Origin of the sequence: Actinacidiphila sp. bgisy160 (assembly GCF_965342435.1) — a bacterium.
GTDB lineage: Bacteria > Actinomycetota > Actinomycetes > Streptomycetales > Streptomycetaceae > Actinacidiphila.
This window is the reverse complement of the sequence record NZ_CBDRCM010000018.1, coordinates 55,954-109,281: the sequence shown is the minus strand read 5'-3', so window position 1 is coordinate 109,281 and position 53,328 is coordinate 55,954. Positions and strand designations below refer to the sequence as shown.

Annotated in this window: 61 protein-coding genes, 1 tRNA gene and 1 pseudogene (2 of these 63 cut by a window edge); 39 read left to right on the top strand and 24 right to left on the bottom strand. The window is 71.6% G+C overall.

All coding sequences use genetic code 11. The features are described from left to right. From ACRWNP_RS17215 to ACRWNP_RS17205, 3 genes are all read left to right on the top strand, one after another. Positions 1 to 216 carry the 3' portion of a sulfurtransferase gene (locus ACRWNP_RS17215; protein WP_431962152.1) on the top strand. Its footprint begins 630 nt before the window's first position, so 216 of the gene's 846 nt are visible here — the last part of the coding sequence; its start codon lies off the left edge, out of view; the stop codon is at positions 214 to 216. A 33-nt stretch (positions 217 to 249) separates the two neighbouring features. Then, on the top strand, positions 250 to 540 hold the full coding sequence (locus ACRWNP_RS17210; protein WP_431962150.1) for a DUF1416 domain-containing protein: 291 nt from the start codon (positions 250 to 252) through the stop codon (positions 538 to 540). An 86-nt stretch (positions 541 to 626) separates the two neighbouring features. Further along, a complete protein-coding gene (locus ACRWNP_RS17205; RefSeq protein WP_431962148.1) occupies positions 627 to 896 on the top strand; it encodes a DUF3099 domain-containing protein in 270 nt (89 codons plus the stop codon). A 104-nt stretch (positions 897 to 1,000) separates the two neighbouring features. Here ACRWNP_RS17205 and ACRWNP_RS17200 read toward each other — a convergent pair whose 3' ends face one another. Continuing rightward, positions 1,001 to 1,363, bottom strand: coding sequence for a DsrE family protein (locus ACRWNP_RS17200; RefSeq protein ID WP_431962146.1), 363 nt, complete (start codon positions 1,361 to 1,363; stop codon positions 1,001 to 1,003). Between the two features lie 158 nt (positions 1,364 to 1,521). On the opposite strand from ACRWNP_RS17200, the gene ACRWNP_RS17195 reads away from it, so the two are divergent. The 7 genes from ACRWNP_RS17195 to ACRWNP_RS17165 all read left to right on the top strand — a co-directional run bounded on the left by ACRWNP_RS17195 (position 1,522) and on the right by ACRWNP_RS17165 (position 7,485). Beyond that, a complete protein-coding gene (locus ACRWNP_RS17195) occupies positions 1,522 to 2,241 on the top strand; it encodes a hypothetical protein (protein ID WP_431962144.1) in 720 nt (239 codons plus the stop codon). A gap of 95 nt (positions 2,242 to 2,336) precedes the next feature. Next, complete coding sequence (locus ACRWNP_RS17190; protein WP_431962142.1) at positions 2,337 to 3,131, top strand: hypothetical protein; 795 nt, start codon at positions 2,337 to 2,339, stop codon at positions 3,129 to 3,131. Beyond that, complete coding sequence (locus tag ACRWNP_RS17185) at positions 3,128 to 4,021, top strand: hypothetical protein (RefSeq protein WP_431962140.1); 894 nt, start codon at positions 3,128 to 3,130, stop codon at positions 4,019 to 4,021. The genes ACRWNP_RS17190 and ACRWNP_RS17185 overlap by 4 nt, the downstream gene beginning before the upstream one ends. Then, positions 4,018 to 5,142: a hypothetical protein gene (locus ACRWNP_RS17180; RefSeq protein ID WP_431962138.1), complete on the top strand. Its 1,125-nt coding sequence runs from the start codon at positions 4,018 to 4,020 to the stop codon at positions 5,140 to 5,142. Before ACRWNP_RS17185 ends, ACRWNP_RS17180 begins: the two co-directional genes overlap by 4 nt. A 248-nt stretch (positions 5,143 to 5,390) precedes the next feature. Then, positions 5,391 to 5,954 (top strand): FABP family protein, encoded by a 564-nt coding sequence (locus ACRWNP_RS17175; RefSeq protein WP_431962136.1) that lies wholly within the window; start codon positions 5,391 to 5,393, stop codon positions 5,952 to 5,954. Positions 5,955 to 6,041: 87 nt separating this feature from the next. Then, the gene (locus ACRWNP_RS17170) at positions 6,042 to 6,494 is read left to right on the top strand and encodes a Fur family transcriptional regulator (protein WP_431962134.1); all 453 of its coding nucleotides are present in this window, start codon (positions 6,042 to 6,044) and stop codon (positions 6,492 to 6,494) included. A 10-nt stretch (positions 6,495 to 6,504) separates the two neighbouring features. Further along, complete coding sequence (locus ACRWNP_RS17165; protein ID WP_431962132.1) at positions 6,505 to 7,485, top strand: YgfZ/GcvT domain-containing protein; 981 nt, start codon at positions 6,505 to 6,507, stop codon at positions 7,483 to 7,485. Positions 7,486 to 7,495: 10 nt separating this feature from the next. On the opposite strand, the gene dtd is transcribed toward ACRWNP_RS17165, so the two are convergent. Further along, on the bottom strand, positions 7,496 to 7,921 hold the full coding sequence (gene dtd / locus ACRWNP_RS17160) for a D-aminoacyl-tRNA deacylase (protein ID WP_431962130.1): 426 nt from the start codon (positions 7,919 to 7,921) through the stop codon (positions 7,496 to 7,498). 171 nt (positions 7,922 to 8,092) lie between these two features. Between dtd and ACRWNP_RS17155 the strand changes: the two genes are divergently transcribed. Both ACRWNP_RS17155 and ACRWNP_RS17150 read left to right on the top strand, forming a co-directional pair. Further along, positions 8,093 to 8,665 (top strand): ABC transporter substrate-binding protein, encoded by a 573-nt coding sequence (locus ACRWNP_RS17155; RefSeq protein WP_431962128.1) that lies wholly within the window; start codon positions 8,093 to 8,095, stop codon positions 8,663 to 8,665. A gap of 68 nt (positions 8,666 to 8,733) precedes the next feature. Further along, positions 8,734 to 9,975 carry a GNAT family N-acetyltransferase gene (locus ACRWNP_RS17150; protein ID WP_431962126.1) on the top strand — a complete coding sequence of 414 codons (1,242 nt, stop codon included), beginning with the start codon at positions 8,734 to 8,736 and terminating at the stop codon, positions 9,973 to 9,975. Here the strand turns inward: ACRWNP_RS17150 and ACRWNP_RS17145 are convergent. Then, positions 9,972 to 10,151: a hypothetical protein gene (locus tag ACRWNP_RS17145; RefSeq protein ID WP_431962124.1), complete on the bottom strand. Its 180-nt coding sequence runs from the start codon at positions 10,149 to 10,151 to the stop codon at positions 9,972 to 9,974. The genes ACRWNP_RS17150 and ACRWNP_RS17145 overlap by 4 nt on opposite strands. Positions 10,152 to 10,209: 58 nt before the next feature. After that, on the bottom strand, positions 10,210 to 10,377 hold the full coding sequence (locus ACRWNP_RS17140) for a hypothetical protein (protein WP_179280085.1): 168 nt from the start codon (positions 10,375 to 10,377) through the stop codon (positions 10,210 to 10,212). Positions 10,378 to 10,711: 334 nt separating this feature from the next. Here ACRWNP_RS17140 and ACRWNP_RS17135 point away from each other — a divergent pair, with 334 nt between their 5' ends. The 5 genes from ACRWNP_RS17135 to ACRWNP_RS17115 all read left to right on the top strand — a co-directional run bounded on the left by ACRWNP_RS17135 (position 10,712) and on the right by ACRWNP_RS17115 (position 15,306). Continuing rightward, complete coding sequence (locus ACRWNP_RS17135) at positions 10,712 to 11,569, top strand: GntR family transcriptional regulator (protein ID WP_431962122.1); 858 nt, start codon at positions 10,712 to 10,714, stop codon at positions 11,567 to 11,569. A gap of 10 nt (positions 11,570 to 11,579) precedes the next feature. Next, positions 11,580 to 12,329 carry an HAD family hydrolase gene (locus ACRWNP_RS17130; RefSeq protein ID WP_431962120.1) on the top strand — a complete coding sequence of 250 codons (750 nt, stop codon included), beginning with the start codon at positions 11,580 to 11,582 and terminating at the stop codon, positions 12,327 to 12,329. A 297-nt stretch (positions 12,330 to 12,626) separates the two neighbouring features. Next, positions 12,627 to 13,697, top strand: coding sequence for a phosphotransferase (locus ACRWNP_RS17125; RefSeq protein WP_431962118.1), 1,071 nt, complete (start codon positions 12,627 to 12,629; stop codon positions 13,695 to 13,697). A 4-nt stretch (positions 13,698 to 13,701) separates the two neighbouring features. Continuing rightward, positions 13,702 to 14,400: an HAD family hydrolase gene (locus ACRWNP_RS17120; protein WP_431962116.1), complete on the top strand. Its 699-nt coding sequence runs from the start codon at positions 13,702 to 13,704 to the stop codon at positions 14,398 to 14,400. 48 nt (positions 14,401 to 14,448) lie between these two features. Further along, positions 14,449 to 15,306, top strand: a complete 858-nt coding sequence (locus tag ACRWNP_RS17115; protein WP_431962114.1) for a GntR family transcriptional regulator — start codon at positions 14,449 to 14,451, stop codon at positions 15,304 to 15,306. A gap of 393 nt (positions 15,307 to 15,699) precedes the next feature. On the opposite strand, the pseudogene ACRWNP_RS17110 reads toward ACRWNP_RS17115, so the two are convergent. After that, positions 15,700 to 16,041: pseudogene (locus ACRWNP_RS17110) on the bottom strand (GNAT family N-acetyltransferase). A 103-nt stretch (positions 16,042 to 16,144) separates the two neighbouring features. Between ACRWNP_RS17110 and ACRWNP_RS17105 the strand changes: the two are divergent. The 3 genes from ACRWNP_RS17105 to ACRWNP_RS17095 all read left to right on the top strand — a co-directional run bounded on the left by ACRWNP_RS17105 (position 16,145) and on the right by ACRWNP_RS17095 (position 18,970). Then, positions 16,145 to 17,017 carry a dihydrodipicolinate synthase family protein gene (locus ACRWNP_RS17105; protein WP_431962112.1) on the top strand — a complete coding sequence of 291 codons (873 nt, stop codon included), beginning with the start codon at positions 16,145 to 16,147 and terminating at the stop codon, positions 17,015 to 17,017. Then, entirely contained in the window at positions 17,014 to 18,042 is a 1,029-nt protein-coding gene (locus tag ACRWNP_RS17100) for an aspartate-semialdehyde dehydrogenase (protein WP_431962110.1), read from the top strand. Before ACRWNP_RS17105 ends, ACRWNP_RS17100 begins: the two co-directional genes overlap by 4 nt. 100 nt (positions 18,043 to 18,142) lie before the next feature. Next, a complete protein-coding gene (locus tag ACRWNP_RS17095; protein ID WP_431962108.1) occupies positions 18,143 to 18,970 on the top strand; it encodes a MerR family transcriptional regulator in 828 nt (275 codons plus the stop codon). 4 nt (positions 18,971 to 18,974) lie between these two features. Here ACRWNP_RS17095 and ACRWNP_RS17090 read toward each other — a convergent pair whose 3' ends face one another. The 4 genes from ACRWNP_RS17090 to ACRWNP_RS17075 all read right to left on the bottom strand — a co-directional run bounded on the left by ACRWNP_RS17090 (position 18,975) and on the right by ACRWNP_RS17075 (position 22,022). Further along, positions 18,975 to 19,523, bottom strand: a complete 549-nt coding sequence (locus tag ACRWNP_RS17090) for a DinB family protein (RefSeq protein ID WP_431962106.1) — start codon at positions 19,521 to 19,523, stop codon at positions 18,975 to 18,977. 85 nt (positions 19,524 to 19,608) lie between these two features. After that, on the bottom strand, positions 19,609 to 20,388 hold the full coding sequence (locus ACRWNP_RS17085; RefSeq protein WP_431962104.1) for a 2-phosphosulfolactate phosphatase: 780 nt from the start codon (positions 20,386 to 20,388) through the stop codon (positions 19,609 to 19,611). Positions 20,389 to 20,397: 9 nt separating this feature from the next. Next, positions 20,398 to 21,468: a MerR family transcriptional regulator gene (locus tag ACRWNP_RS17080; RefSeq protein ID WP_431962102.1), complete on the bottom strand. Its 1,071-nt coding sequence runs from the start codon at positions 21,466 to 21,468 to the stop codon at positions 20,398 to 20,400. Positions 21,469 to 21,563: 95 nt separating this feature from the next. Beyond that, complete coding sequence (locus ACRWNP_RS17075) at positions 21,564 to 22,022, bottom strand: hypothetical protein (protein WP_431962100.1); 459 nt, start codon at positions 22,020 to 22,022, stop codon at positions 21,564 to 21,566. Positions 22,023 to 22,237: 215 nt separating this feature from the next. On the opposite strand from ACRWNP_RS17075, the gene ACRWNP_RS17070 reads away from it, so the two are divergent. From ACRWNP_RS17070 to ACRWNP_RS17060, 3 genes are all read left to right on the top strand, one after another. Then, on the top strand, positions 22,238 to 22,741 hold the full coding sequence (locus ACRWNP_RS17070; protein WP_431962098.1) for a helix-turn-helix domain-containing protein: 504 nt from the start codon (positions 22,238 to 22,240) through the stop codon (positions 22,739 to 22,741). Between the two features lie 76 nt (positions 22,742 to 22,817). Beyond that, positions 22,818 to 23,444, top strand: coding sequence for a hypothetical protein (locus tag ACRWNP_RS17065; RefSeq protein ID WP_431962096.1), 627 nt, complete (start codon positions 22,818 to 22,820; stop codon positions 23,442 to 23,444). Between the two features lie 88 nt (positions 23,445 to 23,532). Further along, a complete protein-coding gene (locus ACRWNP_RS17060) occupies positions 23,533 to 23,862 on the top strand; it encodes a DUF2516 family protein (RefSeq protein WP_431962095.1) in 330 nt (109 codons plus the stop codon). A 41-nt stretch (positions 23,863 to 23,903) separates the two neighbouring features. Here ACRWNP_RS17060 and ACRWNP_RS17055 read toward each other — a convergent pair whose 3' ends face one another. After that, positions 23,904 to 25,172, bottom strand: coding sequence for a PP2C family protein-serine/threonine phosphatase (locus ACRWNP_RS17055; protein WP_431962094.1), 1,269 nt, complete (start codon positions 25,170 to 25,172; stop codon positions 23,904 to 23,906). Positions 25,173 to 25,903: 731 nt separating this feature from the next. Beyond that, a complete protein-coding gene (locus ACRWNP_RS17050) occupies positions 25,904 to 26,704 on the bottom strand; it encodes a class I SAM-dependent methyltransferase (RefSeq protein WP_431962093.1) in 801 nt (266 codons plus the stop codon). A gap of 155 nt (positions 26,705 to 26,859) precedes the next feature. Between ACRWNP_RS17050 and mshA the strand changes: the two genes are divergently transcribed. Continuing rightward, complete coding sequence (gene mshA, locus ACRWNP_RS17045; protein ID WP_431962092.1) at positions 26,860 to 28,209, top strand: D-inositol-3-phosphate glycosyltransferase; 1,350 nt, start codon at positions 26,860 to 26,862, stop codon at positions 28,207 to 28,209. Next, positions 28,202 to 28,717, top strand: coding sequence for a YbjN domain-containing protein (locus ACRWNP_RS17040; protein WP_431962091.1), 516 nt, complete (start codon positions 28,202 to 28,204; stop codon positions 28,715 to 28,717). The genes mshA and ACRWNP_RS17040 overlap by 8 nt, the downstream gene beginning before the upstream one ends. Before the next feature lie 108 nt (positions 28,718 to 28,825). Here the strand turns inward: ACRWNP_RS17040 and ACRWNP_RS17035 are convergent, their stop codons facing one another. Then, a complete protein-coding gene (locus ACRWNP_RS17035) occupies positions 28,826 to 30,112 on the bottom strand; it encodes an MDR family MFS transporter (RefSeq protein ID WP_431962090.1) in 1,287 nt (428 codons plus the stop codon). A 115-nt stretch (positions 30,113 to 30,227) separates the two neighbouring features. Here ACRWNP_RS17035 and ACRWNP_RS17030 point away from each other — a divergent pair, with 115 nt between their 5' ends. Then, positions 30,228 to 30,989 (top strand): phosphoglyceromutase, encoded by a 762-nt coding sequence (locus ACRWNP_RS17030; protein ID WP_431962089.1) that lies wholly within the window; start codon positions 30,228 to 30,230, stop codon positions 30,987 to 30,989. Positions 30,990 to 31,092: 103 nt separating this feature from the next. Here ACRWNP_RS17030 and ACRWNP_RS17025 read toward each other — a convergent pair whose 3' ends face one another. Both ACRWNP_RS17025 and ACRWNP_RS17020 read right to left on the bottom strand, forming a co-directional pair. After that, complete coding sequence (locus ACRWNP_RS17025) at positions 31,093 to 31,344, bottom strand: ribosomal protein L7/L12 (protein ID WP_431962088.1); 252 nt, start codon at positions 31,342 to 31,344, stop codon at positions 31,093 to 31,095. Between the two features lie 548 nt (positions 31,345 to 31,892). Next, positions 31,893 to 32,303: a VOC family protein gene (locus ACRWNP_RS17020; RefSeq protein ID WP_431962087.1), complete on the bottom strand. Its 411-nt coding sequence runs from the start codon at positions 32,301 to 32,303 to the stop codon at positions 31,893 to 31,895. Between the two features lie 430 nt (positions 32,304 to 32,733). Between ACRWNP_RS17020 and ACRWNP_RS17015 the strand changes: the two genes are divergently transcribed. After that, positions 32,734 to 33,378, top strand: coding sequence for a class I SAM-dependent methyltransferase (locus ACRWNP_RS17015; protein WP_431962086.1), 645 nt, complete (start codon positions 32,734 to 32,736; stop codon positions 33,376 to 33,378). 77 nt (positions 33,379 to 33,455) lie between these two features. Next, entirely contained in the window at positions 33,456 to 33,935 is a 480-nt protein-coding gene (locus tag ACRWNP_RS17010) for a VOC family protein (protein WP_431962085.1), read from the top strand. An 87-nt stretch (positions 33,936 to 34,022) separates the two neighbouring features. On the opposite strand, the gene ACRWNP_RS17005 is transcribed toward ACRWNP_RS17010, so the two are convergent. Both ACRWNP_RS17005 and phoU read right to left on the bottom strand, forming a co-directional pair. Continuing rightward, the gene (locus ACRWNP_RS17005) at positions 34,023 to 34,193 is read right to left on the bottom strand and encodes a hypothetical protein (RefSeq protein ID WP_431962084.1); all 171 of its coding nucleotides are present in this window, start codon (positions 34,191 to 34,193) and stop codon (positions 34,023 to 34,025) included. Between the two features lie 156 nt (positions 34,194 to 34,349). Continuing rightward, positions 34,350 to 35,030, bottom strand: a complete 681-nt coding sequence (phoU, locus tag ACRWNP_RS17000) for a phosphate signaling complex protein PhoU (RefSeq protein ID WP_431962083.1) — start codon at positions 35,028 to 35,030, stop codon at positions 34,350 to 34,352. 207 nt (positions 35,031 to 35,237) lie between these two features. On the opposite strand from phoU, the gene ACRWNP_RS16995 reads away from it, so the two are divergent. Further along, positions 35,238 to 36,557, top strand: coding sequence for a sensor histidine kinase (locus tag ACRWNP_RS16995; protein WP_431962082.1), 1,320 nt, complete (start codon positions 35,238 to 35,240; stop codon positions 36,555 to 36,557). Continuing rightward, a complete protein-coding gene (locus tag ACRWNP_RS16990; RefSeq protein WP_431962081.1) occupies positions 36,554 to 37,234 on the top strand; it encodes a winged helix-turn-helix domain-containing protein in 681 nt (226 codons plus the stop codon). The genes ACRWNP_RS16995 and ACRWNP_RS16990 overlap by 4 nt, the downstream gene beginning before the upstream one ends. Before the next feature lie 189 nt (positions 37,235 to 37,423). Here ACRWNP_RS16990 and ACRWNP_RS16985 read toward each other — a convergent pair whose 3' ends face one another. Further along, positions 37,424 to 38,011, bottom strand: a complete 588-nt coding sequence (locus ACRWNP_RS16985; RefSeq protein ID WP_431962080.1) for a DUF461 domain-containing protein — start codon at positions 38,009 to 38,011, stop codon at positions 37,424 to 37,426. 597 nt (positions 38,012 to 38,608) lie between these two features. Here ACRWNP_RS16985 and ACRWNP_RS16980 point away from each other — a divergent pair. The 6 genes from ACRWNP_RS16980 (at position 38,609) to ACRWNP_RS16955 (ending at position 44,963) form a co-directional block, all read left to right on the top strand. Next, positions 38,609 to 39,091: a CarD family transcriptional regulator gene (locus tag ACRWNP_RS16980; protein ID WP_018559600.1), complete on the top strand. Its 483-nt coding sequence runs from the start codon at positions 38,609 to 38,611 to the stop codon at positions 39,089 to 39,091. Positions 39,092 to 39,332: 241 nt separating this feature from the next. After that, on the top strand, positions 39,333 to 40,064 hold the full coding sequence (gene ispD, locus ACRWNP_RS16975; protein ID WP_431962184.1) for a 2-C-methyl-D-erythritol 4-phosphate cytidylyltransferase: 732 nt from the start codon (positions 39,333 to 39,335) through the stop codon (positions 40,062 to 40,064). Then, on the top strand, positions 40,054 to 40,578 hold the full coding sequence (gene ispF / locus ACRWNP_RS16970) for a 2-C-methyl-D-erythritol 2,4-cyclodiphosphate synthase (RefSeq protein WP_431962079.1): 525 nt from the start codon (positions 40,054 to 40,056) through the stop codon (positions 40,576 to 40,578). Before ispD ends, ispF begins: the two co-directional genes overlap by 11 nt. Positions 40,579 to 40,756: 178 nt before the next feature. Next, positions 40,757 to 42,151, top strand: a complete 1,395-nt coding sequence (cysS, locus tag ACRWNP_RS16965) for a cysteine--tRNA ligase (protein WP_431962078.1) — start codon at positions 40,757 to 40,759, stop codon at positions 42,149 to 42,151. 78 nt (positions 42,152 to 42,229) lie between these two features. After that, entirely contained in the window at positions 42,230 to 43,186 is a 957-nt protein-coding gene (gene rlmB / locus ACRWNP_RS16960; RefSeq protein ID WP_431962077.1) for a 23S rRNA (guanosine(2251)-2'-O)-methyltransferase RlmB, read from the top strand. A gap of 106 nt (positions 43,187 to 43,292) precedes the next feature. Further along, positions 43,293 to 44,963 (top strand): DoxX family protein, encoded by a 1,671-nt coding sequence (locus ACRWNP_RS16955; protein WP_431962076.1) that lies wholly within the window; start codon positions 43,293 to 43,295, stop codon positions 44,961 to 44,963. Between the two features lie 90 nt (positions 44,964 to 45,053). Here the strand turns inward: ACRWNP_RS16955 and ACRWNP_RS16950 are convergent, their stop codons facing one another. The 3 genes from ACRWNP_RS16950 to ACRWNP_RS16940 form a co-directional block, all read right to left on the bottom strand. After that, a complete protein-coding gene (locus tag ACRWNP_RS16950) occupies positions 45,054 to 45,791 on the bottom strand; it encodes a nucleotidyltransferase family protein (protein WP_431962075.1) in 738 nt (245 codons plus the stop codon). Positions 45,792 to 45,821: 30 nt separating this feature from the next. Then, a complete protein-coding gene (locus tag ACRWNP_RS16945; RefSeq protein ID WP_431962074.1) occupies positions 45,822 to 46,235 on the bottom strand; it encodes a hypothetical protein in 414 nt (137 codons plus the stop codon). A gap of 228 nt (positions 46,236 to 46,463) precedes the next feature. Continuing rightward, entirely contained in the window at positions 46,464 to 47,582 is a 1,119-nt protein-coding gene (locus tag ACRWNP_RS16940; RefSeq protein WP_431962073.1) for an ABC transporter ATP-binding protein, read from the bottom strand. A 222-nt stretch (positions 47,583 to 47,804) separates the two neighbouring features. On the opposite strand from ACRWNP_RS16940, the gene ACRWNP_RS16935 reads away from it, so the two are divergent. Next, positions 47,805 to 47,880, top strand: a tRNA-Thr gene (locus tag ACRWNP_RS16935). Between the two features lie 565 nt (positions 47,881 to 48,445). On the opposite strand, the gene ACRWNP_RS16930 is transcribed toward ACRWNP_RS16935, so the two are convergent. The 4 genes from ACRWNP_RS16930 to ACRWNP_RS16915 all read right to left on the bottom strand — a co-directional run bounded on the left by ACRWNP_RS16930 (position 48,446) and on the right by ACRWNP_RS16915 (position 52,002). Then, entirely contained in the window at positions 48,446 to 48,619 is a 174-nt protein-coding gene (locus tag ACRWNP_RS16930) for a hypothetical protein (protein ID WP_431962072.1), read from the bottom strand. Between the two features lie 156 nt (positions 48,620 to 48,775). Beyond that, entirely contained in the window at positions 48,776 to 50,818 is a 2,043-nt protein-coding gene (locus ACRWNP_RS16925; RefSeq protein ID WP_431962071.1) for a glycosyl hydrolase family 28-related protein, read from the bottom strand. Positions 50,819 to 51,078: 260 nt separating this feature from the next. Beyond that, positions 51,079 to 51,552: a hypothetical protein gene (locus ACRWNP_RS16920; protein WP_431962070.1), complete on the bottom strand. Its 474-nt coding sequence runs from the start codon at positions 51,550 to 51,552 to the stop codon at positions 51,079 to 51,081. A gap of 81 nt (positions 51,553 to 51,633) precedes the next feature. Beyond that, positions 51,634 to 52,002: a winged helix-turn-helix transcriptional regulator gene (locus ACRWNP_RS16915; protein ID WP_431962069.1), complete on the bottom strand. Its 369-nt coding sequence runs from the start codon at positions 52,000 to 52,002 to the stop codon at positions 51,634 to 51,636. A gap of 64 nt (positions 52,003 to 52,066) precedes the next feature. Here ACRWNP_RS16915 and ACRWNP_RS16910 point away from each other — a divergent pair, with 64 nt between their 5' ends. Together ACRWNP_RS16910 and ACRWNP_RS16905 are read left to right on the top strand one after the other, a co-directional pair. After that, complete coding sequence (locus tag ACRWNP_RS16910) at positions 52,067 to 52,954, top strand: LLM class flavin-dependent oxidoreductase (protein WP_431962068.1); 888 nt, start codon at positions 52,067 to 52,069, stop codon at positions 52,952 to 52,954. Then, positions 52,951 to 53,328, top strand: the 5' end (the start) of a protein-coding gene (locus ACRWNP_RS16905; RefSeq protein ID WP_431962067.1) for an FAD-binding oxidoreductase. The gene runs 960 nt beyond the window's last position; only the first 378 of its 1,338 coding nucleotides appear in the window; the start codon lies at positions 52,951 to 52,953; its stop codon lies beyond the right edge, outside the window. The genes ACRWNP_RS16910 and ACRWNP_RS16905 overlap by 4 nt, the downstream gene beginning before the upstream one ends.

Below are 53,328 nucleotides of genomic sequence, written 5' to 3'. Positions count from 1 at the left end.
AAGTCGGACGACGAGCTGAAGGAGCTGTACGAGGGCGAGGGCGTGGACCTGGCCAAGGACACCATCGCCTACTGCCGCATCGGCGAGCGCTCCGCGCACACCTGGTTCGTCCTGCACGAGCTGCTCGGCCAGCCCAACGTCAAGAACTACGACGGTTCCTGGACCGAGTACGGCTCCCTCGTCGGCGTGCCGATCGAGCTCGGCGCCGCGAAGTAAGCCCACGAGACCCCGACCCGGAGGAACAGCACCATGTGTGGAGCGAAGGCCGGCGGCCCGGACCTGGCCGGCATCGACGTGGCGACCGAGACGATCATCCAGGGTTCCGTGACCCGCGACGGCGAGCCGGTGGCCGGCTACGTCCGGCTGCTGGACGGCGGTGGCGAGTTCACGGCCGAGGTCCCGACCTCGGCGACCGGCCAGTTCCGCTTCTTCGCGGCCCCGGGTTCGTGGACGCTGCGCGCCCTCGTGCCGGGCGCGACCGTGGACCGTGCCGTCGTGGCCCAGCAGGGCAACCTCACCGAGGTCGCCATCGCCGTCTGACCCGGCGATCACGTGGACGACGAAGGGCCGCAATCCCACCGGGCCACCGGGTGGGAGTGCGGCCCTTCGGGTCGTACGGTGGAAGGGTGTCCACGAGGCGTCGTCGTCGCTGGTATTACGCCATGATGGGCAGTTGTGTCCTGCTCTTCGTCCTGGCGTGGAGCCTCGTGCGCCTGTGGTCGGTGCCGGTCGCCGTCGGGATGTGCGTGGTGGCCATGGTCATCCCGCCGGTCGCCGCCGTCGTGGCCAACCGCCGCGGACCGGACGAGCACTGGTGGGACGAGACCGGCGACCCCACCTCCGACGAGTGGTGGCGCGAGCTGGACCGCCGCGACGACCATCGCGACCAGCGCTGACGCCCGACGCGTCCGCGCGTCGGCCCGCGCCGCGAGGCCCCGAGGCGCAAGGAGGAGCGCGGTAAGGACCCGCGGCACAAGGACCCGGGACGGTTCACGACGGATCAGTAGACGAGCGCCTGCGTGCCCTCGGCCATGGCCTCGCTGACGAACACCTGGGCCCCGGCGATCCGGACGCCGTCCAGCACGTCCTTCTCCGTGATGTCCCGGCGTGCCGCGCACTGCGTGCACAGCGTGATCCGCCCGCCCGCCATGATGCCCTCGATCAGCTCGGGCAGCGGCGCGGCGTGCGGCAGCTCGAACTCCGCGGCCCGTCCCGGCAGCGCGAACCACGACGACTCGCCGGTCAGCCAGAGCGACACCTCGACGCCGCTGGCGACCGCCACCGCCGCCACCGTGAACGCCTGGGAGCAGCGTTCGGGGGCGTCCGCACCCGCGGTTACCTTGATCACGAGCTTCTTCGCCATGGCTTATACCTTAGGGTGGCTCGTCTCACAGGAAAAATACTGGGAGCGTTTGCCGACGCTCGGCATAATGCGTTCGCCGCGGAGGCGCGATCAGCGCGCCGGCCGCGGAATTCTGCCCGGGGGGGCTTGTGGAAGCGCGCACCATTTCGCGTACCGGCGTGGTGATCGCCACGATCACCGGACTTGTTGTGCTCGCGACATTGACCGCGGGGGCCGTCGTGGCGTTCGGCTCCTCGTCCTCGCCGCCGTCCGTGTCCGCGCTCCCCGGCGGGTCCCCGCCGAGCAGCCCGGGTCCGGAGACGACCGGCCCGGCGACGCCGTCACCGACGGCGTCCCCGAGCCGCAGCGCGACCGCGGCACCCTCGCCCACCCGCACCCTCAAGGGCACCGTGGACGACGGCAGGCACCGCGGCGACCTGCGCTACTTCCTGCTCACCCCGCCGGCGGACGCGGAGGTCTACGGGGACGAGGAGGGCACGCAGCTGTCCCGCTCCGAGGTCGCGGACTCCGCCGAGGTGAAGCAGGCCCTGGCCACCTACGGCTTCAAGGCCGCGGCCCAGCGGACCTACCTCACCGGCGACGGCGAGTACGAGGTCTCCGCCCAGCTCGTGCGTTTCGCGAGCGCGGGCTCCGCCACCGCCTACTACAACGCCTTCTACTACCAGGGCACCCGGATCACGCTTCCCTCGTCGCGCAACCCGGCCAAGGCCTACCGGCTGTCCTCCTCCTCCGCCGAGAGCACCGGCTCGGTGATCGTCCTGTCCCATCAGGGCGACGTGCACATCACGCTCTCCGTCACCGGGGCGAAGACGCCCGGCAAGGACCTGCTCGGCCGGATCCTCGACCAGCAGTACCGGCGCCTGAAGACCGGCCGCTGAGCCTCACAGGCCACACCCTCACACCTCACACCGAACGTACGGACCGGCCCGCGCGCCGGCCGCACCCACCCACGAACACCCCAGTGGAGAACCCCTTGTCCCAGGACACCCCCGTCCCGGAACAGGACGCCCCTGTTCCGGACGGGCCTCCCGTCCGCCCGCCGCGCAAGCGCGGCCGGACCACCCTGCTGATCGCCTGCGCGGCGGTCCTCGGCGTCCTCGCGGGCGCCGGCGCCGGCTACAAGATCCAGTACGACCGCCCCGAGACCCCGCTCCCCCCGCTCGCCCAGTCCGAGCTCGTGCAGCCCAAGGGCGCGGCCCCCGCGGCGAAGCCGCTCACGGCCGCCGAGGACACCCTGGTCACGTACGACGGTGACCTGCGCAAGCTGCTGGTCAAGAAGCCGAAGGGCGCCAAGGACCTCGACGGCCGGACCGGCCAGGACCACTGGATGTCGCTGTACGAGTACGCGGACTCGTTCGAGGAACCGGACCACATGTTCGCCGAGCTGAACGAGAACGACTTCCGGAGGGCCGCCGTCTCCGCGTGGCGGACGGGCGGTTACGCCACGACCACCACCACCGAGATCCACCTGATCCAGTTCCGCGACGAGAGCGCCACCTACACCGACGACATGTTCGACGGGCAGCGCGGCTACATGGCTGGGAAGAAGTACGCGGGCAACTCGGGGTCGGCCATCCCCGGCGCCTTCGGCGGCAGGGCGTGGGTCTACTCCAAGCCCTGGACGAAGGCGGGCTACCTGCCGCTGTACTCGGCGCGCGCCCTGGCCCGGAAGGGCACGGTCATGATGGACATCTGGGTGAACTCGGAACGGCCGATCAAGAAGTCCACCATCATGTCCCTGGCCGAGCGGCAGTGGGAGCGGCTGTGAGCGACGAGAACACCCCTGTCCCCGGGGAGCCGCAGCCCGAGGGCGGCGCGGACGTCCCGACGGCTCGGCCCGAAGCCCAGATGGCACCGTTCGCGGGGCTCGAGCCCGCGGACGGGACGGCCGTGCCGGAGGCCGTCCCCACGCCCGCGCCCCGCCGCGGACGCCGCGGCCTCGCGCTCGGCATCGCCGCCGCGCTGGTCGCCGTCGTCGCGGGCGGCGGCATCGGCTACGCCGTGCTCCAGCACCAGAAGGACGACGGCAAGCAGGCGAGCCCGCAGACCTGGAAGGCTCCCGAGCCGAAGAAGACCGGCGAGTACGGCACCCAGTCCGGCGGAAGCCACTACGGCGCGCTCGGCAAGCTGCTGCTGCCCGTGCCCGATGCCTACATGCCGGGCCCGGACGTGGACGAGTTCGGCAACGACGCGGAGTTCACCGGCAAGAAGGCCGTGGCCGTGTTCGAGGGCGACCTCGCAGGGCTGCCGAAGAAGCAGCGTGACCGCCTGCACAAGGCCGTCGCGGGGCTGCACATCCAGGGCGTCGGCCTGCGGACGTACCGCGACGTGATGGGCGAGGCCGTCTTCGAGACGCAGATCGTCCAGATGAGGAACAAGCGCGCGGCGCGCGCCGGAACCGAGTTCTTCACCGAGTTCACCAAGGCGCTCGGGGTCTTCAGGAACGGGCCGAGGATCGAGGGCCACGACAAGGCGCGCTGCGTCCTGCCGCCCAAGAAGCCCGGGGCGAAGCTCGACACCATGATCTGCGAGGCGACCGAGGGCGACCTGACCATCCGCATGTCCGTCTCGGGATCCTCGCCGCTGGACAAGGACGACGCCGCGGATCTGTTCAAGCAGCAGCTCGACCGCGTACAGGACCCGGGAGAGGCCGCATGACCGAGCAGACCCAGAGCGACGACGTGAAGATCCCGGCGCAGTCCGCCGCCCCGGCGGCGGAGGCCCTTCCGGACGCCGGTCCCGTGACCGCGCCCTCCGGGGAGGACGTGGCGGAGCCCGCGCCCGCGAAGGGCGGGACGGAAGCCCCGGTGGAGCCCGCGCCCGCCGAGTCCGCGCCCGCCGAGTCCGCCGTTGGCGAGTCCGCGCCTGAGGAGGCCGTCTCCGACGGGGAGGCGACGGAAGCCGTGGTGGAGTCCGTGCTCGCCGGGGCCGCTTCCGCGGGGGCCGTCGCGGATGCCGCGCCGGAGGCCGTTCCCGCCGAGTCCGTTCTCGCCGAGGCCGCCTCGCCCCGGCCGCGGAAGCGGCTGCGGGACCGCAGGGGGCTGCGGGCCGCCCTGCGGTGGACGGCCGCAGTCGTGGTCTTCGCGGCCCTCGGCGGCGCCGCGGCGTACGCCGTCACCCAGCCCGAGCGGACCGAGATCCCGGGCCTGGAGACTCCGGACGACGGCCGCTGGGCGTACCCCGCCCTGAAGCTGCCCAAGCTGCCCGCGGGGGCGCCCCGCGCGCTGGACACGGAACGGAACCGGCCCCGCCGTCACTACGCGGACGTCCGCACCCTGCTGCTTCCCGTCCCCGCCGGGGCCAAGGTCGACAAGGGCTTCCCGGGCGCCACCGGGTGGCTGCCGACCGGCGACTTCCTCGAGCTCTACCCCAAGGGAGACCGCAAGGAGCTGGGCGCGACCCTGGAGCAGAACACCCTTCGGCACATCGCCGCCCGCGCCTGGACCATGGCCGACGGCACCCGCGCGGAGGTCTACCTGCTGCAGTTCGCGACCCTGGGCCACTCGAGCGACGTCAAGGACAAGTTCGTCGTCGACGGCACCCCCGCGAAGGCCGAGTCGGCCGACTACGACACGGAGTGGGAGTCGACCTGGCTCGACGATCCCGAGCTGCACGTCTCCCTCTTCGACGAGGACAAACCGCGTGGCGCCGAGCACGTCCGATTCGGCTACGTCCAGGCCGGCGACGTCCTGGCGCTGGTCGTGCTCTCCAAGGCCGGCACCCAGCCGGCCGTCCCGTTCCACCAGACCGTGCTGCTCCAGGCGCAGCTGCTCGGCTGACCCGGGCCGTTCCCGGGTGGCCGGGCGCGGGCGCGGCGCGTGGGGAGACCTCACGCGGCCGCGCCCGTACCCGCCCACTAGACTCGTACCTGGCCCACCGGGCCGCCGACCGTCCGCGCCTGCCCGAGGAGCACGCTCGTGAGCGCCCTTGAGTTCTTCTTCGACACCCTGCTCGTCCTGGTCTGCCTTGGCGTCATCGCGTTCTCCGCTCTGGCCGTGAAGAAGCTCTACCAGGGACAGCGCTGAACATGATCGAGATCCCCTCCGACCTGCATCCCGACCTCGTCCCCCTCGCCTTCCTCCTGGGCACCTGGGAGGGCGCGGGCGTCTTCGACTTCCCCGGTGCCGAGAAGTGCAACTTCGGGCAGGAAGTGATCTTCAGCCACGACGGGCGGTCGTTCCTGGAGTACACCTCCAAGACCTGGGTGCTGGACGCCGAGGGCAAGCCGGTCCGGCCGCTGGAGAGCGAGTCCGGCTTCTGGCGGATCGGCAAGGACCGCAAGGTCGAGATCACCATGACCCGCGACGACGGCGTGATCGAGATCTGGTACGGCGAGCTCGCCGAGGGCAAGCCGCAGATCGACCTGGTCACCGACGCCGTGGCCCGGCTCGGCGACGCGCCCCCGTACAGCGGCGGCAAGCGGCTGTACGGCTACGTCAAGAGCGACCTGATGTGGGTCGGCGAGAAGACCACCCCCGAGGTCCCGCTCCGCCCGTACATGTCGGCGCACCTGAAGAAGGTCGTCAACCCCAGCGAGTGGGCGAAGGACCTCAAGGACCTCCCGGACGACGGCATCGCCTTCTTCCGCTGAGCCGCCCCGCGGGCTCCGTCGGCCCCGCACGGCTCCCGAGGGGATCACGACTGCGTGGTCCCCCTTTCCCCTGCCTAGACTGTTCTCGTGGTCACCACGGACTGGAAGAGCGACCTGAGGCAGCGCGGCTACCGATTGACGCCGCAGCGGCAGCTTGTCCTGGAGGCTGTTGACACGCTGGAGCACGCGACCCCGGACGACATCCTGTCCGAGGTGCGCAGGACCGCCTCCGGCGTCAACATCTCCACGGTCTACCGCACCCTGGAGCTCCTGGAGGAGCTGGGCCTGGTCAGCCACGCCCACCTCGGGCACGGCGCCCCCACCTACCACCTCGCCGACCGGCACCACCACATGCACCTGGTGTGCCGGGACTGCGAGTCGGTCATCGAGGCCGACGTGTCCGTCGCCGAACCGCTGACCGCGCGGCTGCGCGAGACGTACGGCTTCGAGACCGACATGAAGCACTTCGCGATCTTCGGCCGGTGCGCGGACTGCGCGGGGAAGTCCCGAACGCCTGAGGGTTCAAGTAACCGGACGTAGGCTGGTGGGCATGCAGCGACAAACAACGACCAGTCCTCTCCTGTCGCTCCCCGGTGCCGTTCCCGCGGAAGGCCCCGACGAGGGAGTCGCCGCGCACTACGGAGACCTCTTCCGCGAGCAACGCGCCCTGGCGTCCGGCGACGGTTTCGTCGACCTCTCCCACCGGGGCGTCGTTGCCGTCACCGGGCAGGACCGGCTCGCCTGGCTCCACCTGCTGCTCACCCAGCACGTCAGCGACCTCCCGCCCGGCCGGGCCACCGAGGCGCTGATCCTCTCCGCCCACGGCCACATCGAGCACGCCCTCTACCTCGTCGACGACGGCACGACCACCTGGATGCACGTGGAACCCGGCACCCAGGGCGAGCTCATCGCGTACCTGGAGAGCATGAAGTTCTTCTACCAGGTCGACGTCTCGGACCGGACCGGCGAGTACGCCGTCGTCCACCTGCCGGCGGGCAGCATCGCCGCCGTCCCCGAGGACTGGCCGGTGCGCGAGGTCCCGTACGGCCGCGACGTGTTCGTGCCGCGCGGCGAACTCGAGGACGTCGCCCGGCGGATCGGCACCCCCGTCGGTGTGCTGGCGCTGGAGGCGCTGCGGATCGAGGCGCACCGCCCGCGGCTCGGCCTGGAGACCGACCACCGCACCATCCCGCACGAGCTGGGCTGGCTGGACACCGCCGTCCATCTCGACAAGGGCTGCTACCGCGGCCAGGAGACCGTCGCCCGGGTGCACAACCTCGGCCGGCCGCCGCGCCGCCTGGTCTTCCTCCACCTCGACGGCAGCGAGGTCAGACTGCCCGGCCACGGCGCCGCCGTACGCCTCGCCGCGGACGGGCCGGACGGCCGCCCGGTCGGCACCGTCACCTCCTCCGCCCGGCACTGGGAGCTGGGCCCGATCGCCCTCGCCGTGATCAAGCGCAACACCCCGGTGGACGCGCCGCTGCTCGCGGACGGGACGGCGGCGAGCCAGGAGACGGTCGTCGAGCCCTGAGGGGCGCGCCTCACATTTCCAGGACGACCGTGAACGGGCCGTCGTTCGTGAGCGAGACCTTCATCTCCGCTCCGAAGCGGCCCGTCTCCACGTGCGCGCCCAGCGCCCGCAGTTGTGCCACCACCTCGTCCACCAGCGGCTCGGCGACCGGGCCGGGCGCCGCCGCGTTCCAGGTGGGCCGGCGCCCCTTGCGGGCGTCACCGTAGAGGGTGAACTGGGAGATCACGAGCAGCGGCGCGGCGATGTCCGAGCAGGACTTCTCGCCGGGCAGGATGCGCAACCCCCACAGCTTCCGTGCCAGCTGAGCCGCCTTCTCCTTCGTGTCGTCGTGCGTCACCCCCACCAGCACGCACAGTCCGGGACCGGCGATGTCCCCGACCGTCTCGCCGTCCACCACGACACTCGCTTCGCTCACCCGCTGGGCCACCGCACGCATGCCGCCATTGTCCCGGGCCGGCGGGGGCGCGCGGCACCCGGGCCGTACGCCCGCTTGGACTCACGCACAACTGTCCGGAGCCGCCGTTCGGGTGCAGGTGCCTGCGCGACGCAGTTACTCGGTGGCACGATCGAGATCTGCCCGACGTGGGGGACGAGGGGACGGACAGCGATGAAGCACAGCATCACGACCGGCACGGCGGAAGGCGATCGCATGCTCAAGGCACCGGGCCCGCGCTCCCCCCTCACCGCCGGCACCTCCCAGCCCGACTTCGCCGGTCTCACCCTCGAAGGACTGCGCACCGCGCGCCGTGAGGCCCAGCTGGAGGAGGCCGACCTCTCCTACCTGCGGCGGCTCCTCCAGGGCCGGATCGACATCCTCCGCGCCGAACTCGCCCGGCGCACCGCCCCGGACGCGCCCGTGCTCGACCGGCTCTCCGAGATCCTCACCGACACCCCGTCCCGGCACCGCTCCTCCGCCCGACACGTCACGCTGGGCACCCCGCACAGCGAGCGCTACCGGCAGCTCGCCGAGGAGATGCTCGCCGAGGTCCAGCTCTCCGACCTCGAGGCCCGCACCGACCAGGAACTCCACGACGCCATGGGCCGGCTGGTCCGTCACGAGCAGCAGGTCTCGCGCTGCAGGCAGTCCCTGCAGCGGACGGTCGACGGCTGCAGCACCGAGATCGCCCGCCGCTACCGCGAGGGCGAGGCCCGGGTCGACGACCTGCTGGCGGGGGACTGACGGCGGCCGACGGCGGCGCCGCGAAAACGGGATGCGGCGGTGGCCGGGCGCCGCATAGCGTGCGGGACATGAGCCTTGAGGTCCGTACGATCGGCGATCCCGACTTCCCCGGCTGGCTGCGAGCGGTCAACACCGGCTTCCACCGGCCGCCGTCGGTGACCGAGGAGGAGATCGCCCTCCGGCGCTCCCAGACGGACCTCGACCGCACCCAGGGCGCGTTCGACGAGGGCCGCTGCGTGGCCACGTTCCGGAGCATGCCCCGCGAACTCACCCTGCCCGGCGGCGCGGTGCTGCCCGCCTCGGCGATCACCAACGTCTCCGTCACCGCCACACACCGCCGCCGCGGCCTCGCCTCCCGCATGATGGCCGCGGAACTCGACGCCTGCGTGCGACGCGGCGAGCCGGTCGCGATCCTCGTCGCCGCGGAGTACCGGATCTACGGCCGCTTCGGCTTCGGCCCCGCGGCCGGGGTCACCGAGTGGGAGGTCGACACCGCCCGCGCCGGCCGCCCCCAGGGAGCGCCGTCCGACAGCGGCCGCATCGACCTGGCGGACCCGTCCGAGGTCCTCAAGCTCGGCCCCCAGCTCCACGACCGGGTGCGGCTGCGCGCGCCCGGCGCGATCAACCGCACCGAGCGCAACTGGGAGTACGCCACCGGGACGGTGGTCAACCCCTCCTTCCCCTGGAAGGAGCCGATCTTCGTCCTCTACCGCGACGCCTCCGGACGCGTGGACGGCCTGGCCGCGTACTCGGCCGAGGACACCTGGCACGGGATGTTCCCGAAGGTCCCGCTCACGGTGCGGGAGTTGATCGCCGCCACCCCCGAGGCCGAGCGCGCCCTGTGGCGGTATCTGCTGTCCATCGACTGGGTCGCCACGGTGCGCACCGGCTTCCGCGCCCAGGACGACGTCCTGCCGCTGCTGCTCGACGACCCGCGCGCCGCCCACGTCCACTCCACCAGCGACTTCCTGTGGCTGCGCCTGCTCGACGTGCCGCGTGCCCTGTCCGCCCGCACCTACGCGGCCGCGGGCTCCGTCGTCCTCGACGTCGCCGACCCCGACGGCCATGCCGCCGGCCGCTTCCGCCTCGAAGCCGCCGCCGACGGCACCGCCACCGCCGAGGCGGCCCCCTCCGCCGCCCCGGACGTCTCCCTCACCGCCGCCGCCCTCGCCTCCCTTTACCTCGGCGACGAGTCCGCGGCGCGCCTGACCGTCACGGGCGGCGTCACGGAGTCCCGCCCGGGCGGCGCGGCCCGCCTCGACGCGCTGTTCCGCACCGCGCGCAAGCCGTGGCCGATCGACACGTTCTAGTGGTGTCCGAAGGACACCAGCACCAGGAGGACGAGTACCCCGCCGACGCACATCGCATAGCTGGAACGCGCCTTGAGCCCGGCACCCACCAGCAGTACGCCCAGCCCCATCAACGGCCCGTACTGCCACGCCAGGTACTGCTCCAGCAACGCCGCCGTCACATGGCTCCACAGCATGACCCACCCCCTTCCAAGGTGGCCGACCCAAAGGCGCGGGCCCGCTGCCGTCCTGGCCCTACTGGGCCAGGAGCAGCGCGATCACCGCGAGTCCGACGCACGTGAACGTCGTATTCCGGGCCTTGTGGCCCACCGTGAACAGTCCGACGGCGAAGGCGCCTGCCGCGCCGTACCGCCACTGGACGAGCTGCTCGAACGCGAAGGCGCACAGAGCGAGAGCGGGCATAGCGATTCACTCCTTCGAGGCGCGTTGGATCGATCCCTCCGCGCGTAGAGCGCGGAGGGGGCAGATTTGACCCGTGGGTCGGCATGAGACAGCAGTGGAAGCTTGATGCTGATGCGTGCGATGCGACATGGCGCCGCACTGTCACCCGCGGCCATCCCCGGCGCGTCATCGGGACGGAGAGGCAGCGGTCCCCGATGGCGTCAACTGGTCCAACTTGACTGTCGGCCGACCAGTTGACTGCATTCCTCTACGGTCATGTTGCCGCTGACTGCAGATCCCTAAACTCTATGCAGTCAACTCCACTTGCCTGGCGTGAAGCTGTAGTGTGGGTCACGTGAGCAACGACCGCACCGCCGGTGGGGCCAGGCGTGAGTACGAGCGCGTGGCCGATGTGTTGCGTCATGAGATCGAGGGCGGCGCGATCGGGGTGGGCGAGCAACTCCCCACGCATGCTGAGCTGGTGGACCGCTTCGACGTCTCCCGGGCCACCGTCCAAAAGGCGATCAAGGCCCTTGAGGGCAAGGGCTACGTGGAGTCGGCCCAGGGCAAGGGAGTCTTCGCCCGCGACTGGCGGCAGTCCGGCAACGCCCACGCCAACGGGACCGCCGTGGTGGCCGTGGACGCCGGCAGCGTCGAGCTGGACGACGCCATCGCCGAGGCGTTCGAGGCGGAGCACATCACGATCGACGCGTACTGCCTGACGGCGGAGTCGCTCCACGGAGCCTTCCTGCCGCAGGCGCGCCGCGTGCTCAGGGGCGAGCTCCAGCCCTCGTCGATCCAGGTTCGGCTCCTGCTGGCCCGTCCCGGTGCGCACTTGGCGATCCCGCGGATCGTGGGCAAGCCGGAGGACACCCGGCCGCTCGACCGGCTGTCCGAGCTGATCAAGCGCTACGCGTTCACCCTGCGCAACCTGCTGGAAGACCTGGTCAGACGGGGTGTCGACGTGACTGTCGAGGTGCGGACCCTCCCCATCACGCCGGTGGCCAAGTACTACCTGATCAATCGGCATCGGGGGCTGATGGGCTTCTACAAGGTCGAGGCGCACCCCGTCCATTTCCCGGATGGCAAGGACGTCCAGATCTACGACGTCCTGGGTCTGGGGGCGCGGCTGTACCTTCAGGGGCCCGAGCAACGGGCGGAGTGTCAGCAGTGGTTCGACTCCTTGTGGAACACAATCGCCGAATCGGTGTGACACTCACTGAATGGCTTCGATCGACCCTGAGTGGCTCCTGAGCCGAGTACGAGGCGTCAACGTCGTCCTCTTCGACTTCGATGGGCCGCTTTGTGACCTTTTTGCGGTGTACACCGCCGATGCGGTGGCCGAGCGCATGAAGAAGTATCTGCGCTGCAAGCGACGGCTCTTGACGGATTTCGCCTCGTACACAGATACGCACCAACTGCTGTATGACGTCGCGGAGCGGGACGATATACCCGGCCGCATAGGCCGCGGCCTCGACAGGGTGCTCGTGCGGGCCGAGCGGCGGGCCGCAAAGGTGGCGCGCCCTACGGAAGGTGCGGCGGAACTCGTGGAGCTCCTGGCCCGCGCGCGGCTGCCGATCGCGATCACGACGAATAATTCTGCGGCAGCGGTGCGTATCTACCTGAAGAAACATGGGCTGGCTCGCCCGTTTGGTGAAAGAATCTTTGGTCGAGAGGCTCCCCAGCTCATGAAGCCCGACCCCCATTGCCTTCTCAAGGCCATGCGGCAGATCGGATCGGGCGGTGACCCGGGCAATTGCCTCATGATTGGTGATTCCGTGCGTGATCTGAAGGCCGCCAGTAGTGCGGGGGTCAGATTTCTGGCATATGCCGCCCATGATGAGCGCGATCCGGAGCGCGGTGAACGGCTACTGGAGGCCGGCGCGGATTTCCTGGTCAGCGACATGCGCGAGGTGACGGAAGCTTTCACCCGGGCCGATCTCGGCTGTTGGGGCGCTCCTGTGAGGGAGTGATGCGCAGAAACTCGATTGACACAACTGTTTCGATTCGCGTCACGCGGGAAGCCGGTATAGGCTCTGCGCTCATCAACGCCGTATCAAGTGGTTATTCCCTGCTGGGTCGATCTCAAACGGTCGGTGCAACTTATGACCATGGCTGCGCCTGCGAATGCCAGGGGTGCCGGTGCGGCGCCCTCGCGCCACATCGTGCGCAGTCGACTGCACGTGCCTCTTGTGCGCTGGCACTACAACCGTCGGAAGCGTGACGGGGAGTCCCTGATCCTGACGGGCCATCACAATTCCAATGAAGTGGTGACGCTGGACAAGCGACTCGCCCGGCTGGCCCGCGTGACGTTGGACGAGGCCGCACGGGTCAAGCTGCGGGTGCCGCTCACGACGCCCAAGGTCGTCATGCGCACATGGCCGGACGAGGCCGAGGTCCTTGCCACGCTGAACGAGGCCGTCGCAGGCCAGCGGCTCAAGCCGAACTTCGGTATTCCCCAGTGTCTGGTCACGTTCGGGCGGGCCTCCCTGCACCGATTCGTGGACGGCAAGCCCCTGTCCCAAGAGGCTCCCTCCGGCACCCCCATCCGCGAGAAGCGCCTGCGGGACATCGCGGAGGTCTTCGCCTACGCGGCGACGGTCACCCGCGAGCAGTTGCCGAAGCTGCCGGCGCGATGGCCGGGCGACAAGGACAGTGACGGGTTCCTGGACCTTCTCGTGCAGTACGCCGAGCGAGTGCACCACGAGCACCGTCCCGTGTACGGCAGCCTCTTCGACGCCCTCGGAGTGCCGGTGGACGCGCTGGAGCGTTTCCGGCGAGGGGTGCGGCAGCGGGTCGGAGTGCTCTACCCGAGGCCCTACTCCTTGCTGCACACCGATCTCCACCGCGACAACATCGTGCTGCTCAAGGACGGGAGCCTGTTCATCCTCGACTGGGAGCTGGCCACGTTCGGCGATCCACTCCATGACCTCGCGACTCATCTGGTCCGGATGGAGTACACCGAACGCGAGCGCGAGCGGATGAAACGGCAGTGGGAGAGGACTCTCAACCTGCGCGGCCATTCCGCGATGACCGCCGGGATGGCGACGGACCTGCAGGCCTACATGGACTTCGAGTACGCCCAGTCCGTCTACGCTGATGTCGTACGGGCCGCCCTGAGGCTCGGGGACGTTCCAGGGAGTCCGGAGCTCGAGCCCTCCGTCAGCCTGGTCGTGAGGGCACTGCAGCGGGCCCAGGTGCCCCTCGGGCTCGCCTCCGTCCCGGGGGAGTCGGAGGTGGAAGCCGCGCTGAACGACTGGCATTCCTGGCGTTATCCCCAACAGCGCTGGAGGTGGGGCTTCGTGGAGAGGCAGGCCCCCAGCCAGGCCCATGCCTTCTAGCGCGATGACCCAGGAGACCGTCGGCGACATGTCGGCCCTGCTGGAACGTGTGAGCTGCGTGCTGTTCGACTTCGACGGCCCCCTTGCGGACCTCTTCGCCCGCTACCCGGCAGCCGGCGTTGCCGAGACCCTGCGGGTCCGAGCGATGAAACTGGGCGTTCGTTCAGAGGAGCTGAGTGGCGTCAGCGATCCGCTGCGCGTCCTGCGGATTGTGGCGACATGTGATGCCTCCCGTCACGTCACATCGGAGCTGGAGAAGTGCTTGGCCCAGGAGGAGGTGTGTGCCGCGGAGACGGCTCTGCCGACACCGCACGCCGCCCGGCTGGTGAGTACCCTCGCCAAGAGCGGCCGGAAGGTCGCCATCACCACCAACAACTCGGCTGAGGCGGCAAGCGCCTACCTGGACCGAATCGGACTGTTGCGCTACTTCGGCAGACATGTCTACGGGCGGGCGGACGACCCGGGCCTTTTGAAGCCGGATCCCCACTGCTTGATGCGTGCCATGGCTTGCACGGGGGCAGTGCCGGAGAACTGCCTGATGATCGGTGATTCCCCCAGCGACCTCCGAGCCGCCGAACTCGCGGGTGTGCGGTTTCTCGGCTTCGCTCGTGACGAGCCCAAGTCGCATCGGTTGTACGAGGCGGGAGCGAAGCACGTCGTGACGTCATTGGGGCGTCTGTCAGCAGCCGCGGTGCCGGTGTAGGCGAGAGTTCAACTGCGCAGCCAAAGACCGGGTTGTACGCTCGACGGCATGTCGAACGACCGTACCGTCGGTGGAACCAGGCGTGAGTACGAGCGTGTGGCCGATGTGTTGCGTCATGAGATCGAGGGCGGCGCGATCGGGGTGGGCGAGCAACTGCCCACGCATGCGGAGTTAGTGGACCGCTTTGACGTCTCCCGTGCCACCGTCCAGAAGGCGATCAAGGCGCTTGAGGGCAAGGGTTATGTGGAGTCGGCTCTGGGCAAGGGAGTCTTCGCCCGCGACTGGCGGAAGTCCGTCACCGCCCACGCCAACGGGACCGCCGTGCCGGCCGCGGGCGCGGGCAGCATCGAGCTGGACGACGCCATCGCCGAGGCGTTCGAGGCGGAGCACATCACGATCGACGCGTACTGCCTGACGGCGGAGTCACTCAACGCGGCCATCGTGCAGCAGGTCAAACGGATCATCCGCGGGGACATCCGGCCGTCCTCGATCCACCTGCGCCTGCTGCTGCCGCGCACCGACGTGCGACTGGCCATTCCACGCAGCGTCGAGGACCCCGACGACGAGCGTCCCATGGAGCGGCTCAGCAGTCTGTCGGCGGCTCACGTCCGAGCCCTGAGAAACCTGGAGAACCTGGTCGGTCAAGGCGCCGTGTCCGAGGTGACCGTCGAGGTACGACTGGTGCCGGTCACGCCCCTGCACAAGCTCTATCTGATCAACGGCGACATGGCCCTTGACGGCATGTACGTTGTCACCGACAACGTCATCACCATCGGCGATGCGACCATCAAGATCCATGACGTCCTGGGTGTCGGGGCCAAGCTTTACCCGCAGCCGCCGGAACGTGTGGGACTCTCTCAGGAGTGGTTCGACTCTCTGTGGACGAGGCTAGCCAAGCCCGCCTGACATCCGCCGGCATCGAGTGTGTCCTGCTGGACTTCGATGGTCCGATCTGCCGCCTCTTCGCCGGGCATCCCGCCTCTGTGGCCGCCTCACGGCTCAAGGACGCCTCGGGCGCATGCGGCTGCTCCCGCCCGAGCTGCTCGACACGGAGATCTGCACGGGCTGCTGTGGGCGATTACCACGGGCGTCGGCCGCAACGCCTACGAGGTGAGCGCGGAACTGACGGCAAGTCGCGTGAGCTCGGATCCTGGGCTTGACATGACTTCATCCGTTGGGCCTGCGCTTCTTCAGGTTGCACGGAACGGGGCAATCGGGCTGAAGCGCGGTGCTGCCGCGTGAGTATCGAACGCACTGCCGGAGGGCCCAGGCGCGAGTACGAGGTGGCCGATGCACGGCTCACATCACCAGTGACATACAGTGCCCCGGCACCTCCAGCGGCTCGAACCCCACCTTCGCGTACACCCCGTGGGCGTCGTGCGTCGCGAGGAGCACGCGCCGCACGCCCAGGGACTCCAGGTGGTCCCGGGCGGCCGTTGCCAGGGCCGTGGCGAGGCCGCGGCCGCGGGCGGAGGGTGACGTAGACGTCGCAGAGCCAGGCGAAGGTGGCGTGGTCGGTGACGAAGCGGACGCCCCCTGGGCGCCGGAGGCCCTGTCGTAGGCGCCGAAGTTGAGGGAGGCGGCGATAGCGGCGCCGATGCGGGCGGGGTCGGCGGAGATCTCGTACCGGTCGTCGCTCATGGGGCCTGAGGGCAGGGAGGTGCCTTTGTGCAGTACTGCTTATTGGTGCGATGAAGGACTATTAACTGGACCTTGAGGGTGCCGTGGGCCCACGCTCGATGGCATGGGAATTCACGTACCGCTCATCACGCCCTTCGACGAGGCCGGTCGCGTGGACGCCGGCGCGCTGGAGCGGCTGGCGCACGAGGTGGCCGACGGAGGCGTCGCCGGGCTGGTGGCGCTGGGGACGACCGCCGAGGCGGCGATGCTGGACGAGGCCGAGAAGGCGGTCGTCCGGGAGACCGTGGGGCGGGTGTGCCGGGAGCGGGGGCTGCGGTACACCGTGGGCGCCGGGGGGCCGGACACGCGCCGGGCCGCCGCGGAACTCGCGGAGCTGGACGCGGACGCCGCGCTGGTGTCCGTGCCGTCGTACGTCAGGCCCTCGCAGGACGGGGTCGTCGCGCACTTCGAGGCCCTGGCGCGGTCGTCGGCGGTGCCGCTGGTCGTCTACAACATCCCCTACCGCACCGGGCTCGCCCTCACCGCGGACACGGTGCGCGCGATCGCCGCGATCGACGGGGTCGTGGGCTTCAAGCACGCCGTCGGCGGCATCGACCAGGACACCGTCCTGCTGGTCGGCCAGGTACCGCTGTACGCCGGGGACGACGTCTTCGCGCCCGCCCTGCTCGCCCTGGGCGCCCAGGGGGCGATCACGGCCTCCGGGCACCTGGCCACCGAGCGGTGGGTGGAGGAGGCCCGCTCCCACGACGCGGAGCGCGGGCAGGCGCTGGCGAGGCTCGCCGCCGCCCTCTTCGCCGAGCCGAACCCCACGCTGATCAAGGCGGTGCTGCACGTCCAGGGACGCATCCCGACCCCCGACGTGCGGCTGCCGCTGCTGCCCGCCGGGCGACCGTCCCTAGGGACGGCACTCCGGGCACTCGCCGCATCGGGGGATACTCGGGACCGTACGTACGCACTGATCGGAGAGACCGGATGAGGATCGGAATCGTCGGAGCCACCGGCCAGGTCGGCGGTGTCATGCGCAAGGTGCTGGCCGAGCGCGACTTCCCGGTGGAGCAGCTGCGGCTGTTCGCGTCGGCCCGTTCGGCGGGACGTGCCGTGCCGTGGAAGGACGGCGAGGTCACGGTCGAGGACGCGGCCACCGCGGACTACACCGGTCTCGACATCGTGCTGTTCTCGGCGGGCGGCGCCACCTCCAAGGCGCTGGCCCCCGAGGTCGCCGCCGCGGGCGCCGTGGTGATCGACAACTCCTCCGCCTGGCGGATGGACCCCGAGGTCCCGCTGGTCGTCTCCGAGGTCAACCCGCAGGCGATCGCCGACCGCCCCAAGGGCATCATCGCCAACCCCAACTGCACCACCATGGCCGCCATGCCCGTGCTGCGCCCGCTGCACGACGAGGCGGGGCTGACCGCGCTGGTCGCCACCACCTACCAGGCGGTCTCCGGCTCCGGTCTGGCCGGTGTCGCCGAGCTCGACGGCCAGGTGCGCAAGGTCGCCGACCGGGCGACCGAGCTGACCTTCGACGGCGCCGCCGTGGAGTTCCCCGAGCCCGCGGTCTACCAGCGGCCCATCGCGTTCAACGTCGTCCCGCTGGCCGGCAAGATCGTCGACGACGGCCGCTTCGAGACCGACGAGGAGCACAAGCTCCGCAACGAGTCCCGCAAGATCCTGGGCATCCCGGAGCTGAAGGTGTCCGGCACCTGCGTCCGCGTCCCCGTCTTCTCCGGGCACTCGCTGCAGGTCAACGCCCGTTTCGAGCGTCCGCTCAGTGTGGCGCGCGCGTACGAGCTGCTGGGCGCCGCCCCGGGCGTGGAGCTGTCGGAGATCCCGACCCCGCAGCAGGCCGCCGGCAAGGACCCCTCCTACGTCGGCCGGATCCGGGTGGACGAGACCGTCGAGCACGGCCTCGCGCTCTTCCTCTCCAACGACAACCTCCGCAAGGGCGCCGCGCTCAACGCCGTCCAGATCGCGGAACTCGTCGCCGCCGAGCTGCGCGGCTGACCGCTTCTTCCCACGGGTGCCCCGGCGCGGACCGCGCGCCGGGGCACTCGCCGTTCCGCTTGACCCTCACACCGTGTGAGGCGCTGGACTCGGAGACGTCATGTTCGGAATCGGAGACTTCGCCAGGCACGGCCGCGTGTCGGTGCGCATGCTGCGTCACTACGACGCGGTCGGACTGCTGCGCCCCGACCGCGTCGACGCCGCCACCGGCTACCGCTACTACGCCGCCGGGCAGCTCGCCCGGCTCAACCGCGTCATCGCCCTCAAGGACCTCGGCTTCACGCTCGAACAGGTGCGGTCGATCCTCGACGAGGAGGTGAGCGCGGAGCAGCTGCGCGGCATGCTGCGGCTGCGCCGCGCCGAGCTCGCGGCGGCGATGGCCGCGGACGCGGCGCGGCTGGCGGGCGTCGAGGCGAGGCTCCGGACGATCGAGAGCGAGGGACGGATGTCCACCGACGATGTGGTGATCAAGAGGGTGCCCGGGGTGCGGCTCGCGGAGCTGACAGCGACCGCGGAGGGGTTCGAGCCGGCGCAGATCGGGCCCGTCATCCAGCCGCTGTACGACGAGCTGTGCCGGCGGCTGGACGCGGCGGGCGTGCGGCCGGTGGGGCCCGGCGTGGCCTATTACGAGGACGCGGCGGAGGGGAACGGCGCGGTCCTGGTGCACGCGGGGCTGCAGGTAGCGGTCGAGCCGGACGGCCAGTACGACTTCTCGGTCGTCGACCTGCCCGCGATCGAGAGCGCGGCGACGATCGTGCACCGCGGCTCCATGGACGACGTCCTGCGCTCCGAGCAGACGCTGGCCCGCTGGATCGACGCCCACGGCCGCCGCCCCACCGGCTACCCGCGCGAGTTCTACCTGGAGGCCGGCGGGCATCCCGACACCTGGGTGACGGAGCTGCAGCAGCCGCTGGCCACGGGGGCGTGACCGGTCAGCCCATCGGCTTGCCCCGCTGAGCCGCCTCGGCGACCAGTTCGAAGGCCGTCAGGCCGTCCAGGGACTCGCGGATCACGTCCGCGTGCCCGGCGTGCCGGGCGGTCTCCTCGATGAGGTGGAGCAGGATCCAGCGGGCGCTGACCTTCATGCCCGGCGGGTTCCAGGGCGCGTCGGGCAGCGGCACCACGACCTCCAGGTCGGGCAGCGCCAGGACGGCCTCCTCGGTCTCCCGGCCGATCCGCGCGTACTCCTCCAGCCGGCCGGCGAGTGTCTCGCCCTCCAGCAGCCGGAAGCCGTCGAGGTAGTCCGCCTCGGTGCCCTTCTTGTCCTCGTGGCCCAGCAGCAGGCCCTGCACCCAGGACTCCTCGGTCCTGGCGACGTGCTTGACCAGCCCGGCGAGGCTCATCTCGCTGACGCTGGGCCGCGAGGACGCCTGCTCTTCGGTGAGTCCGAGCACCGCCCGGCGTACCCCGCCGCGTTGCGCCTCCAGGTAGGCCAGCAGCGCGTCCCGCTCATTAGTCTCGTTCCGTACCACCGTCGGCATCGCGCGCTCCCCTTGGTCGTGGGCTCGGTCGTGGGCGCCGGTTTCCCTGCGTCCTCGGTGTCTTCGACGTTACGCACCCTTGCGGTCAGTTCCGGTCCGCGATGAGCGGCGAGGAGAAGGCTCCCTCGGACAGGACGGGGACGACGGAGGCCGCGTCGAGTTCGGTGGCGATCACGACGTCCTCGGGGAAGCCGCCGCCGTCGAGTTCGAGCCCGGAGGCGCAGGCCGCCACGGCGGCGGCCGGATCGGGGGTCCCGGCGAAGGCGGCCGCCGCGGCGCGCGCCTCGGGGGAGGGCGTCACCGCGGGGGCGTGCCCCTGCAGCGCGGCGACGACCGCGCCGGCGCCGAGCAGGTCCTCCAGCGAGGGCCGCAGGGCCCCGTCCGGCCGGCGCTCGCCGGCGGCGATCACCGCGACGGGGCGCTCCCGGACGCCGTAGCCGTGCCGCGCGAGCCACGCTCCGACGGCCGTGGCGTTGCGCAGGCAGGCGGCGACCACGGTCGCCGCCTGCCCGGCAGCAGCGGCGATCGTCGATCCGTTGGGCGAGGGCAGCACCAGCCGCGGGGTGTAGGGCGCACGGCGCAGCGCGGCAGGGGACAGCGACCACGGCGAGCGCTCGGACACCTCCCGCCGCCCCACGGCAAGCCGCGCGCCGACCCGCCGGGCGTACGCGGCGGCCGTCGCGTCGCGCCAGGCGTAAGGGTGCACCGCGATGCCCGCCTCCACGGCCACCGTCACCGCCGTGGTGAAGGACAGGACGTCGACGACGACCAGGCACGCCACATGCGCGCCGATCAGCCGGGCGCCTTCCGGCCCCCACTCGAAGCGCACCCCGTGGCCCGTCTGCAGAAACCATTCTTCGCTCATGGGCGAGGACTATGCCGCCGCGGTCCCCTCCTGTACATCGGCGACCACGCAACTGACGTTGTCGGGACCGCCGGCGGCATTGGCCAGCCCGACCAACGTGCGCACCGCCTGGCCGGGTTCGGCTCCCGAGGCGAGCACCCGGCGCAGCTCCTCGTCCGGGACGACGGCGGACAGGCCGTCCGTGCACAGCAGGTAGCGGTCGCCGGGACGCGGGTCGTGCAGCCGCAGGTCGGGCAGGCGCCCGGCGGGGCGGGTGCCCGAGCCCAGCGCCCGTACGAGCAGCGACCGCTGGGGGTGCGAGGCGGCCTCGGACTCGGTCAGCCGGCCCTCGTCCACCATCGACTGCACCATCGTGTGGTCGTGCGTGATGCGGAACAGCTCGCCGTCGCGCAGCAGGTACGCCCGCGAGTCGCCGATGTGGACGAGGGCCAGCCGCTCCCCGGACCACAGCAGCGCGGTGAGTGTGGTGCCCGAGTCCGCGAAGCCGCGCACGGTCTCGTCGGCCCGGTCCAGGGCGTCCTGCAGCAGGTCCAGCAGGCCGCCCTGGGCGGCGCGGGTGTCGAGCTCCTTCAGCGCGTCGACGGCGGCGGCGCCCGCGGGCGCCCCTTCGCCGCCGAAGCCGTCGGCCACCGCCAGCAGTCGGGCGTCGGCGTAGGCGGTGTCCTGATTGCCAGGCCGGACCAGGCCGGCGTCGGAGAGGGCGGCGTAGCGCAGTTCCAGGCAGTGGTTCGCGTCGTTCACGGCGCGGTCCTTCCGGGACAGGTGATCGACGAGGAAGGCGGCCAGATCCCGCCGCGCGCCGTGCGCGGCCTCGGTCTGTGCCCAGTACGCCCGGATCTCCCGCGCGGCGGCGGGCGCGTCCAGTGCGCACACCTCACGTATGCGGGCCAGCGGCATCCCCAGGCGCCGCAGCCACGCCACGAGCCGGGCACGCTCCAGCTGGGCGGGCGCGTAGTGGCGGTAGCCGGTCAGCGGATCGACCCGTGTGGGCGTCAGCAGCCCGAGCTCGTCGTACAGCCGCAGCGCCTTCGGTGACAGCCGGGAAGCCTTCGCGAAGGCCCCGATCGTCAGCGAGTCCATGGCGGGCTCCCTCCCTCGGGCCGGGCACACCGCCCGGCCGCTTCGATGCTGTGGCCTGCCCCAAGGTCAAGGTCAACCGGCTGCCCGGGCCCGGTTCACAAGGCGATCGGCCGGTAGGCGAGGGCGGCGTCGACGATCCGCTCGGGTGTGGCGTCCTCGAGGCCGGCCGGCGGGTGGAAGAGCAGGTCGCAGGCTCTGGGGTGAGGGGTGTTGCAGTCGAAGAGCAGCAGGTGGTGGTCGGTGTCCGCGCCGACCGCGCCGTCCGTGACGCGGCGGACGATCCCGACGAGTTCCTCGCGCGTGACGCCGGCCACCCGCGGCTGGGCGGGCCGGGCGGCCTCCCGGGCGAAGTCCTCCAGGTCGCGCGAGGTGTGGTACCAGGCGAGGTCCGAGGGCAGGTAGTCATGGCCCGTCCGCTCGTTGAAGGCGGACACCGCCTCCTCGAAGGGCCCGCCGGTCCCGGCCAGGCGCGCGACGCACTCGATCTCATGGGCGGGCTCCGCCAGTCGTTCCGGGCTGACGGGCGGCGGTAGGAGTTCGGCACGCAGGTTCACGGCGGCATTATGCGCGCCGGGGCCGACAGCGGGCCGGAGCGGCCCGGGGCCGCGACGCCGGCCGGTCCGCCCCGCCGGACGACCCGGTTCGGGGAACCCGGCTCTGCCCGGTGGGGCGGCCGGCTGGGCCGGGAGGGGGACGTCACATCCCCGTAACGAGACTTTTGCAAGCACCTTGCTTGCAAAAGTTAGCACCGCGCGGCATCCTCGGAGACATGGCTTCACTGAACGTCGGCACCCTCGGTGAGTATCTGCGGGAGCAGCGCCGCAACGCGCAGCTGTCCCTGCGTCAGCTCGCCGACGCCGCCGGGGTGTCCAACCCCTACCTCAGCCAGATCGAGCGCGGGCTGCGCAAGCCCAGCGCCGAGATCCTGCAGCAGCTCGCCAGGGCGCTGCGCATCTCCGCCGAGACCCTGTACGTGCAGGCCGGGATCCTCGACGAGCGGGACCAGGGCGACGGGATGGAGGTGCGGACCGCCATCCTCGCCGACACGGCGATCAACGAGAAGCAGAAGCAAGTCCTCCTGCAGATCTACGAGTCGTTCCGCAAGGAGAACGCCGCAGTGGAGGAAGCTCTTGACGGGCAGCCCGCTGCGCCGCGCGAGCACGTGGCGAAGAAGGCGGCGAAGAAGGCTGTCGCCGTGCTGAAGCCGAACGCGTCCGGACCGGCCGGGCCGGGCAGCGGCGGTGGCGGCGGTGACGCCGCGGCCGCCGGGTGACCGGCCGCGGCCGGCCGCGCGGAACGAGCGACTGAACAGACGTACACGCCACCATCCTCAAACGGGAGAAACCCTCATGGCGATCACCGAAGACATCGTCAAGACCCTCAAGGACCCGACCCCGCTGTACGCGCTGGCCGGGACCGCGGACCTCGCGGCCGAGAAGCTCAAGGAGGTCCCGCCGCTGATCGAGAAGATCCGCGCCGAGGCCCCCGAGCGGATCGAGAAGATCCGCGGCACCGACCCCAAGGCCGTGCAGGAGAAGGTGACCGCACAGGCCAAGGACGCCCAGACCAGGGCGCAGGCAAAGGTCAACGAGCTCCTGGGCACCATCGACGGCGACCTGCGCAAGCTGCGCGACTCCGCGCAGGACTTCGCGCTGCAGCAGGTGGGCCGGGCCGCCGAGTACGCGGTCCGCGCCAAGGAGGCCTACGACGGCCTGGCCGAGCGCGGCAAGGACGCGGTCGCGACCTGGCGCGGCGAGGCCGCCGAGCAGGTCGAGGACATCGCGGTCGCGATCGAGCCGGAGCCCGTCCCGGCGGCGCGGCAGGCGCCGGCCGCGGACAGCAAGCCGGCTCCGGCGCCCTCCCCTGCCCCGGCCCCCGCTTTGGTGCAGGACAGTCAGGCGAAGAAGGCCCCCGCGGCCAAGAAGCCCGCGACGCCGGGCAAGAAGCCCACGACGCCGGGCAAGCCCGCGTCCTGAGCGGCCGGTACATCACGGGCCGGGCACGCGCGGCGTGCCCGGCCCGTTGTGCCGGTACGGTGGGAGCCGATGACGGAGGTGGACGGCAATGCTGGTGCAGGGCTTCTACAACTTTCTGGGCTGGATCTCCATCGCCCTGCTGGTCTTCGCGGTGTTCGCGCTGGTCGACGCGGCCATCCGGCGTGAGGACGCCTACCGGGCGGCGGACAAGAACACCAAGGCCTTCTGGCTGATCATCCTCGCCGTGGCGGCGGCGCTGATCGCGATCCTGCCGATCATGTGGTTCCTGCCGGTCATCGGCCTGATCGCGGTGATCGTCTACACGGTGGACGTGCGTCCGGCCCTCAAGCAGGTGTCGGGTCCGCGGCGGCGCGGCGGAAGCAGCAGCGACGGCCCGTACGGACCGTTCAACCGCTGAGGCGGCGGCCTCCCGGCCGGCGGACCGGCCGGGCCCGCGGATCAGGCGCCGGACTCCAGGAGCATCAGGGCCACGTCGTCCGTCAGCTCCCCACCGTTGAGCTCCCGGACCTCGGTCATGGCCGCGTCCAGCAGCTCCTCGCCGGCGAGTCCGGCGGACAGTTGCCGCGTGACCAGCTCGACCATGCCCTCCTGGCCCAGTCGCTGCGCGCCCAGGCCGATCCGGCCCTCGATCAGCCCGTCGGTGTAGAGCATCAGGCTCCACGCCTCGCCCAGCTCGAAGCGCGCGCCCTCCCAGCAGTCCTTTTGCGGCAGCAGCCCGAGCGCCGGGCCGCCGTGCTCGTACGGCAGCAACTGCGGCGCCATCCCGGACAGCGACAGCAGCGGCGCCGGGTGACCGGCCAGCCAGAGGTCGGCGGCGCGGCCGTCCGGACTGATGTCGACCTGGCAGAGGGTCGCGAAGATCTCGTCGTCGGACCGCTCGTGCTCCAGGACCTGCTGCAGCGTGCCCAGCAGGGCGGCCCCGCACAGTCCGGCCAGCGTCAGCGCGCGCCAGGCGATGCGCAGCTCCACCCCGAGGGCGGCCTCGTCCGGGCCGTGGCCGCAGACGTCGCCGATCATCGCGTGCACGGTGCCGTCCGGGGTGCGGACGGTGTCGTAGAAGTCGCCGCCGAGCAGGGCCCGGCTGCGGCCGGGCCGGTAGCGGGCGGCGAAGCGCAGGTCGGCACCGTGGAGCAGCGGCGTGGGGAGCAGCCCGCGTTCCAGCCGGGAGTTCTCCTGGGCGAGCAGCCGGGTCTCGGTCAGCTGGCGCTGTGCGACGTCGGCGCGCTTGCGCTCCACGGCGTAGCGGATGGCCCGGGTCAGATGGGACGGGTCCAGGTCGGCCGGGGTCAGATGGTCCTGGGCGCCGACGCGGACGGCCTCGGCGGCGCGCTCGGCGTCGGTGTCGGTGCCCGTGGTCAGCACCAGCACGGCCGTGCGGGGGGCGAGCCGCATCAGCTGCCGCAGGCTGTCCAGCCCGTCGGAGGTGCCTTCGGCGGCGTGGGCGGAGAGCTCCAGCAGGATGCAGTTGACATCGTCCCTCAGCAACCGCTCGGTCTCGGTCAGGTTGCGGGCGCGGCGGATGCGCACCCGTGTGCCGGAGACGTCCAGCAGGTCGGGGAGGGTGAAGGCGCCGGCGGGGTCCTCACCGATGACGAGCAGGGTCAGGGCAGGGGAGGTCCGGCCGTCGGCCAAGGGTGATTCCTGGCGCGGCCCCGGCACGGCGGCGTACTGGTCGGTGCGCCGCTCGGTCGCGGACATCGGCGACATCGGACAATTCCTTCCCTCCCCCCGAGGGCAACGTCCCGGAGCGGTCGGATCGGTCGGATCGGTTGCTCAGCTCCGAGCACACTGAAGGGCGACCATAGCGGTAGCGCCCGGCGGCGGGGGAGGCCCTGTTGGTAAACCGCCCGTGTCATATGCGGTGCTGAGCTGCGGATTTCGGACTCGGGGGGACGAGCCGGGCGTGGCCAACATCACGTTTGGCCCGGCGCGCGGTGGCGCGGGCCACGCGGCCGGGGTCACAGGACGCAGGTCACAGCGGTCCGGCGGTCCGGGGTGGCCGCGTCCGCTCATCGGGGGCGCACGACGCCGAGGGCTGGGCGTCGACCCGGCGCCCGCCACCGTGATCCGCCGCCCGGAACGCGACGCGTGGACGGGCTCGGGCGAGCGCGCGCCCCCGGGGCGGTGACGGTGCGCAGCCGCGTCTGCTCACGATCGATGACGCGGGCGAGGACCCGTTCGTGCGCGAAGTCGTAGGCACCTCGGCCCGTACGCCCTGGAGAGTGCGGGGTGGGCCGGGCGTATCGGCGTGCGCGACCGGTACGGGCGGCGGGGAGCGGCAGCGCGGCACGGGCCAGGCAGGCCGTACGCTTCACGCGGGCACCCCCGCAGCATATGTGACGGTTCGTCACATGGTCGTGGGCGGTGCCACGGAAGACGGAATCGGCCAGTGCCGTGAGCCGGTGTCCTTCCCCGGGACCGCGCGCGGGCGATCCGGATCAGCCCGGCGCCGGGGCCAGGGCCTCCCAGCGGACGGTCACCTCGCCCTGGCGCCAGCGGGCCGGGGCGTCGGTGACGGGCCAGCCGCCCGGGCCCGCCAGGCTGCGCACCGCGCGGATCCAGCGCTGCCGGGCGCCCAGGGAGGCGAAGGGCGCGGCGGCCGCCCACGCCCGGTCGAAGTCGGTGAGGAACGCGTGGACCGGCTCGCCCGGCACATTGCGGTGGATCAGCGCCTTGGGCAGCCGCTCCGCCAGGTCGGAGGGGCGCTCCAGCGAGCCGAGCCGGGTGGCGAAGGTCACCGTGCGCGGCCCCTCGGGGCCGAGCGCCACCCACACGTGTCGGCGGCCGATCTCGTCGCAGGTGCCCTCCACCAGCAGCCCGTCCGGCGCGAGCCGGGCCCGCAGCCGCGTCCACACCTCGGCGACCCGCTCCTCGTCGTACTGGCGCAGCACGTTCGCCGCCCGGATCAGGGCCGGCCTGCGGCCGTCGGGGAGGGGCACCTCGAAGCCGCCGTGCGCGAAGGAGAGCCCCTCGCGGGCGTACGGCCGGGCGGCGGCCACCCGGGCCGGGTCGATCTCGATGCCGACGACCTCGGCGTCGGGGCGCGCGGTGCGCAGCCGTCGCAGCAGTTCCAGGGCGGTCCAGGGCGCGGCGCCGTAGCCCAGGTCCACGGCGAGCGGGTCGTCGCTGCGGCGCAGCGCGGGTCCGTGCTGCGCGGCGATCCAGCGGTCCATGCGGCGCAGACGGTTGGGGTTGGTCGTCCCCCGGGTCACCTCACCGACCGGCCGTGTCGCGCGCATGCGTCGAGCCTATGCCGAGCCCACGGCCGTCGGATCCGGGCCCTGCCGACGGTCACGCTTTGGCAAAGCGGAAATGGATCTAGGCCTTCCGCTGGTTGTCAGGGTTGGAGGGTGGTCTCCGCTCGGCCGCCCGTCGAGGAAGTGGAGGACGCGACGTGAGCCAGTACGTGGCGAAGGTCCTGGCCGGTGGTGCCCACCGTCGGCTGCGCCGCCATGCCGGTGGGCGCCGTCCGCGGCGCGTGGCCATGCTCAGCGTGCACACCTCGCCCCTCCACCAGCCCGGCACCGGGGACGCGGGCGGCATGAACGTCTACATCGTCGAGCTGGCGAAGCGGCTCGCGGAGGGCCCCGGCGTGGAGGTGGAGATCTTCACCCGCGCCACCACGGCCGCCCTGCCGCCCATGGTCGAGCTGGCCCCCGGGGTCCTGGTGCGGCACGTGGACGCCGGGCCGTACGAGGGCCTGAACAAGGAGGACCTCCCCGCGCAGCTGTGCGCCTTCACCCACGGCGTGATGCACGCCGAGGCCAGCCACCGCCAGGGCTACTACGACCTGGTGCACTCGCACTACTGGCTCTCCGGCCACGTCGGCTGGCTCGCCGCCGAGCGCTGGGGCGTCCCGCTCGTCCATGCCATGCACACCATGGCCAAGGTGAAGAACGCCGCACTCGCCGACGGCGACACGCCCGAGCCCGCGGCCCGGGTCATCGGCGAGACGCAGATCGTCGACGCCGCCGACCGGCTGATCGCCAACACCGCCGAGGAGTCGGACGAGCTGATCCGGCACTACGAGGCCGACCCCCGCAAGGTCGCCGTCGTCCACCCCGGGGTGAACCTGGAGCGCTTCCGGCCGGACGCCCACGGCGGCCGCGCCGGGGCCCGCGCGCGCCTCGGCCTCCCGCAGGACGCGGTGATCCCGCTCTTCGCCGGCCGGATACAACCCCTCAAGGCGCCGGACATCCTGCTGCGTGCCGCGGCGATCCTGCTCGCGGAGGACCCGTCGCTGCGCGACCGCCTCGTCGTCCCCGTCGTCGGCGGGCCGAGCGGCAGCGGGCTGGCCAAGCCCGAACGCCTGCACAAGCTCGCCGCCCGGCTCGGCATCTCCGACCTTGTGCGCTTCCAGCCCCCGGTCGCCCAGGACCGGCTCGCGGACTGGTACCGGGCCGCGTCCGTGCTGGTCATGCCCTCCTACAGCGAGTCGTTCGGGCTGGTCGCCATAGAGGCGCAGGCCTGCGGCACGCCGGTGGTGGCGGCATCGGTCGGCGGGCTGCCGGTGGCGGTGAAGGACGGCGAGACCGGTTTCCTCGTCACCGGCCACGACCCGGCCGACTACGCGCGCGCCCTGCGCCGCTTCGTGGAGCACCCGCAGCTGGTGCCCGCCATGGGCGCGGCCGCGGCCCGGCGCGCGGAGTGCTTCGGCTGGGACGCGGCGGCCACCAGGACCGCCGAGGTGTACGCGGGTGCGATGGCCGAGCGGCGGCGTCGCCTACGATCGCCGCATGGGTGAGCGGGAGCAGACGGCGGCGCGCGCGGCGGTCGAGCAGGCACTGAAGGACGCGGAACTCGGCTGGGAGACCGGCGCCGGCGGCGAGTACGTCGTCACGCTTCCCGGCACGCGCAAGCTGTCCACCACCGTCGCCCTGGCCGTGGGGCGGCACACCCTCACGGTCAACGCCTTCGTCGTGCGCCGTCCCGACGAGAACCACGAGGCGTTCTACCGCTGGCTCCTGGAGCGCAACACCCGGCTGTACGGGGTGGCCTACGCCATCGACAGGCTCGGCGACGTCTACCTCTGCGGCCGGCTGCCGCTGGTCGCGGTGACGCCCGAGGAGGTCGACCGGCTGCTGGGCGCCGTCGTGGAGAACGCCGACGGCAGCTTCAACACCCTGCTGGAGCTGGGCTTCGCGGACGCGATCCGCAAGGAGCACGCCTGGCGGACCGCGCGCGGCGAATCCACACGCAACCTCGACGCGTTCACACATCTGATCGGCAAGGCGGACACGGGCGCCGAGTAGCGCCGCTGCCGCCCTGTGCCCTCCCGAGGCCTTCCCCGGGTGTCGCCGCACCACGACACCCTCAATGCCCGCCGCACACCTGTACGAGGCGAAGCGCGAACCCTCCCGCTAGCAGTCCGCCGTCGGCTCGGGCTCCGGTATCCGCGCCGGGGCCGGCGGCACCGCGTCCACCTGCGCGGCCTGCGCGCCGCGCTCCCGCAGCAGCAGCCAGTAGCCCGCGCCGGCGACCGTACCGACCACGGCGCAGGCCCCCCACACCACGCCGCCGCCCCACCGGTCCAGCGCCACGCCGCCCAGCAGCGGTCCCGCGAAGGACGCCGCGGGCCAGGCGAGGGAGTACATGCCCTGGTAGCGGCCTCGGGCGTGGGCCGGCGCCAGGTCGGCGACCAGCGACATCGAGGCCGGCGCGTGCAGGATCTCGCCGATCGTCCACACCGCCACCGTCAGCGCGTAGAACGGGACCGAACCGGCGAAGGCGGTGAGCCCGAAGCCCCAGCCCATCAGCAGAGTGCCGGCGGTGAGCAGCGCCGCCACGCTCCGCCGCTCCACGAGCCGGGTGAGCGGGATCTGCAGCAGCACGATCAGCAGGCCGTTGAGCCCGATGACCAGGCCGTACTGGCTCGCGGAGAAGCCCTGGCGGCCCATGTCGACCGAGAGGGTCGTCGAACCCTGCTGGGTGACCGTGCCCAGCAGGAACGTCAGCGCGACGAACGCCATGAACCGCTGGTCGCGCAGGACGACCCCGAGGCCGACGCGCGACTCCCCGCCCGCCGCACCCGTGGCGGCCGCTGCTGCGGGCTCCCCGCCCGGCATCGACTCCGGCACCTTGGCGTAGATCACCAGCGCGCAGAGCACCGTCATGAACGCGTCGCCGAGGAACAGCCACAGATAGCCCTGCGAGGCGATGAGACCGGCCGCCGCCGAGGAGACGGCGAACCCGATGTTGATCGCCCAGTAATTGAGCGAGAACGCCCGCACCCGGTCCGCGGCGGGCACCACGTCCGCCATCATCGCCTGCACCGCGGGCCGCGAGGCGCTGCTCGCCACTCCGATCACCGTGGCCACCGCCGCGATCTGCGCCTGCCCGTCCACGAAGGCCAGCGTCGCCGTGCCGGCGGCGGCGGCGACCTGGGCCAGCAGCATCGTCGAGCGCCGCCCCATCCGGTCGGTCAGCACCCCGCCGACGACCGCGCCGAAGGCGCCGCCCAGGCCGTACAGGGACGCGACGAGACCGGCGTAGGTGGCGGAGTAACCCCGGTCGAGGGTGAGGTAGAGCGCGAGGAAGGTGACGACGAAGCCGCCGAGCCGGTTGACCAGCGTGCTGGTCCACAGCCACCAGAAGGTCCGGGGGAGTCCCGACACGGTCTCCCGTAGGGCACGTCTGACATCGGGCACGGCGGCTGCTCCTCGCGGCGTCGGGGCGCTGTAGGCGTAATGGGCCGGTCTGGCCAGCGCAGCTTACATCCGCCCTCCGGAGGGCACCAAAGGGTTTTCTTTTAGACTCCTTGCCATGGCAGAAGCTCCCTACAAGCTGATCCTCCTCCGCCACGGCGAGAGCGAGTGGAACGCGAAGAACCTCTTCACCGGCTGGGTCGACGTCAACCTCAACGAGAAGGGCGAGAAGGAGGCGGTCCGGGGCGGCGAGCTGCTGAAGGACGCCGGACTCCTCCCCGACGTCGTCCACACCTCCCTCCAGAAGCGCGCGATCCGCACCGCGCAGCTGGCCCTCGAGGCCGCCGACCGGCACTGGATCCCCGTGCACCGCAGCTGGCGCCTGAACGAGCGCCACTACGGAGCCCTCCAGGGCAAGGACAAGGCGCAGACCCTGGCGGAGTTCGGCGAGGAGCAGTTCATGCTCTGGCGCCGCTCCTACGACACCCCGCCGCCGTCGATCGAGGACGGCAGCGAGTTCTCCCAGAGCGACGACCCGCGCTACGCCTCCATCCCGCCGGAGCTGCGCCCGCGCACCGAGTGCCTGAAGGACGTCGTCGTCCGCATGCTGCCCTACTGGTACGACGGCATCGTCCCCGACCTCCTCGCCGGCCGCACCGTCCTGGTCGCCGCCCACGGCAACAGCCTGCGCGCCCTCGTCAAGCACCTCGACGGCATCTCCGACGCCGACATCGCGGGCCTGAACATCCCCACCGGCATCCCGCTCGCCTACGAGCTCGACGCCGACTTCCGCCCGGTCACCCCGGGCGGCCGTTACCTCGACCCCGAGGCGGCCGCGGCGGCGATCGAGGCCGTGAAGAACCAGGGCAAGAAGAAGTAATCCGACGCGACCAAGCCCCCTGCCCGCGGTTTCTCCGCGGGGAGGGGGCTTGTTGCCGCTCCGGGGCCGTCTCTGGGCCGCCAGCCGGTTGATCGGGCCGTGCTCAGTCCGTCGGAAACCCCGGCTCCGGCCGTTCTCTCGTCTCCGCCTGTGCTCCCACCTCGCGGAGGGCCGAGACGGCTGCCGCAGCGTCTTCCTCGGGCACGCCGGCGAGAATCACGGCGGGAACCTGCGTCACCAGAACCTTGCTGTGCCAGAGGCTCAGCCCCTTCAGCCGACGCACGACCTGCGCGACGTCCAGCACGCGGAGGCCCGGATCGGTGAGCACCGCGTGATGAGGAACGTCGTCGCACACAGCAGCCCGGTGAAGGCAGCAAGGAGAACGAGCAGCCGGTAGCGCGAGCCCATCGCGTCAGCCATCGGCGTACACCTCGCCCACGCGAGTTCGCCACCGACGCCCTGGCCGCCGGCCGGGACCCCGACGTGCAGGCGACCTGCGTCCAAGTCGCTGCCACACCGAAGGTCTCCGAGCGCCTGGCCGTCGAGCCGGGAGCTCCCGTGATGACGCCTGGATACGGTAGGCGTCCGCGTCACCCGTGTGTCCGAGGACGTCACGGTAAGGCCGCCCCGCGCGGCAACGCCTCCGGGTGGGGGATCGGCCGGCGCCGGGATGGAGGGGGCGCCGCGTCGCCGACTGCGGGTCCGCAGGTGGCGTGCGTGGGGGGCTCCCATCCCGTCCACCGTCGACCCAGGCAGAGCCGAGCAGACGCGGTCCATGGCGTCCAGGTCGTTCGTACAGTGGCGCGCTCCCCCTGGACCCCCACGCCAGCTCCACGGTGTGTGGGTCGACGGCGGACGGGACGGGAGCTGGGGAGAGTGGCGGGTGAGGAAGTGGGCGGCTGATCAGTCGCGCTTGGGCCAGATCGGACCCTGTTCGGTCCAGATGACGCCCTTGTTGCGGCACAGGCAGAAGGGGTGGCCGATCGGGTCAGTGTAGACCTGCCAGCCGTACCCGTTGGGGCCGATGAAGTCCTGCCTCAGCGTCGCGCCGAGGTCGAGGACGCGGTGCTGCTCGGACTCCATCTCGTCCACTTCGAAGTCGAGGTGGAACTGCTTGGGGTGCTCGCTGTCCGGCCACTGCGGAGCGCGGTAGTCGTCCACCCTGATGAATGCCAGCTCGATCTCGCCGAACTGGATGCCGGCCCAGTTCTCAGAGCTGCCTTCCTTGATCGGACGGCCCGTCACCGCGGAGTAGAAAGCCGCCAGCTTCATCGTGTCCGGGCAATCGATAATAAAATCGGTGAGTCGCAGCATCCCGCGATCTTGTCACAAGCTCACACCCACTCCCAGAGGCAGCCAGGTTTTTACCGCACGTGCCGATCAGCACGATGGCCCCCAGGTCGCCGCGTACCCGCAGGCGCGCAATCACGGACACTCGCGGACCGTCCGCCCAGGTCACGACCGGTTTGCCGCAGGGCACGCAGCCGCTGACATTGCTTCGGGACGAAGAGGCCGTTTCGCCGGGGTGCTCGACATGGCCGGCGAACTTCCCGCCTGCCCCGATTGCGGACAGCCCATGAAGTCTGGCGGCCTGGTGCTCTCCCACCGGGAGGACGATGGCCAGCGGGTCTGTAGGCCGAGGTCGCACGCCTTGAGGCTCATGGCGTCGCCTGGTGGGACGCCTTCCCATGGGATTCGATCGGTGCCTGGTTCGCCGATTCGCAGGGCTCTAGGGTCGTTCCCCGTGACCGACTCCTCCCTCTCCCCGCTCTCGACGGCCAGTGCGTACGACGCCGTCGCCGTCCTCTACGCCGAGCTGTTCCGCGACTCGCTCGGCTCGCTCCCCCTGGACCGCGCGCTGATCGCGGCGTTCGCCGACTCCGTGCGGGCGGCCGGCGGCAGGACCGTCGCCGACCTCGGCTGCGGTCCGGGATACGTCACCGCGCACCTGCGGAGCCTGGGGCTGGACGCGTTCGGCGTCGACCTGTCCCCCGTGATGATCGGCATCGCCCGCGAGGCCCATCCGGAACTGCGCTTCGACGTCGGCTCGATGGACGCCCTCGACGGCGTCGCCGACGGCGAGCTGGACGGCATCCTGTCCTGGTACTCCGTCATCCACACGCATCCGCGCGACCTGCCCCCCTACTTCGCCGAGTTCCGCCGGACGCTGGCCCCGGGCGGTCACCTGCTGCTGGGTTTCTTCGAATCCGGCGGCGGTCCCCTCGACGCGTTCGACCACAAGGTGACGACGGCCTACCGCTGGCCGATCGACGACCTCGCCGCCCTGGCGGTGGCCGCCGGTTTCACCGAGACCGGCCGCATGCTCCGGGAGCCCGGACCGGACGAGCGCTTCCGCAGGGGGCACCTGCTGATGACCCGGGAACGGTAGCCGCCGCGAGCCGATGAGTTTCCGGCGCAAGGGCCGTCCTAACGACGTACGCGCCCATGTGCCAGGAGGAGGCAGCGATGACCACCGACGGATTCACCACGTGCCTGTGGTTCGACGGGAACGCCGAGGAGGCGGCGAACCACTACGTCTCGATCTTCAAGAACTCGGCCATCGGCACGATCGGCCGCTACAACGAGGCCGGGCCCGGCCCCGCGGGGTCCGTGCTGGCCGTGGAGTTCACGGCCAACGGCCAGAAGTTCGTGGCACTCAACGGCGGCCCGCAGTTCACCTTCAACGAGGCGGTCTCGTTCCAGATCCGCTGCGCCGACCAGGCCGAGGTCGACTACTACTGGGAAAAGCTCACCGACGGTGGTGAGGAGGGCCCCTGCGGGTGGCTGAAGGACCGGTTCGGGGTGTCCTGGCAGGTGTTCCCCGAGGTGCTGCTGGAGATGGTCGGGGACGCCGACCCGGAGAAGGCCAGGCGGGCCACGGAGGCGATGCTGTCCATGAAGAAGATGGACCTCGCCGCGCTGCGGCGCGCGTACGACGGCGAGTGACCGGGGGTCATGGCGTCGGGGGCCCGTCCGGAGAGTCCGGACGGGCCCCCGAGCGTGACGAACGCGGGTGGCGTGGAGTCGGTGGAGTCAGCAACTGCCGCCGCAGCGGCAGGGCGCTCCGGACTGGCAGCCGCAGCCGCAGCCCGATCCGCAGCCGCACGCTCCGAGCAGCGGCAGTTCACGAATGCCGACGGACTGCGGGGTCCCCTCGGGGGACGGCTGGTCGCGGGCGGTGGGCGATGTGGGGGACTCGGGCATGGTTACCCTCCTCTGCCGTTGGTGACGGCTGCCTGCATGCCTGCCAACCAGTGAACGGCACTGCCCACCGGCGCATCAACGGCGCGCGGAAGCGTTCTGCCCCGAAAGGCGCACCCGCCCCGCGCGCCGCCCCGCGCCGTACGGCTGTCGCCGGCGTTAGTCCGCCGGCAGCGGGGTGGGGGGCGGGCTCAGCTCGTCCGCGTGCTCGCCCGTGACGAGGTAGACGACACGCTTGGCGACCGAGACCGCGTGGTCGGCGAAGCGCTCGTAGTAGCGGCCGACGAGCGTGACGTCCACGGCCGTCTCGATGCCGTGCTTCCAGCGGTCGTCGAGCAGGTGCTGGAAGAGCGTGCGGTGCAGTTCGTCCATGCGGTCGTCGTCCGCCTCCAGCTGCAGCGCGTCGTCGACGTCCTTGGTGACGATGACCTCGGCCGCCTTGGCCATCAGGCGCTGCGCCAGCTGGCCCATCTCCAGGATCGTGCTGTGCAGGTCGCGCGGGACGGCGGTGTTGGGGAAGCGCAGCCGTGCGAGTTTCGCCACATGCCGGGCGAGGTCGCCGGAGCGCTCCAGGTCCGCGCTCATGCGCAGGCTGGTGACGACGATCCGCAGGTCGGTCGCGACGGGCTGCTGACGGGCGAGCAGGGTGATGGCCCGGTTCTCCAGCTCGCGCTGGAGGTCGTCCACCTTCTCGTCGGCGGCGATCACGCTCTCCGCGAGCTTGAGGTCGGCATCGAGCAGCGCCGTGGTGGCCCGCCCGATCGCGGAGCCGACCAGCCTGGCCATCTCGACCAGGCCGTCACCGATCGAGTCCAGTTCCTCATGATATGCGTCGCGCATCGCGTTCCTTTCCTTGCCGCTTCAGCCGTTCGAAAAGAGGATTGTCCTCCCACGCTGACACGCTCCCCAACCTCGCGCGCACACGCGTACCGCTCGAGCATCCGGAATGAACCGGTGCTGACACCACGGTGAACTCTTGGCAACGCGCGTTCGAGAAGACGCTCCGACGGCTGTGGGCCACTCATTCCGTCCCCCTAACCTGGGGGTATGGACGTGAACGCGGCAGTCGCCGCAGCCAGTGCGATCGCCGGGCTCTGCACCGGTGTGATCGCTGTGCTCGCGTTCCGCTGGAGCGAACGGGAACAGGCCCGCCCCACACGCACATCCCTGCGGCCGGACGCCGCAGCCGTACTTCCGCCGGGCGTGGACACCGTGCTGTCCGTGCTGCGCTCGTCGGCCGTCGTCCTCGACGAGGGCGACGCGGTGGTCAAGGCCAGCTCGGCGGCGTATGCCCTCGGACTGGTCCGTGGCGGAAGGCTCGCCGTCGACCAGATGCTGCAGATGGCCCGGGAGACCCGGCGGGACGGCGAGATACGGCAGGTCGAACTGGACCTGCCCCGCCGGGGCGCCGGCCGCGGCGAGGGCCTGGCGGTCTCCGCCCGGGTGGCACCCCTGGGCTCGCGCCTGGTGCTGCTCCTGGTGGAGGACCTGACCGACGCCCGGCGCATCGAGGCGGTAAGGCGCGACTTCGTCGCCAACGTCAGCCATGAGCTCAAGACCCCGGTCGGGGCGCTGTCGCTGCTCTCCGAGGCGGTGATGGACGCCAGCGACGACCCGGAGGCGGTCGAGCGCTTCGCGGGCCGGATGCAGATCGAGGCCGCCCGGCTGACCAGCCTGGTCCAGGAGATCATCGACCTCTCCCGGGTCCAGGACGACAACCCCCTCGACGACGCCGAGCCGGTCGCCGTCGACGACCTCGTCGCCGAGGCGGTCGACCGCTGCCGCCATCCGGCGAACGCCAAGCAGATCACCATGGCCACCAGTGGCGCCCCCGACCTGTACATCTGGGGCAACCGGGGCCAGCTCGCGGCCGCGCTCGGCAACCTCGTCGAGAACGCGGTCAACTACAGCCCGGCCCGCACCCGTGTGGGTATCGCGGGCCGCAGGGTCGCCGCACCCGGTGGCGGGGGCCCCGCCCAGGCCGGAGGCTCTGGGGGACTGATCGAGATCTCCGTGACCGACCAGGGAATCGGGATCTCCGAAAAGGACCGGGACCGCATCTTCGAGCGGTTCTACCGGGTCGACCCGGCGCGTTCGCGCGCCACCGGCGGCACCGGCCTCGGTCTGTCCATCGTCAAGCACGTGGCCGCCTCCCACGGCGGGGAGGCCACGGTGTGGAGCGCCGAAGGCCAGGGCTCCACCTTCACTCTGCGGCTGCCCGAAGCCGCGGCGACCCGGGACGGCCGGGACCGCTCCACCGCCGTGGCGGCGGAGGACTCCGGCCCCGGGCCCGGCTCCGGCTCTTCCTCCTCCGCCCTCTACGAGACGTTTCCCGATCACATCCCCGCTCCGGAGGTCCTTCCGTGACCCGAGTACTCGTCGTCGAGGACGAAGAGTCCTTCAGTGATGCCCTGTCGTACATGCTCCGCAAGGAGGGCTTCGAGGTCGCCATCGCGGTGACCGGCCCCGACGGACTGGACGAGTTCGAGCGCAACGGCGCCGACCTGGTCCTGCTCGACCTGATGCTGCCGGGTCTGCCCGGCACCGAGGTCTGCCGCCAGCTGCGGCTGAAGTCCAACGTCCCGGTGATCATGGTCACCGCCAAGGACAGCGAGATCGACAAGGTCGTCGGTCTCGAAATAGGAGCGGACGACTACGTCACCAAGCCCTTCTCCTCCCGCGAGCTGGTCGCCCGTATCCGGGCCGTCCTGCGCCGCCGCGGCGAGCCCGAGGAGATCTCGCCCACCGCCCTCGAGGCCGGGCCGGTCCGCATGGACGTCGACCGGCACGTCGTCACGGTGGGCGGCGGCAAGGTCGACCTGCCGCTGAAGGAGTTCGACCTCCTGGAGATGCTGCTGCGCAACGCGGGCCGTGTCCTCACCCGCATGCAGCTCATCGACCGGGTCTGGGGCGCCGACTACGTCGGCGACACCAAGACCCTCGACGTCCACGTCAAGCGGCTCCGCGCCAAGATCGAGCCGGACCCGGGTGCGCCGCGCTACCTGGTGACGGTCCGCGGCCTGGGCTACAAGTTCGAGCCGTAAACCGGCCGCCGCCAGTGACGCCGGACGGAGTCCGGCTCAGCGCTGCGAAGCCGGTGAGGCCCTCTGGGGCCGAGCGGTGCGAGGAGCGCACGCGGGACCGGGTTCGAGCCGGACCCGGTGACCGACAGGAAGGCGGGAAGGGCCCCGGGAGCGATGCGCTCCCGGGGCCCTTCCGCGTGCCGGGGTGCCTCAGCCGGCGGGGGACTCGGTGATCGTCTCGGTCTCGGTCGGCGAGGCCGTGACGCCCTCGGCGGGCGACTCGCCCGGGCTCGCGGTCTCGGTGGGGGAGGGCTGCTCGCTCGGCCCGAAGGAGGTGTAGTAGCCGGCGGCCGGCAGCGCGAGGCTCTGCAGGGAGACCTCCCCGGTCTTGCTGAAGCCGAAGACGACGTTCTTGAAGTCGCCGTCGGTCTTGCTCGCGGAGCCGCCCTTGAAGAGGGCGGACGGGTTGCCGTCTCCGCCGAGCAGCAAAGAGCTGTGGCCGGGCAGCGAGATCGGGCCGGACAGCTTGGCGTCCATGGAGCCGACCTTCACGGAGTCCAGGGTCTGCGAGTCGTCGCCGTTGTTGAAGATCTTGGCCGTCACCGAGGAGGAGCCGTCGGAGGTGGCCTGCGTGAGCACCACGACGTTCTGGACCTCGATGTCGCCGACGCTGGTCGCCGCGTTGTCCGGCCTGATGCGCAGCGTCTCCGCGTCGTTCCCGGCGGCGCAGGCGGCGAGCGGGACGATCGAGAGTGCGAGGGCGGCGGCGAGAGCGCCGCGTCGAAGGCTGCTGCTCACGGCGGCGGCATCTCCTTGGGCGGGGTACGGACGTACGGGACTTACGCTTACCTGTTGCTGGATTAGGTTACCGAGCCTGTCTCACGCGCCCGCACCGGGCCACCCCTCGGCGGGGCGGGGCTTCACCCGCCCGGGTGTCCCGGAGGCGTTCACGGGGCCCGGCAGGGGCCTTCCGCAGGCACCCGGAGGTACCGGCGCGGGCGTGGCGGAATCCATTCCGGGATTCCGCCGAACGATTCCCGCCACACCGGCAAGATCCATTTACTGTTCATCCGCCGGACGGAAATCCGGCGTGGTGCGAAAATGGATCACATCAAGCTCGCGGCGGCCGAACGGAGTAGCGACAGACCCCCCGCAAGAGAGCGACAAATCGGGATGTTCCTTCCCTTGTCCAGGCCGTCCGCAGGGTGTAACGACGGCGTTTCAAGGCCCCTCGACACCCACTCCGACCTGCGAATTCCGCCCTCCGCTCCCTCTCCGCAGCACGTTCCGGCCGCACTTGTCAAGCCCCGAGATATGCCCTGACCTGCGAAAACGCCATTCAGAACCGGCCGTTCCCGTGTTACCCTGGATAGCCACGGAAGGGGTACCTGTCACATGACGTTCAAGGTTGGCGACACCGTGGTCTATCCCCATCACGGGGCCGCGCTGATCGAGGCCATCGAAACTCGCCAGATCAAAGGCGTGGACAAGACCTACTTGGTGCTCAAGGTCGCCCAGGGCGACTTGACGGTACGCGTGCCCGCGGACAATGCGGAGTTCGTCGGCGTGCGCGACGTGGTCGGTCAGGAAGGGCTGGACCGGGTCTTCGAGGTGCTGCGCGCACCGTACACCGAGGAGCCCACCAACTGGTCCCGCCGCTACAAGGCAAATCTGGAGAAGCTCGCGTCCGGCGATGTCATCAAGGTCGCGGAAGTCGTACGTGACCTGTGGCGTCGTGAGCGGGAGCGCGGGCTGTCGGCCGGCGAGAAGCGCATGCTCGCCAAGGCCCGCCAGATCCTGGTCAGTGAGCTCGCGCTCGCGGAGAACACCAACGAGGACAAGGCCGAGACCCTCCTCGACGAGGTCCTCGCGTCCTGACGCGGATTTCCGCCGCGGTGCCCGGTGCGTCCCATACGCCGGGCACTGCGGCATGCCGGGACGCCCGCGCGGTGCCTGGCCACTTTGATCACTTCGACCACTTCGACGACGCCGAGGAGCCCCCCTCGTCTTCGTTCGCGCGTCGCTTCCCCCTGCATACTGGGTGCCGGGCCCGGGCAGCAGGCTCTGTCGGTGTCACGGAAGGGTCCGACAGGGGCTTCGCGCCCGGCACGTTGAGGCGATACCCATTTCGGCCAAGGACACAAACCTGACTACCGCGGCAGTCATTCCCGCCGCCGGACGTGGAGTCCGGCTCGGCCCCGGTGCGCCCAAGGCGCTGCGCACCCTGGGCGGCGTCCCGATCCTCGTGCACGCCGTGCGTGCCATGACCCGCGCCCGCGCGGTGTCCCTGGTCGTGGTGGTGGCACCCCCGGACGGGGTCGCCGAGGTCAGGGCACTGCTCGACAGTCACGGCCTGCCCGAGACCAAGGACATAAAGGTCGTCGCCGGCGGCGAGAGCCGGCAGGACTCGGTACGGCTGGGTCTGGCCGCGCTGCCGGACGAGGTCGAGGTGGTGCTCGTCCACGACGCCGCGCGCCCGCTGGTGCCGGTCGACATGGTCGACGCCGTCGCGGCCGCCGTGCGGGACGGCGCCTCGGCCGTCGTGCCCGGGCTGCCGCTCGCCGACACGGTCAAGGAGATCGACCCGGCGACCGGCGCCGTCGTCGGCACCCCGGACCGCTCGCTGCTGCGCGCCGTCCAGACCCCCCAGGGCTTCGACCGGGCGACGCTGCTCAAGGCGCACACCACGGTCACCGGTCCGGTCACGGACGACGCGAGCATGGTCGAGCGGCTCGGCGTCCCGGTGCTGGTCGTGCCGGGGCACGAGGAGGCCTTCAAGGTCACCCGCCCGCTGGACCTGGTCCTCGCCGAGGCCGTGCTCGCCCGCAGGAGGGCCACCGATGACTACTGAGCCGACCGCCGCCGCCCCGGCCGCGTACGTCCCCGTGCTGCCCCAGGTGGGCATCGGCACCGACATCCACGCCTTCGAGGCGGGCCGCGAACTGTGGGTCGCCGGCCTGCTGTGGGAGGGCGAGGGCGACGGCCTGGCCGGACACTCCGACGCCGACGTCGTCGCGCACGCCGCCTGCAACGCGCTGTTCTCCGCCGCCGGCATGGGCGACCTGGGCGCGCACTTCGGCACCGGCCGCCCGGAGTGGTCGGGCGCCCCCGGTGTGACCTTGCTCACGGAGGCGGCCCGGATCGTCCGCGAGGCGGGCTACGACATCGGAAACGTGGCCGTCCAGGTCATCGGTCCCCGCCCCAGGATCGGCAAGCGCCGCGACGAGGCCCAGAAGATCCTTTCCGCCGCGGTGGGCGCCCCGGTGGCGGTCTCCGGCGCGACGACCGACGGCCTGGGCTTCACCGGCCGCGGCGAGGGACTGGCGGCCGTGGCGACCGCACTGGTGGTGCGCCGCGCGAAGTGACCGACGGCGCGGAAGAGTTGACGCGCCGCTCGCGAGGCCGTGCCGTCCGCTGTACGGGTGAAGCGGCCGGCCGCCCACCGCCCGGTCGGCCGGTGCCACGGCCCCGGCGAGCGTCACAACACCGTGAAGCTCATGCGGAGCGGACGGCGCACGCACCCGGGACCACTACCCTTGATGCGTGACTATTCGCCTGTACGACACCAACGCGCGCCAGGTCCGTGACTTCACCCCGCTCCGGCCGGGCTGCGTCTCGATCTACCTGTGCGGCGCCACCGTGCAGGCGGCCCCGCACATCGGGCACATCAGGTCCGGCCTGAACTTCGACATCATGCGCCGCTGGTTCGCCTACCGCGGCTATGACGTGACGTTCGTCCGCAACGTCACCGACATCGACGACAAGATCATCACCAAGTCGGGCGAGCAGGGCCGCCCCTGGTGGGCGATCGGTTACGAGAACGAGCGGGCCTTCAACGAGGGTTACGACGTGCTCGGCTGCCTGCCGCCCACGTACGAGCCGCGCGCCACCGGTCACATCCCCGAGATGATCGAGATGATGCGCGGCCTCATCGAGCGCGGTCACGCCTATGAGTCGGAGGGCAACGTCTACTTCGACGTCCGCTCCTTCCCGGACTACCTGGAGCTGTCCAACCAGGAGCTCGGCAACCTGCGCCAGCCGGAGAGCGAGGGCGAGACCGGCAAGCGGGACGCGCGCGACTTCGCGATGTGGAAGGCCGCCAAGCCCGGCGAGCCCTCCTGGGAGACCCCGTGGGGCCCCGGCCGTCCCGGCTGGCACCTGGAGTGCTCCGCGATGGCCCACAAGTACCTGGGCCGCGCCTTCGACATCCACGGCGGCGGCATCGACCTGATCTTCCCGCACCACGAGAACGAGATCGCCCAGGCCAAGGCCTTCGGCGACGAATTCGCGCGGTACTGGGTGCACAACGCCTGGGTCACGATGAGCGGCGAGAAGATGAGCAAGTCGCTCGGCAACTCGGTCCTCGTGGCCGAGATGACCAAGCGCTGGCGGCCCATCGTGCTGCGCTACTACCTCGGCACCCCGCACTACCGCTCGATGATCGAGTACAGCGAGGAGGCGCTGCGCGAGGCCGAGTCGGCGTTCGCCCGGATCGAGGGCTTCGTGCAGCGGGTCGTCGAGATGGCCGGCCCGGTCGAGCCGGCCGCCGAGGTGCCGCCGGCCTTCGCCGAGGCCATGGACGACGACATGGGCGTCCCGCAGGCGCTGGCGATCGTCCACACCACCGTCCGGCAGGGCAACTCGGCGCTCACCGCGGACGACAAGGAGAGCGCCGTCGCCCGCCTCGCCGAGGTGCGCGCGATGCTCGGCGTCCTGGGCCTGGACCCGCTGGACCCGCACTGGTCGGGCGACGGGCGCGGCGAGGACCTGCACGGGGTCGTCGACTCCCTCGTCCGGCTGGTGCTGGAGCAGCGGGAGTCCGCCCGGGGCCGCAAGGACTACGCGACCGCCGACGCCATCCGCGACCGGCTCCAGCAATCCGGGCTGGAGATCGAGGACACCCCCTCCGGGCCGCGCTGGACGCTCGGCTCCCGGTAGCCGGGCGCTCGCGTCATCATTGACACACGTACGTACGTTCACGCAGTAGCAGCAACAGCAGCAGGAAACAGGTGACCCATGGCCGGCAACAGCCAGCGCAGGAACCGCCGCACGTCCAACAAGAAGGGCGCCACGGTCGGTAGCGGTGGGCAGCGGCGCAGGGGCCTGGAGGGCAAGGGCCCCACCCCGCCCGCGGAGGCACGCAAGGGGCACGCCAAGCAGCGCGCCGCCAACGCCAAGATGAAGCGCGCCGCGTCCGCGCAGTCCCGCCGCCCGTCCGGCCGGGGCGCCAAGTCGACGTCGGAGCTGGTGGCAGGGCGCAACCCGGTGGTGGAGGCGCTGCGCGCCGACATCCCGGCCTCGGCGGTCTACGTCCAGCAGTTCATCGACAACGACGAGCGCGTGCGCGAGGCGATCAAGCTCGCCACCGACCGGGGCATCCCGCTGATGGAGGCCCCGCGCCCTGAGCTGGACCGCATCACCAACGGGCTCAACCACCAGGGTCTGGTGCTGCAGATCCCGCCGTACGAGTACGCGCACCCCGACGACCTCGCCGCCGAGGCCTTCGACGCGGGCGAGGACCCGCTGATCGTCGCGCTGGACGGGGTCACCGACCCGCGCAACCTGGGCGCCGTCGTCCGTTCCGTCGCCGCCTTCGGCGGCCACGGGGTGGTCGTGCCCGAGCGCCGCGCGGCCGGGATGACCGCGGGTGCGTGGAAGACCTCGGCCGGCACGGCCGCGCGGGTCCAGGTCGCCCGGGCCACCAACCTCACGCGGACTCTGGAGGCCTACCAGAAGGCGGGCCTCACGGTCGTCGGCCTGGCCGCCGACGGCGAGGTCGAACTGCAGGACCTCGAGGCGCTGGCCGGACCGGTCGTCGTCGTCGCGGGCTCGGAGGGCAAGGGTCTGTCGCGGCTGGTCGGAGAGACCTGCGACCTGCGGGTGCGCATCCCGATGCCGGGCGGCGCGGAGTCGCTGAACGCCGGTGTCGCCGCGGGCATCGTGCTCTACGAGGCGGCGCGCCGCCGGGCCTGAACCCGCGCGCGCTCCCCTGCGTGCCCCGGCGACAACCCCCGATTGACGGGCCTCGGACACAACGGGGCCCGTCACACAGTGTCCTTATCGGGTGTCACTCGGTTAGATGAGTGTGGACACCAGAACACCCCGCACTCCTCCGGGGGGACGGTCGTCGGCGATCACCGACGAGCCTGTGCTCAACATGCTCAAGGTCTCCTCCGACCCGGCCCAGGTCATCGTCAATCACGCGAGCTTCCGCGTGCAGCTCGGCGCGACGTCGGGCCGTGCCCTGACGAGGACCCAGCGCGTCCCCGTCATCCCGACCTCCGTCCGCCCCTCCGCCGCCGCGCAGCGGCGCGGAGCGCCCCTGGTGTGGTCCGGGCGCAGCGAACCCGGCGACGCCGCCGCCACCCACCTGCTCGCCGCGGTGCGCCACGGTCAGGCGGACGGCCTCGACCTCGGCGCCGCGACGCAGGTGCTGCCGCGGATCGAGGAGCCGCCGCAGCCCGTCGTCGGCCCGCCGCGCCGGCCGCCGGCGCCCGGCGAGATGCTCGGCGGCATCCGCCCCGCGCGCGGTGCCTACGGCGGCTACGACCCCGAGGACACCAACGAGTTCGCGTACTCCGCGCCGCCCGCCGACCCCGTCGACGAGGGCCCCGACTTCGACCCGTACGAGGAGCCCGGCGAGGGGTACGGCCGCGCCCGCGACCGTGAACGCGCCGAGCCCATCCGGCACGCCTACTACCCCGGCCGCCGGATGAACCTCGGCATCGTTCTGCTGCCGCTGCGCATCTTCCTGGGCTTCATCTCCATCTACGCCGGCATGGGCAAGCTCTGCGACCCCGTCTACTTCGACGGCGGCAAGCGCGGCTCGATGGTGACCTGGCTCGCCTCGCTCCACCCCTCGGGGCTGGCCGAGCCGCTGCGCGACCTCGCCCTCGCACACCCCATCGGCGCCGGGCTCACGGTGGCCTTCCTGCAAGTGATCGCCGGTGTTCTCACGGTCTTCGGGCTCTGGCAGCGGCTGGCGGCGTCGATCGGCGTCATGCTGTCGGCGGCGCTGCTGGTGACGGTGAGCTGGCGGACCGTCCCGGCCTACGACACGCCCGACATCATCCTGCTCGCCGCGTGGAGCCCGCTGGTCATCGCGGGGGCTCCGGTCTACTCCGCCGACGGCCGCCTGGCCGGTGAGGCCTGGCGCAAGCTCGGCCCACGCGCCCCCCTGGGGGAGCTGCGGCGCCGGGTGCTGCGCCGCGGCGCGGTGCTGGCGACGGTGCTGACCGGGATCTCGCTCGTGGTCGGTGCCACGCTCGGCACCGCCGTACGGTCCACCAGCCCGCGGTCCGAGCTCCCCGCACCGACCGACCTGCCGACCAACGACCTCGAGGGCTCCCCGCTGCCCGAGGTGCCCGGGGAGAAGTCGTCCCGGCCCTCCAGGACCCCCTCGGCGGGCCGTTCCGGAGGTCCCTCGCCCTCCCCGTCCTCCGCGCCGTCGGCCCCGGGACCGGCGTCCTCGGCGCCGAACGCCCGGCAGTCGCGTCCCGGGGCGTCCTCGGGGAACACCGGCAACGGCGGCGGTACCGGTGGCGGGCCGACGCAGCCCGTGCCGTCCGTCCCGTCCCGCCCGACGGTGCCCAACAACCCGCCCACGCCGGGCGGCGGCAGTGGCGGTGGCGGCAGCGGCGGCGGTTCCTCCGACAGCGGAGGCGCGCTCGGCGGGCTGCTGGGCAGCGGTGAGACCTCCGGCTGGCTGCTGGGGGCCCCGGCACGGCACGGCTCGGGCAAGTTCGCGTAACACCCGTACGGCGCACACGCAGAGGCGGCCGGAGGTTCCTTCCTCCGGCCGCCTCTGCGTGGCCGTCGTGCCCTGTCGCGGCCCGTACGCTCAGCTCTGGGAGGCGAGTTCCTTCGCGGCCTCGGCGAGGTCCTTGGCGGTGTCGATGGCCCGCCAGTACGCGCCCTGGGGCAGTGGGAAGCCCGCGAGCCGCCGTTCCCGGGCGAGTTGGGGGAAGGTGGTGCGCTCGTGGTCACCGCGTTCCGGGAGCAACTCGGTGAACTCGGGGGAGAAGACGTAGACGCCCGCGTTGATGAGGAACGGCGACGGGGGCGACTCGATGAAGTCCACGACATGGCCGAACTCGTCGGTCTCCACGGCGCCCCACGGAATGCGCGGACGCGCCAGCGCCAGCGTGGCGACCGCCGCCCGCTCGATGTGGAAGGCCGCCATCTCCCGCAGCGAGAACCGCGTCCAGATGTCGCCGTTGGTGGCGTACCAGGGCTCCTGGGGCCGTGGCAGGGAGGCAGCGGCGTATCTCAGGCCGCCGCCACGGCCGAGCGGTTCGCGCTCGACGACCGTGGTCACCCGCAGCGGCAGGTCGGCCGCCGGGCCGGCGAGCCACTCCTGGAGGACCTCAGCGAGAGGGCCGCACGAGATCACGGCGTCGGTGACGCCCTCGGCGGCCAGCCAGGCGAGTTGGTGGCCGATGATCGGGATCCCGGTGCCGGGGATCTCGATCATCGGCTTGGGGCGGGTGTCGGTATAGGGCCTCAGGCGGGAGCCCTGTCCTCCGGCGAGGAGGACGGCCTGGGTCACCGCCGGGGAGGTCGCGGGCGTGCCGGTCATGGGCGCACCCTACGCGACCCGCGCGACGGGTCATCCGACCGAGGCCACGCCCGTCGCGAAGGCGGTGTCGCAGACCGGCCGCGACCAGGCCTGGGCACGCTGCACCGAGCCGTACTTGGCGACCGCGGCGCGGCCCAGGGACCGGGCGATCGAGCCGCAGTACCGCGCCAGCGACGGCCGCTCGGCCATCTCGCGCTGCAGGTGCGTCAGGGCGACGCCGGGGTTCTTCTGCTGCACCTCGCCCAGCAGCTTGCGGCGGAGCACCTCCTGTGGGGCCGACCTCTCGGACGCCGCCTTCTTCTGGTGCGAGGCGGTGAGGACTTGGGCGTCGGACGCCGAGGTCGCCCACGGCACGCGGGTGACGGCGAGGGTGCCGGAGAGCACGAGGACGACCGGGAGGACGAGGGCGAGTGACTTGCCGATGCGGCGGGCTACCTGGTTCACGGCAGTGATGGTAGCGAGGAGTGATGATTTGGCGACATTTAGCCACTCTGATGAGTGATGAATGCCCCTTGATCAACTATGGGCGCATTGACGAACATGGTCGAAATGCCGTTGTATGACCGGAAATGTCAGGTGTTTCGGCCCCGGAACGGCCGTGGCCCGGCCCCCTTGCGCGGGGGCCGGGCCACGTGGGTCCGCAGGCGGTCCTGCGACCGGGCGCTCGTGCGCTCAGTCGGTCAGACGCTCGCCGGTGGAGGTGGAGAAGACGTGGGTCTCGCCGGCGCGCGGCACGACGTGCAGCACGGAGCCCTTCTCCGGCACCTGGCGGCCGCCGACGCGGATGACCAGGTCCTTGTGCTCGCCGTCGACCTGGGCCGAGCCGTAGACGAAACCGTCCGCGCCCAGCTCCTCGACGACGTTCACCGTCACGGCCAGACCCGCCGGCTCGTCCTTCGACAGGCCGGAGCCGTCGCCGTTGACGATGTCGAAGTGCTCCGGGCGGACGCCGACGGTGACCGTGCGGTCGCCCTTGTCGGCCGCGGCCTGCACCGCTTCGCGCTCGACCGGCACCACGGAGTTGCCGAACTTCACGCCACCGTCGTGGATCGGCACCTCGACCAGGTTCATGGCCGGGGAGCCGATGAAGCCCGCGACGAAGAGGTTGGCCGGCTTGTCGTACATGTGGCGCGGGGTGTCGACCTGCTGCAGCAGACCGTCCTTGAGGACCGCGACGCGGTCACCCATGGTCATGGCCTCGGTCTGGTCGTGAGTGACGTAGACCGTGGTGACGCCGAGGCGGCGCTGCAGCGAGGCGATCTGCGTACGGGTCTGGACACGGAGCTTGGCGTCCAGGTTGGACAGCGGCTCGTCCATGAGGAAGACCTGCGGCTCACGGACGATCGCGCGGCCCATCGCCACGCGCTGGCGCTGACCACCGGAGAGCGCCTTGGGCTTGCGGCCCAGGTACTCGGTGAGGTCCAGGATCTTGGCGGCTTCCTCGACCCGCTTGCGGATCTCGGCCTTGTTGACGCCCGCGATCTTCAGGGCGAAGCCCATGTTGTCCGCGACGGTCATGTGCGGGTAGAGCGCGTAGTTCTGGAACACCATGGCGATGTCCCGGTCCTTGGGCGGAAGGTGGGTGACGTCCCGGTCACCGATCCGGATGGCGCCGGCGTTGACGTCCTCCAGGCCGGCCAGCATGCGGAGCGAGGTCGACTTGCCGCAGCCCGAGGGGCCGACGAGGACGAGGAACTCGCCGTCCTCGATGTCGATCTGGAGCGCGTCGACGGCGGGGCGCTCGGACCCGGGGTAGATCCGGGTCGCCTTGTCGAAAGTGACAGTGGCCATGGTGCAGTGGTCCCTTCACCGGCAGGAACGTGCCGGACGATCCGAGTAAAGGAAAGAGGTCTAGTCCACAGGATGTGGACCTTCCGTGACGCTACCTGCCCCGCCCCGCTTTGTCAGCACCCTCCCGGCCCCCAATTCCCGGACCTCCCCCCTCCCCGCCTGGGTACACTTCTCATGGCCCCACCCGTCGCCCGGCCACCCCGGAGCGGGGGACGGCGCCGTGCCGCCTTAGCTCAGCTGGTAGAGCACCGCTCTTGTAAAGCGAAGGTCGTCGGTTCGAACCCGACAGGCGGCTCCAGTTGGGAGCAGTGACAACGCCCCGGACCATGATCGGTCCGGGGCGTTCGGTGTCTGCCGGGTGCGTCGGCCGCGGTGCTCACGTGTGGCCTGAGCGGGAGGGTTTCGGGGCCGATGGCCTCACGCTGTGTGTCCGATGTCACGTCCGACCGGCCGAGCCACGGCGACCGCCAGGGCGAAGGCGGCGTGGAGCGGAACGCCGGCGTCTCGTCCAACGTCCAGGGAGTGGCCTCGCGGCCGAGGCCCTTGGGCGGCTCCACGAGCGAGGCGACGTTCTGGGTGGCCGGATCCTCCGGCGGGCCGCCGTGAGGGCCGTGCAGAGGACGCGGTGAGCCTCCTGGGCCGTGGCGGGCCCGTACGGCGGGACACCTCGGCGACGAAGGTCCGCACGTCACGCGTCCCCAGGGTGTGTGCGGCATGCCGCCTGGTGACGATCGGGTAGAACAGCGCCACGCGGTACGGGTGACGCGATGCGGGGAGTTCCCGCCATCGCGCGGCGAGGCGGCGGAAGCGTGTCGCCACGGTGCACCTCAAGCCGGCTCAGGGGCCGGGCGGTCGTACCCCGGCTAACCCCGGCGCTTGTGTACCTGCCACCAGATGATCAGGGCCGCGGCGATCACCAGCAGCATGACCACGCCCCAGAACGTGATCTGGCCGCCCCAGTAGTGGAAGGAGAAGCCGCTTCTGCCGCGGTACCGGCTGCGAGCGAGCAGTGCGCCGGTGGTGAGTGTCGTGTGCACGGCTCAACATGTTCATCGCGCGGAGTCCCGCGCAAGGGTCCGGGGGGTTAGTGACGGAACCGTAACAGCGCAGGTGGGGCCCAGGAGTGGCGTCGGCGGGACGGGGTGGCCGTCACGCGCCCTGGAGTGAGTTCGGGAACGTGACGGCCGTCCGGTTCACCAGGGCGCCGGGCCCGGGGGTGCGACGACCGGGGGACGGTCGTCGCAGGTGATGGTGTTGGGCAGCTCCCACGCCGCCAGCCAGGGGCCCGTGGCGCCGCCGCCGTCGTTGCCGCCGAGGTCGGTCAGGGAGAACTCGGAGCCGGTGGCGGGGAAGTTGAAGGAGCCGCAGTTGTTGACGCCCACCGCGCCGACGTTGCGGGCGTCGACGTTCTCGAAGGACGCGGAACCCGCGGCCCGGGCGCTCACGACCGAAGTGCCGGTGCCGTCCACCCGGATGTCCTTGAAGTGCACGTTCGTGATCGAGTAGGTGTCCTTCACCGGCCAGTCGGCGACCAGCATGATGGCGTTGTAGGTGCTGTCGAGGAAGTGGTCGCCGGTCACGCGGATGTCGGCGTCGATGTTCCGCTCCAGGGCGTAGAACCAGATCGCGCCGAGGCCGATGTTCCAGTTCAGCTCGTACGTGCCGGACCGCACCGTGGTGTTGTCGGTGATCCACAGGTGCCCGGTGAACGGCTGGGCGCCGAAACGGGAGCCCACCTGGAGGGCACTGCCCTCACGGATGGGGTCGGCGATCAGGTTGCCCGAGACCGTGTTGTCGGTGCCGCCGTAGATCGCGATGCCGTTGGCGAGCACGGGCGTCTGCACGGTGTTGCGGTCGAAGGTGTTGCGGGCGTTGCCCGTCTTCTCCGACCACATCGCCAGCCCGTCGTCGCCGGAGTTGCGGACGAAGTTGTTGCGGACCACCGAATCGGTCACGCCGGTGTGGAAGTTGAGGCCGTCGGCGATCTGGTCGGTGATGACGTTGTCCGTGATCCGCAGGTTCGACATCGGGCCGTCGAACCACAGGCCCACCTTGGTGTGGTGGATGTACAGACCGTCGACGGTGGAGTCGCTCATCGCCCCACCGACGCCGTTCACCTGGTCGGTGTCGATGCGTTCGCGTACGTCGCCCTCGATCGCGAAGCCCGACAGGTGGACGTTGCGGCTGCCGCCCGCCGACGTGTCCTTGCCGTAGAAGCCGACGCCGGTGCGGAGGGAGTGGTCGGGCGCGGGGGAGTCGAGCGCGACCTCCTTGCCCTTGAAGATCGTGTACCAGCTGCCGGCGCCCTCGATCGTCACGTCGTCCACGACGATGTGCCGGTTGACCTGGTACGTGCCCGGTGGGACGTAGACCTTCAGGTGCGCGCGGCGGGCGAAGGCGATCGCCTTGTCGAGGGCGCCCGCGGAGTCGCGGCGTCCGGTCGGGTCGGCGCCGAAGGCGAGGACGTTCGCGGCGACCAACGAGACGCGGGGCGGCGCGACGAGCTGCGAGTCGAGGAGGTCCACGGTCGTCGTCACGGCCCCGGCGCGCGCGGGGACGGTCAGCCGGACGCGGTCGCCCGCCTTGTACGTCCGTGTCAGCAGGAGCCGCTGCTCGTCGTAGAAGTGGCTGGGCCGGAAGGGCTTGGGGATGACCGGCGCCGGGGTGGTCGCGTTCGGCACGCAGCCGCACTCGGTGATCCACCAGTCGTCGTGCAGCAGTCCGGCCCGCGGATCGTTGGAGAACGGGTACTGGTTGTAGAGCCAGGCGTACTGCGAGGTCAGGGTCATCGTCGTGCGGGCGCGGCCGTTGACCGTCACGTCGAGCGGCGCGGTGATGCCGCCTCCGCCGGGCGCGTCCGGGATGCTGTACCGCACGGTGATCGCGTTGGCGGCGCTCGGCAGCGTGAACTCCAGGTACTGGCCGCGGCGCAGGGTCACCGCCTTGCGGCCCGACGCCTCCGCGGGGAGCGTGTAGGCGGTCCGGTCCGGGCCGATGACCTCCCCGTCCGTGGCGGCGTTCTCGGCCTCCTGCTCCACGAACCCGAGGTCCGCGCCGCGACCCTTGACCAGCGCCGGGTCCAGCGCCGCCCGCGTCACGACCGGCCCGGCCGCGCCCTTCGCCGAGGCGGCGCCGGCCTGGGCCGTCGCGCCGGCCGGGCCGATGCCGAGGCCGGCCGCCACGGCGACCACCGCGACGGCTCTTCGCCACGCACTCCTGCTGCTGCTCCCTGTCATCCCCAGCTCTTCTCTCGTAAGGCGCGACCGCCCGGGACGTTCGAGGCGGAGCGGACGTCGTGAGGTGAGGCGACCGTAAGGACCCGTCAGGCCGCTCCACAAGGCTCATGCCACAGGTTTTCGGCTGAATGATGGCTGACTGCGGATATCTGTTTGTTTCTTGCGTTGCTTGCGTTAGTCGTTGCGGATACGGACAGCATGGAGCACCCGGGCGCGGCCGGGTGCCCGGGACGGGGAGCAGCGGGGCTGGTGGAGGCGGCTCACCAACTCGGCCAGGGCTGGGGCAGGGGAGCCCAGTCCGGGCCGCGGTGGCGCAGCCACCATTCGCCGATGGTCCGGAACTTCTCCTCGAAGGCGGCGTCCTGGCTCATGAAGCCGGTGACGGGCGCACGCAGGCGGGTGACGCGGCCGCCCGCCTCGCAGATCACCACCCGCCGCACGCCCATGCTCGACTCGACCCAGATGCCCTGGACGTCCGCCCAGCGAATCGTCCTGCGCCGCAGGTTGTGCACCACCGCGGTCGATGGGGTGAGCGTGACCCCGGATCGTGCGGAGCTGAGCAGCCCCACCGGCAGCACGAGGAGCCACAGGCTCACCGGGAACGCGAAGCCGGGGCCGGGCGAGGTGGGGGAGAGCAGCGGTGCGGCGATTGCCAACACCGTGACGACGGCGGCGCCGGGCAGCAGCGGCATCACCCTCTGGTACCAGGTCAGCCGGAAACGGACGCGCTCCATCGAACTCCCCACCCCTCGTCGGCGCATGATCGCCGACGCAGTTTGGCCGACGCTGTTGCCGCCGTCCACCCGGTGGGAGGGTCAGTCGGCCTCGGCGGCCGCGGGCCGCGCTTCGGGCGCGTGACGCAGTCCGTAGGCGGTGAGGGGTTCGAGGGCGGCGAGGAGTTCGGTGCCGCGTGCGGAGGGGTGGTAGTGGATCTGCACGGGGGTGCTGGGGATGACCTCGCGGCTGACGAGGCCGAGGGTCTCCAGTTCCTTGAGGCGTTGCGAGAGCAGCCGGTCGGAGATGCCCGGCACCATGCGGCGGTAGTCGGTGAAGCGCCGGGCGCCGCGTGCGGCGGCCAGCAGGACGGCGCCGGTCCAGCGCCGGCCGACCTGCTCGAGGACGGCCTGGAAGGCGGTGCAGGCCTCGGCGTCGATGTCGGGTGCGGTGATGTCGCGAGAAGTCACTTATCGGAGATTAGTGGCTAACCCTCTTCTTTGTCGAAGGCCCCGGTCCCCCGACGCTGAAGCCATGGACACCACCGACCGTGCACAGCGGCTCCGCTTCGGACTGAGTCTCGACCCGGACGCCGGCCGCCTCCCGGAGACGCTGGAACTGGCCGCCGCCGCGGACGCCGCTGGGCTGGACCTGCTCGCCCTGCAGGATCACCCGTACCAGCCCGGGCACCTCGACGCGCTCACGCTGTCCGCCCTCGTCACCGCCCGCACCTCGCGCATCTCCGTCTTCACCGACGTCGCCGACCTCCGGCTGCGGCCCCCGGCCATGCTGGCCAAGACCGCCGCCAGCCTGGCCGCGGCCTCCGGCGGCCGCTTCCAGCTGGGCGTGGGCGGCGGCGGGATACCGGAGGCGATCGGCTCGATGGGGGCGCCGCCAATGCCGCCCCGCCAGGTGGTGACGTACACCGAGGAGTCGCTGCGGCTGCTGCGGACCGCCCTGGACGGCGGGCCCGTACGGCACCGCGGCGAGGTCCTCACGGTGCCGGGCTACCAGGCAGGCCCGGTGCCGCCGAGCCGGGTCGAGGTGTGGCTCGGCGGGCAGCGGCCGCGGATGCTGGCGGTCGCGGGCCGGGCCGCGGACGGCTGGATCTCGCCGCTGAACATCTACGTGCCGCCCCAGGAGGTGCCGGAGCGCCAGCGGATCGTCGACGAGGCGGCCCGCGCCGCCGGGCGGGATCCCGCGCGTGTCCGCCGCATCTACAACGTGATCGGCGTGATCGGCGGTTCCGGCGCCCCCGGCCTCAACGGGGACGCCGGCCGGTGGGCGGACACCCTCGCCGAGTGGGCGACCGTGCTGCGCTTCGACACCTTCGTCTTCTGGCCCGTCACGGCGCACCGGCAGCAACTGGAGGTCTTCGCCGGCGAGGTCGTGCCGGCCGTCCGCGAGCGGGTGGCCCGATGACGCCCGGCCACGGCGCCGCCCCGGCCGCCGCCTTCGTGGTGCCCGCCGCCCTGGCGGAGCGGACCGTGCTCCCCGGTGACCCCCGCTACCCGTTGCTGCGTTCCACCTACACCACCGTCGCCCACCCCGGCGCCGTGGTCCTCGTGCGCGGGCCCGGCGACATCGCTGACGCCCTCGCCGCGGCCCGGGCTCAGGGACTGCCCGTCGCTGTGCGCTCCGGCGGACATGGGCTGTCCGGCCGGTCGTCCAACGACGGCGGCGTCGTCATCGACCTGTCCGGGCTCGACGAGGTGCGCGTCCTGGACCGCGCGACCCGCCTGGTGCGGGTCGGGGCGGGCGCCCGCTGGGGCCGGGTGGCCGTCGCGCTGGCGGCC

Bases quoted from the DNA above. Each gene is read 5' to 3' on its own strand.
- ACRWNP_RS17210 (WP_431962150.1), top strand. From the start codon at position 250: ATGTGTGGAGCGAAGGCCGGCGGCCCGGACCTGGCCGGCATCGACGTG.
- ACRWNP_RS17200 (WP_431962146.1), bottom strand. From the start codon at position 1,363: ATGGCGAAGAAGCTCGTGATCAAGGTAACCGCGGGTGCGGACGCCCCC.
- ACRWNP_RS17180 (WP_431962138.1), top strand. From the start codon at position 4,018: ATGACCGAGCAGACCCAGAGCGACGACGTGAAGATCCCGGCGCAGTCC.
- ACRWNP_RS17175 (WP_431962136.1), top strand. From the start codon at position 5,391: ATGATCGAGATCCCCTCCGACCTGCATCCCGACCTCGTCCCCCTCGCC.
- ACRWNP_RS17165 (WP_431962132.1), top strand. From the start codon at position 6,505: ATGCAGCGACAAACAACGACCAGTCCTCTCCTGTCGCTCCCCGGTGCC.
- dtd (WP_431962130.1), bottom strand. From the start codon at position 7,921: ATGCGTGCGGTGGCCCAGCGGGTGAGCGAAGCGAGTGTCGTGGTGGAC.
- ACRWNP_RS17155 (WP_431962128.1), top strand. From the start codon at position 8,093: ATGAAGCACAGCATCACGACCGGCACGGCGGAAGGCGATCGCATGCTC.
- ACRWNP_RS17150 (WP_431962126.1), top strand. From the start codon at position 8,734: ATGAGCCTTGAGGTCCGTACGATCGGCGATCCCGACTTCCCCGGCTGG.
- ACRWNP_RS17145 (WP_431962124.1), bottom strand. From the start codon at position 10,151: ATGCTGTGGAGCCATGTGACGGCGGCGTTGCTGGAGCAGTACCTGGCG.
- ACRWNP_RS17140 (WP_179280085.1), bottom strand. From the start codon at position 10,377: ATGCCCGCTCTCGCTCTGTGCGCCTTCGCGTTCGAGCAGCTCGTCCAG.
- ACRWNP_RS17130 (WP_431962120.1), top strand. From the start codon at position 11,580: ATGGCTTCGATCGACCCTGAGTGGCTCCTGAGCCGAGTACGAGGCGTC.
- ACRWNP_RS17120 (WP_431962116.1), top strand. From the start codon at position 13,702: ATGACCCAGGAGACCGTCGGCGACATGTCGGCCCTGCTGGAACGTGTG.
- ACRWNP_RS17115 (WP_431962114.1), top strand. From the start codon at position 14,449: ATGTCGAACGACCGTACCGTCGGTGGAACCAGGCGTGAGTACGAGCGT.
- ACRWNP_RS17105 (WP_431962112.1), top strand. From the start codon at position 16,145: ATGGGAATTCACGTACCGCTCATCACGCCCTTCGACGAGGCCGGTCGC.
- ACRWNP_RS17100 (WP_431962110.1), top strand. From the start codon at position 17,014: ATGAGGATCGGAATCGTCGGAGCCACCGGCCAGGTCGGCGGTGTCATG.
- ACRWNP_RS17095 (WP_431962108.1), top strand. From the start codon at position 18,143: ATGTTCGGAATCGGAGACTTCGCCAGGCACGGCCGCGTGTCGGTGCGC.
- ACRWNP_RS17090 (WP_431962106.1), bottom strand. From the start codon at position 19,523: ATGCCGACGGTGGTACGGAACGAGACTAATGAGCGGGACGCGCTGCTG.
- ACRWNP_RS17085 (WP_431962104.1), bottom strand. From the start codon at position 20,388: ATGAGCGAAGAATGGTTTCTGCAGACGGGCCACGGGGTGCGCTTCGAG.
- ACRWNP_RS17080 (WP_431962102.1), bottom strand. From the start codon at position 21,468: ATGGACTCGCTGACGATCGGGGCCTTCGCGAAGGCTTCCCGGCTGTCA.
- ACRWNP_RS17070 (WP_431962098.1), top strand. From the start codon at position 22,238: ATGGCTTCACTGAACGTCGGCACCCTCGGTGAGTATCTGCGGGAGCAG.
- ACRWNP_RS17065 (WP_431962096.1), top strand. From the start codon at position 22,818: ATGGCGATCACCGAAGACATCGTCAAGACCCTCAAGGACCCGACCCCG.
- ACRWNP_RS17060 (WP_431962095.1), top strand. From the start codon at position 23,533: ATGCTGGTGCAGGGCTTCTACAACTTTCTGGGCTGGATCTCCATCGCC.
- ACRWNP_RS17055 (WP_431962094.1), bottom strand. From the start codon at position 25,172: ATGTCGCCGATGTCCGCGACCGAGCGGCGCACCGACCAGTACGCCGCC.
- ACRWNP_RS17050 (WP_431962093.1), bottom strand. From the start codon at position 26,704: ATGCGCGCGACACGGCCGGTCGGTGAGGTGACCCGGGGGACGACCAAC.
- ACRWNP_RS17040 (WP_431962091.1), top strand. From the start codon at position 28,202: ATGGGTGAGCGGGAGCAGACGGCGGCGCGCGCGGCGGTCGAGCAGGCA.
- ACRWNP_RS17030 (WP_431962089.1), top strand. From the start codon at position 30,228: ATGGCAGAAGCTCCCTACAAGCTGATCCTCCTCCGCCACGGCGAGAGC.
- ACRWNP_RS17020 (WP_431962087.1), bottom strand. From the start codon at position 32,303: ATGCTGCGACTCACCGATTTTATTATCGATTGCCCGGACACGATGAAG.
- ACRWNP_RS17010 (WP_431962085.1), top strand. From the start codon at position 33,456: ATGACCACCGACGGATTCACCACGTGCCTGTGGTTCGACGGGAACGCC.
- ACRWNP_RS17005 (WP_431962084.1), bottom strand. From the start codon at position 34,193: ATGCCCGAGTCCCCCACATCGCCCACCGCCCGCGACCAGCCGTCCCCC.
- phoU (WP_431962083.1), bottom strand. From the start codon at position 35,030: ATGCGCGACGCATATCATGAGGAACTGGACTCGATCGGTGACGGCCTG.
- ACRWNP_RS16995 (WP_431962082.1), top strand. From the start codon at position 35,238: ATGGACGTGAACGCGGCAGTCGCCGCAGCCAGTGCGATCGCCGGGCTC.
- ACRWNP_RS16980 (WP_018559600.1), top strand. From the start codon at position 38,609: ATGACGTTCAAGGTTGGCGACACCGTGGTCTATCCCCATCACGGGGCC.
- ispF (WP_431962079.1), top strand. From the start codon at position 40,054: ATGACTACTGAGCCGACCGCCGCCGCCCCGGCCGCGTACGTCCCCGTG.
- rlmB (WP_431962077.1), top strand. From the start codon at position 42,230: ATGGCCGGCAACAGCCAGCGCAGGAACCGCCGCACGTCCAACAAGAAG.
- ACRWNP_RS16955 (WP_431962076.1), top strand. From the start codon at position 43,293: ATGAGTGTGGACACCAGAACACCCCGCACTCCTCCGGGGGGACGGTCG.
- ACRWNP_RS16950 (WP_431962075.1), bottom strand. From the start codon at position 45,791: ATGACCGGCACGCCCGCGACCTCCCCGGCGGTGACCCAGGCCGTCCTC.
- ACRWNP_RS16940 (WP_431962073.1), bottom strand. From the start codon at position 47,582: ATGGCCACTGTCACTTTCGACAAGGCGACCCGGATCTACCCCGGGTCC.
- ACRWNP_RS16925 (WP_431962071.1), bottom strand. From the start codon at position 50,818: ATGACAGGGAGCAGCAGCAGGAGTGCGTGGCGAAGAGCCGTCGCGGTG.
- ACRWNP_RS16920 (WP_431962070.1), bottom strand. From the start codon at position 51,552: ATGGAGCGCGTCCGTTTCCGGCTGACCTGGTACCAGAGGGTGATGCCG.
- ACRWNP_RS16910 (WP_431962068.1), top strand. From the start codon at position 52,067: ATGGACACCACCGACCGTGCACAGCGGCTCCGCTTCGGACTGAGTCTC.